Raw genomic sequence first — 57494 nt, forward strand, 5'->3', positions numbered from 1 at the left:
ATCACCGTCACGCCACCGGCCAGCGCGACGTCACACTCGCGCTGGCGCAGCGCGGTCACGGCCAGGTGCAGGGCCACCAGCGAGGACGAACACGCGGTGTCCACCGTCACCGCCGGGCCCTGCAGCCCCAGCGAATACGACACCCGACCCGACAACACACTGCTTGCCCTGCCGATGTTGACGTATCCGTCCTGATCGCCGAGACCGTGCCCCAGGCTGCCGTAGTCGGCGCTCATCGTGCCCAGGTAGACGCCGGTGTTGCTGCCCTCAAGGGTTTCGGAACGGATCCCGGCGCGTTCGAGGGCTTCCCAGGAGGCTTCCAGGACCAGGCGTTGCTGGGGGTCCATTGCCTGTGCCTCGCGCGGGGGGATCCCGAAGAAGTCCGCGTCGAACTCCTCGACGTCCTGAAGGAATCCGCCGGTACGCGCATAGGTCTTGCCCACGGCCTGCGGGTCCGGGTCGTACACGTCCCAGCCGTCCCACCGCGACGGGAAGCCCTCGATCGCATCCCCGCCCGAGGACAACAACTCCCAGAACTCCTCCGGCGTCCCCACCCCACCCGGCAGCCGACACGCCATCGACACGATCGCGACCGGTTCGGTCAGCTGTGCCTCCAGATCGGTTGCCCGCCGTTGGAGTTGCCGGATCGCGGGCAGGGCGATTTCCAACCGATTCTGTTCAGGCATCGAGAGTTCCTTCCAAGAAGTGCAAGGTGTGGAAGCGTCTGGAGTTCGCGGAGGACATTCGGCCATGCCGATCCGCGAGCGTGAATTCCCTTATGGCTTCGGGAAAAGTCTCGCGGATCGGCGTGACTCGATGATGTCAGGCAACCCGGCTCTCGATCTCTTTGCTCTTCTCGTGTGCGGCTTTCTCTCGATTGCCGCACAACCACGTCTTGAGCGTTCTCTTAGGGCTTGTCGCGCTGAGCGTTTCAGTCTTGCCTCTCCAGGGTGAGGACGGCCTTGGAGGTGACGTGATGCGGTGAGGGCCGGTGCGGGGGTGGGAGGAGGCGGAGCAGGATGCCTGCTCGGAGTACCATCCCTGCGAGGGTCTCGGTCGGTGATCCGCAATGTGGCTTTCTGCGCACGTACTTCGGGATTACGGCGTCAGGCATCGACGCTCCGAACGGCAACCCCCGCAGTGGTGCAGTCGTATGAGAATCCGTGGGAGAGGGCAGAGGGAAAAATGGGTGTGGTGGAGAGCTGGTCCCGCGTGATGAATCTTCTTCGGCAGCACGCCCCGGCCGATCACGCGGATCTGCCTGGGCCCGCCACGGAACGGATGCTCGCGGCCGCCGAGGAACGGATGGGTATACCCCTCCCTCAGGATCTGCGGGCGTGGCTGCTGCAGAACAATCTGGATCTTCCTGAGGAAGATGTGGACGACGATGTGGCATGTTGCGGATTCGCCGGCTTCCCAGATGAGGGAAGTTTCTTTCTGGGTATCCGGGCGATGGAGAAGCTCTATGCGAACCGCTCCATGCCCGGTGGATTCGACCCTCCGGACCAGCCGGACCATCCGTTCTGGCGCAATGAGTGGATCCCCTTCCTGTCGGACCAGGACGGCTGGACGGGAAAGTTCATCGACGTGCGGGACGGGCGTATCGGCAGGTGGTTCGTGGGTGAGATCACGATCACGGGTGAGTACGCATCACTGGCTCACTATTTCGACTCCGTGGCGGAGATGCTGACGAAGATCGCCGATCGAAACCACCCGGTCTGCGAGGTCGCCGAAGGTCGACTCGTCTGGTCGTGAAACACGAGATCCCGTGTGAACCCCAGACCCGCACTACGCTCTGATCGACGTCACTGACCCCAGGCGCTTCCGTTCGGTGAGGCCGTCCGTGAGCCCCCGGGCGGTTCAGCGGCTCAGCGGCCCAGGAGGCCGGGGTTGTTTCTCGCGCCGACCAGTACGGCCGAGTTGCCCGGCGCCTGCACACCCTCGAGCAGGTCCTGATGAGCCCGGCCGATCTCCTCGAAGGCGTAGGTGTGCCCCAGGTGCGGATCCAGGAGGCCCATGTCGACGAGGCGGGTCACGGCGTGGCACTCGCGCGGATTGGCGAAGTGAGATCCCTGAAGCCGCTTCTGCCTCATCCACAGATATCTGAGGTCGACGTCGACGTTGAAGCCGGATGTGGCTCCGCAGATCACGATCATTCCGCCCGTGCCGCACACGTAGACCGACGTGGGGATGGTGTCGCTGCCGGGATGCTCGAAAACTATCTTGGGTGATGCCTTCTCGCCGAGGATGTCCCAGATCTCCCGCCCGAAGGCGCGGAGTTCGGCAGTCCACTGCTTGTGCTCTTCGGTGCCTGGCTGAGGCACGCGTCCCCAGTGGCTGTACTTGGTCCTGTCGATGACGCCCGTGGCACCCAGGTCGAGGCAGTACTTGGCCTTCTCCGGTGAGGACACGACGGCGATGGGCCTGCCCCCCAATTGCCGGGTCAGGGATATGGCCATGGAGCCGAGGCCGCCGGAGCCGCCCCAGATGAGGACACCGTCCCCGGGCTGAACCGTGTTGGGTGCCCAGCCGTTGAGCTGTCGGTACGCCGTCGCACCGGTCAGCAGAAACGCAGCGGATTCCGCCCAGCTCAACCTGGCGGGCCTGGGCAGACACTGGAAATCGGCGGCCAGGGCGAACTGGGCGAAGGAACCCCAATTCGACTCGTAGCCCCACGCTTTCAGTGATGCCGCGAGCATGGGATCGACGCCGAGCCGAACGTCAGGATCGTCGTCGTCCCATACGCCGGCCGACACGATGACCTCGTCGCCCACCTTGACATGCCGTACGCCGGCTCCCACCTTCCAGACGACTCCGGAGGCGTCCGATCCGCCGACGTGGAAGTCTTCCTGGCTGCCCTGTCGCTGACGTGCGCCCACCACATCGACGGGGTGTCCCTTGGCGGCCCAGACGTTGTTGTAGTTGATCCCGGCGGCCATGACCGCGACGAGGACGAAGCCGGGCGGAACCTCAGGTGTGTCAACGACCTCCGTCCGGAAGGCTGTTTCCGGATTCCCGTACCGTTCCGGGCGGATGACCGACGCGTACATGGAGGTGGGGACGGTCCCGAGCGGGGGCAGGTCTCCTACCTCGTAAAGAGTGCTGGTCGTCGAGGAGTCCACTGTAATCTCCGGTGTCGAGTGGTCGGTTGGGGCCTGGGCTCAGTCGAGTGCCGCACGGCGTCGGCGCGTATGTGATCGTGCGAGGCGCACGTGATCGCGCGGGGGCGCCGGCATAGGGCGGCAGACCTTCGGGTTCGTGCCGGTCAGATGCCGGAGGCGCTCGTCATGGCGACGGGCTCGGCGGGGACCGCGTTCTCCAGCATGTAGCCCCGCCCCCACACGGTCCGGATGGACAGGCCGATGGGCTGGAGCCGGCGGCGGAGCCGCATGATGTGCAGATCGAGCGAGTTCCTGTTCAACACCAGCGTCTGCAGGGCGAAGCACCGCTCGAACTCGGTGCGGTGCACGACGTCGCCGAAGCGGTCGACGAGCAGCCGCAGCAGTTCGGTCTGCGTGGGGGAGACGGTGACGGAGTGCTGACCGAAGCTCAGGGTCCCGGTCGAGTCGATCGCGGGTACCCCATTGCTGTCGAAGCGGTTCTGCAGCACCGCGACCCGGGCCGCCAGGTCATCCCGGGAGACCGGGGGGCGTATCCAGTCCTCGACCGGGTCGTTGCTGATCGGCGGCTGCGCACCTGCCTCCACGACGAGTAGTCGCGGCATGCCCTCCTGGCGGCAGCGGATCCTCAGATCCGCCTGCGCCGGCCATCGGACGAAGACGACGTCGGAATTTCGACCACCCACAGCACGTCCTCCCTGTACATCCCACGTGCATCCCGGTGTGTCCCGGTGCGACCCACGAAAGGCCATGGGCCTCTCGGCGCGGACGAGCCCCGGTCGAGTCGGTCGGCTCGGTCGGCACAGGGGGGACGCTGTCTCAGGAGGCCGGTGTTGCCTCGCGCAGGCTCCGGGGCCGGATGTCGGTCCAATGCTCCTCGACGTACGCGATGCTCTCCGCCCGCCCCATCGGACCGGCCACGACCCGCCAGCCGCCGGGGACGCCGGTGAACGTGGGCCACAGCGCGTGCTGCTCCTCGTCGTTGACCACGACGTGGAATTCACCGTTCTCGTCGTCGAACGGGTTCACTGCCATCTCGCCTCCAGTGCTTCGTTGTCTCGTTGCTTTCACGTTGCTTGCACGTCCGGCTCGCGACGGAAGCCGGGGCTGCGGGCCGATTACGGGCCTATTGCGGGCCGATCGCGTGTCTGGCTTCCGTATGTGTGGCGAGTCCTACTGGCCGTCGGCTCGCTCCGGTTCGGGGAGGGCGGCGTGGTCCACCTCGCCACGGGTGGTCAGCGGGATGCGTGCGACGACCAGGATGTCGTCCGGCAGCAAGTCGTCGGGCAGTTCGGCCGCCAGGTCCCGCCGCAGCACCGCCGGCAGTCTGGACGCCTTGCGGGACACCGCGGGCGCGTTGGCGAGCGGCCTGGCCCGGGTGTCCATGGGGCGGTACACGCCCCCGTAGCAGCGCGTGCCGTCCGCTGGCACGATCACCGCCTCGAACCAGCCGGGTGCCTCGGCCGACCAGGTGCACAGGACCGCCCAGCCGTGCTGCTCGCCCCAGGCCTCCAGCGCGTGCGGGTCGAGCGGTGTCTCCTGCGCCGTGGCCGGAACCCCGCACTCGGCCGCCTCGCTCACCAGCCTGGCGTTCGGAATCCGGGTCAGCCGCAGGCGGCCGCCGTGCCGGGCCAGCTCGGCCTCCAGGCCGGACACCTGGTGCACGTCCGAGCCCCAGAGGACGATCGGGACGTCCGCGAGGTGCGTCGGCCTGCTCGACCGCTTGTGCAGGACGACTTCGTAGCGGTGACGGGTGAGTTCGTTCCCGTCCGATCCGGGCTTCAGCCGGACGTCCACGGCCACGATGTCGCGGCGCGCGTCGGCCCACTCGGTGAAGTAGCCCGGATCGAGGCCGAGTTCCGTCTCTCCGAGGATGGCGCGTGCGACCGCCGCCCGGACGGCGGACGGCTCGTCACCTGGACGCTGGGCGTGGTGGACGGCCGTGAGGAACTCCCGCAGGGTGCCGTGGTTCCGGACGTCGCCGATGATGATCCGGCCGCCTGGTGCGAGCCGTTGGAGCGCGACGTCCAGGACGGCAGAGAGATAGGCGGCGTCGGGGAAGTACTGCACGACCGAGTTGAGGAGGACGGTGTCGAAGTACTCCGTCGGCAGTCCGTCGGCGACGTCGGCGGGCTGGCATCGCAGGGTCACCTTGTCCCTCAGCCGCGGATCCATGCTGACCTGGGCGCCGAGCCGTTCGATGACCGGCTCCGAGAAGTCGGTGCCCCAGTAGACCTCGGCCTCCAGGGCCAGCGGACCGAGCAGGAGGCCGGAGCCGACCCCGATCTCCAGCACCCGGCGTGCCCCCAGACCGCGCACTCGCTCCACCGCGGACGCGCGCCACTGGCGCATCTCCGACAGGGGGATGGGCTCGCGCGTGTAGGAGCTGTTCCATCCGGTGAAGTCGTCGCCGATCCCGGTGGTCTCCGGTGCGGTGTCGCCGTACATCGAGTCGTAGACCGCGCGCCACTTCTCGACGTGCTTGGTCACGGCCGCGTCCGGCACGTCGGGTACCACGTACGCCACCAGGTGCCGCTCACCGGCCCGGTTCTCGTGGGAGACCACGGCCGCCCGCGCCACGCCGTCATGCCTGCGGAGCGCGGCCTCGACCTGCTCGAACCCGTCGATGGACCACTTGCGCTGGTGCGCGTACGTGAGGGGCGCCATGCTCCTGTTGCCTTTCGGTCGTCCTGCGCGGGGTTGTCGGCCGGTGGCCTCGGGCCCGCCCCACTGCCGGGTGGGTCGGCACAGACCGCCGTCACTCGTCGGCCACCCTAGGAAGGGATTCTTGAGTCATCCGAGGGCCTGACAGATGTCTGCCAGACCCGACGTCTGTGCCGGTGCCGGTGCCGGTGCCACTGTCAGTGCCCGTGCCCGTGCCCGGCCCGTGCTCAGGCGACGGCCGTCAACGCCTCGCGGATGGCCGCCGCGAGGTCCGCGGGACGACTGCTCGGCAGGTCATGGTCGCCCGGCAGCGAGACGAAACGGAACGGCCCGGTGGTGAGTGCCGACCACGCGCCGACCTGGGTGGGGTCGACGGTGTGGTCGTCGTGGCCGTGCACGGCCACCGTCGGCACCGGCACCGGCTCGGTGCCGCCGCCCTCGTACAGCTCGAGCTCGTAGGTCTCGAGGAGTTCGTAGTCGGCGCGCAGGGCGGGCTCGACGATGTCGAGCAGTTCCTCGTTGGCGAGCAGCTGCGAGGGGAGGTACCCGTCCTTCACGACCTGCTGGAGGAAGTCAGCCCGCGGCAACTCCCACGTGGGCTCGCGTCGGACGCTCCCAGGGGCCGGGTGCGAGGAGACGACCAGCGCCCGCACCCTTGCGGGGCCCAGGCGCCGTGCCACCTCGAAGGCGATCGTCGAGCCGGCGCAGTGCCCGTACAGCACCACCGGCCGTCCCTCCGCGTGGTGGAGCAGTTCGGCGGCGAGCTTGTCGGCGAGCTCGGGCATGACGGTCTCCACGGGATCCCCGAGCCGGGACTCCCGGCCCGGGAGGCGTACCGCGAAGGCGTCGAACGTGTCGGAAAGCTCGACGCACAACTGACGCACCGTGGTCACGCCGGCGCCCGCATGCGGAAAGGCGTACAGCGCGCACTCCTTGAGGCCCTCGTGAGGGACACCGACGAACCAGCGACTCTTCGTTTTCGTTGCCATGTACGTGAGGATGACCGGCCACCGCGGCCCAAGGGCGCCAACCCTGACTGACCTCTGAAAGATCCTCGGACAGTGGCCGATCTCCCCGGCAAGACTGACATCAGGCCGGGACCCCTCGGCCGGGTGAGCAGCGCGGACCACGCGCGTGACGGCAACCTCGTGACGGCAGCCTCGTGACGACAACAGGGAAACGGCGAGAGTCAGTTGAAGAAGCAGAGCACCGAGAGAGAGCGCAGGGGAGAGCGGTGAACAACTTCGGATCGGTCGGGTTGGCGAGCCCGGAACACGCCGGCCATGAGGGCCCGGACCTTGAACTGCTCCGTGCCCAGGTGCGGGTTCAGTGGGCCGACGCACTGGAGGACGACGACTTCGGCGACGACGAGGACTTCTTCGAGGCCGGAGGGAACTCCCTGCTGGTCGCCGAGATCATGGCCGCCCTCGGATCGCTGCTCGGCGCGCGTCTGGCCCTCCGGCTCTTCTTCGACCACCCGACGGTGAACGAACTGACCGGCGCGCTGGCGGCCCACGGGGCCCTTCGCGCACCGGCCCCGTGAGCGCCCCGCCGGCGCCCCTGTCGGGCGCCCCCGGGAGCGAGTGGAACGAGACCGCGCGGCCGTTTCGCGAAGACGCCACGGTCCCCGGCCTCATCGCCGAGGCCGCCCGGCGGTACCCGGACCACCCGGCGATCGTGACCTCGGACAAGCAGGTCCTCACGCACGGCGAACTGGACCGCCAGTCCAATCGGCTGGCACGGCTGCTGCGCGAGCTGGGACTGGGCCGGGGCTCCGCCGTGGGCATCTACGGCGAGCGCGACGCCTGGGCCCTCGTCGGCATGCTCGCGGTGCTCAAGGCCGGTGCCTCCTACGTCCCGCTCGACCGGGCGTGGCCCGCTCCCCGGGTGGCCGGGCTGCTCGACCAGCTCGACGTGGCGGCCGTGCTGACCGACCGCGCGTCCCTGCCCTCCGTACAGGAGTTCCGGTGGGAGGTGCCTTCGCTGCGCCATGTGCTGTGCCCCGACATCGCCGAGGAGTTCTCCTGGTCGGCCACTTTCCGGCGGGAGCGGGTCGCGGACCTCTTCGACCACGTGTCCGGCTCCCCGGATCCGCTCGAAGCGGCAGGATTCAACACCCGGCGCTCGGAACGGCCCTACACCGCGGATGACGTGCAGGGCTACCAGGACCACGTTGCACGGTTCGTACGGGACGCGACGTCCGCCGAACGGCCCTCGGTCCTGGAGATCGGGTGCGGTTCCGGCCTCCTCGTCGAGGCGCTGGCACCGTGGGCATCCCGCTACGTCGCCGTCGACCCCTCACCGGTGTCCGTGGCCCGCAGCAAGGAGACCGGGGACCGCGTCGGGGGCGAGGTCGAGGGCGTGGTGTGCTTCGCCCACGAGGCCGCCGAGCGGGTACACGGCCCGTTCGACGTCGTCGTGCTGGCCAGTACGGCGCAGTTCCTGCCGGACCTCGACCACCTGACCGGCGTGCTCGACTCGCTCCTCGGGCTGCTCGCCGACGACGCGGTCATCGTCCTCGCCGACCTCATCGACCCCGGCCTCAGCACCTATTCCGGCCTCCGGGTGCCGCCACGCTTCATCGAGCGCCTCCCCGATGTCCTGCCCGGGGTGGCCCGCACGAGCATCCACCGCCGCCGGGCCGAGGAGTTCACGGGCGAACTGGCCGAGCGCTACGACGCCGTCATCCACGTCGAGCCGTCCCGCGACCGTGTGACCCACGGCCGTGAGCCGCTGTGGACCGGTCACCACGTCGGACTCCAGCCGACCGCCCCCCTCGCCACTGGTCCGACGGCCGACGACGTCTGCTACACCATCTTCACGTCCGGCTCGACCGGCGCGCCCAAGGGCGTCGTCGTCACCCACCGGTCGGCGGTGAACCTCATCGACTGGATGAACCGCACCTACGAGGTCGGGCCCTCCGACCAGATCCTGTTCGTCACGTCCTTCTGCTTCGACCTCTCGGTCTACGACATCTTCGGCGTGCTGGCCGCCGGTGCGACCATACGGCTGGCGTCCGCGGCGGAACTCGCCGAGCCCGACACCTTGGTGGACCTGCTCGAACAGCAGGCCATCACCATCTGGGACTCCGCGCCCGCCTCCCTGGCCATGGTCATGCCCTTCGTCCAGGCCCGCGAGCCCGCCGGGCGCGACGCGCTCCGCATGGTCCTCCTCAGCGGCGACTGGATCCCGGTGCCGCTCCCGGACCAGATCCGGGCCGCGTTCCCGAACGCCGAGGTGGTGGCGCTGGGCGGCGCCACGGAAAGTACCGTCTGGTCGAACCACTACCGGGTGGGCGACGTCGACCCCGCGTGGCCGAGCATCCCCTACGGGAAACCGATGCAGAACATCCGCTGCTACGTGCTCGACGCCGACCTGCGGCCCTGCCCTCTCGGCGAGGAGGGCGATCTGTACGTCGCCGGCACCTGCGTGGCCATGGGCTACGCCGCGGCAGCCCCCCTCACTGCCGCCAAGTTCCTGCCCGACCCGGGAGCCACGCACCCCGGCGAGCGCATGTACCGCACCGGTGACCGCGCCCGCTGGCTGCCCAGCGGCGACGTGGAGTTCCTCGGCCGCCTCGACGACCAGGTCAAGGTGCGCGGCTACCGGATCGAGCTGGGCGAGGTGCAGAGCGCTCTCCTGCAGTGCCCGGGCGTCCGGGCCGCGTCGGTGGTGGCGCCCACGGGACGGGGCGGGCGGACGCTGGCCGCCTTCTACGTGCCGACGGCAGAGCCGCTCTCGAAGGCCGCGTTCGTACGTGCTCTGCGCAGGATCCTGCCGTCGTACATGATCCCCGCACGCCTCATCGCACTCGACGAGATGCCCCTCACCAGCACGGGCAAGATCGACAGGGCGGCGCTCCTGGGCCGCCTGTGAACGCCGTGGCGGCGTACGCATGAACCAGCCGAACCAGCCGCAGAGTGCGGGCAGGGTCAGCCGTACGACCGCCACGGCGCACGCATGGCGGACGCACCGCGCACGTACGGCGTGGGCGCGAGCGGAGCACAATGCGGGCATGAGCCTGTTGACCGTCCGTCAGACCACCCCCGAGGGCACCGCGTTCCTCATGCTCGCACTCGTCGGTGAACTGGAGGTCGTCAACGTCGACAAGCTCACCGATGCCGCGGTCCGTGCGATCGCAGACGGTCAACGGCACCTCCTGCTCGACCTCACCGGCATCACCCGGTGCGACACCGGCAGCCTCTACACCCTCCTGGGGATCCGGCATGCCGCCAACCACGCCGGTGGCAGCCTCGCCGTCACCGAGGCCAGCGCCTCCGTCCACGAGGCCCTCCTACGGACCGGACTGCGCGAACTGCTGCCCGTCACACCGGGCTGAGCCACCCGGAATGGTCGGGGTCGCTACCTCAGATCGGCGAGGAGGCCGTCGAGGGCCTTGTGGAGGGCTTCGGAGTTGGCCGGGCCGAACCACGTGGTGCGGATGCGTTCGTTGTTTCCGTTCGGAGTCTCGTGGTCGGCGGCGAGTTGGTGCAGGGAGCGGGATTCGTCGCTCAGGGCGCGGCCGACGGCCTGGAAGAGGCCGCGAACGTAGCGGTCGGCGTCGCCGGAGGCGATGCCCTGACCGGCAGCCCACGACGTGAGCGTGGCGAGGTACGAGTAATGCGTGGTCAACGTCCCCGTCAGCGCCGAGAAGACATTGAAGGCCGCCTCGTCCGCGACCGGCAGTACCCCGCCCAGGCTCTCGAAGAGAGGGTCCACGACCGGGTGCGCCGGGTACGTCACCGTGACGGAGCGGCGTTCGCGTATGGAGGGCAGGGGGATGGCCCGTATCAGCGGGGCGTCGGTGGCCAGGGTCCGGCGCAGCTTGTCGGTGGCGACGCCGGCCATCACGTTGACCACGATCTTGTCGTGGCCCACCTTCAGGCCGGCCAGGGCTTCGTGATGGTCCTGACGGCGTACGGCGATGATCACCACCTCCGAGCGGTCCACCACCTCCTGGTTGTCGGCACAGACGTGTACGCCCTCATAAAGCGCGGACAACTCCCCAGCCGTGCGGGCCCCTCGGGGCGAGAGGAAAACCTCGCGCGACGTGCCGCCCCCGTCGCACAGGCCCGTCACAATGGCCCGGCCGATCTCGCCCACTCCGATGATGCCGATGCGCTTCACTGCTACTTCCTCCTTGGGGTGTGGTGGCCGTGAATCATGCTGGTCCGGGCCCGCGATCGCCCCCACAGGAGCGCGACCGCCAGGAGGGCTGCCAGCCAGGGAGCCATCCCGGCCCACCCAAGGGCCGGCGGCAGACCGGTCTCGCCGGAGGTGTCCGTGGTGAGCAGCCCGGTCAGCCCGACGCTCGCACCGAGCACGAACAGCACGGTCACGGCAGGGCGCGCCCACCATTTGCCCGCCTTGACGGCCCAGGCCGCCCAGAGCCACGCGATGACGCCGAGCGCCCCGATGACGGACAACAGGATGAGATAGGTGGTGACGGCCGATTCGATTCGTGCCTGGGTGTACGCGGAATAGCCGGCCCGGATGTGATCGGCCAGCAGGTGGCCGGTGGCACGGTCCGCGTAGGGGAGGGCCGTCGCGGCGACCGTGAGCCCAAGGCCCGCGTACATCGCGCCGATTGCCCCTCTGGTGGCCGCGTCATGGCAGTGGACCTCACGCATATCTCCTCCTTGGTCGGATGTGTGGACCGCCGGTGAGAAACCTACGCCGTAGGATTACGTCCCGTACGGTAATTTCTACGGCGTAGGTTTGGCAAGGAAGGGAGCGGCCGTGGCCAGACGAACTCAGGGCACCTCGGCGGGACTCGACCGCGGGCGCATCGCCGTCGCCGCCGTCGCACTGGTCGACCGCGACGGCCTGGAGCGCTTCGGGGTGCGGCGACTCGCGCAAGAACTCGGGGTCGACCCGATGTCGATCTACCACCACATCAAGGGCAAGGCGGCGCTGCTGGACGCGATGTCCGAGGCGGTGCTCGCCGAAGTGGTGGCCGCCGTGGACGATGACGCATCCCACCACTGGGAGGAAATCGCCCGCCGGACGGCACACGGCTACCGCGATATGGCCTACCGGCACCCCCGGGTGTTCCCGTTGCTGGTGACGCGCGCCCAGACCTCGCCGGTGGCCATCTCCGCCCTGGAGGAACTGGTCACCGCGATGCGCGAGGCCGGTCTGCCCGACCGGACGGTCGCGGACGCGCCCATGGTCCTGTTCAGCTTCCTCAACGGCCACCTGCTGGCACGCACCACCGAAGAACCCAGCGCCGTGCCCGCGTTCGACGCCGGAGCGTACCCGGCCATGGCCGCCCTCACCCCCCTCATGACCGACTTCGGATCCCTGACGGAGTTCGACCGGATGCTCGACACCGTGCTGGCCGGCATCAAGGACCGGGCGACCGGCTAGGACCCGGCCGCGGCGGCATTCGCCGAGGCCGAAGCCCTTGCCCCTGACCTCGCACGACGTGCGATGCTTGGCGCTGTGCCCAGCAGTCATATCAGCCCCGTTTTCGTAGGCCGCGGCGTCGAACTGACTGCCCTTGGCGAGGCCTTGTCCCGGGCCGATGCCGGGGAGCCCGGAGCCCTCTTCGTGGGCGGTGAGGCAGGGGTGGGCAAGACTCGGCTGATTCAGGAGTTCCTCGGCCGGGCCACAGCGAACGGGGCCGTCGTCGCCCTCGGCGGGTGCGTCGCAACCGGCGCCGACGCCCTGCCGTACCACCCTGTCTCCACCGCCCTGCGCTCGCTGCGCCGCCGGCTCGGCGCGGAGCTCGACGCCGCCGTCGCCGGCCAGGAGGGCGAACTCGCCCGACTGCTGCCCGAACTCGGCGAGATGGACCGCGGCCAACCCGAAACCGACAGCCGCGCCCGGCTCTTCGAACTCACCGTCCGCCTCCTGGAGCGTCTGGCCGCGCACCGCACCCTCGTCCTGGTCCTGGAGGACCTGCACTGGGCGGACCGCTCCACCCGGGAACTGCTCAGCTATCTGCTGCGCGCCCTCACCGACAGCCGCCTGCTCATCGTCACCACATACCGCTCCGACGACCTGCACCGCCGCCACCCGCTGCGCCCCGCCCTCGCCGAGTACGAGCGGCTGCGCACCGTCACCCGCATTGAACTGCCCGCCTTTGACCGCTCCGAGGTCCGTCTCCAGCTCGCCGCCATCCACGGCGAGGCCCCGACCGAGCAGGTGCTCGGCCGGGTCTTCGACCGCTCCGAGGGCAACGCGTTCTTCGTCGAGGAGCTGGCGAGCAGCATTCAGGGCGGCTCCCCGGGCGGCATCAGCGACTCCCTGCGAGACCTGTTGCTGGTCCGGGCCGAGGCACTGCCGCACGACGTGCAGCGCGTGGTGCGGATCGCCGCCCAGGGCGGCTCCGAGGTGGAATTCCGGCTCCTGGCCACCGTGACGGGCCTCGCCGATGACGAGCTGATCGAGACCCTGCGTACCGCTGTCGGCGCCGCCGTCCTGCAGCCCTCCGACGAGGGCGAGTCCTTCCGCTTCCGGCACGCCCTGATGCGCGAGGCCGTGGCAGGAGACCTGCTGCCCGGCGAGCGCTCCCGGCTCAGCCGCCGCTACGCCGAGGCACTGGAGAACGACCCCGCACTCGTACGGTCCGGAGAGCGCGCCGGGCGCCTCGCCGGCTACTGGTTCGACGCCCGCGACCCGGCCAGGGCGCTGCCCGCGATGATCGCCGCGGCAGCTGTCGCACGCGGCCGGCACGCGTTCGCCGAACAGCACCAACTCCTGGAGCGGGCACTGGAGCTGTGGGACGACACCCCCGAGGAGCTGCGCCACCAGGCGATGCGGCAAGGCGTCGACGATGGCCTGTGGCCGGTCATCTCCCCGAACGCTCCCGGGGACTTCGTGGACCTGCTCGCCGCGATCACCCTTGCCGCGCGCCTGGCGGGAGAGCGGGAACGGGCACTCGCCATCAGCAAGCGGGCGCTGCGCCAGCTTGAGGGTGACCCCCCAATAAGTGCCTCTCTATTTCCCCGAGCTGTCGGCTCAGCTCGGGCGGGGGACGCGGCCTTGGGCGGGGGAGACGCCCTCCGCGCCGCCTGGTTCTGGATCGAGCGCTGCCAACTGATGCGCGACCTCTGTCGCTCCGACGGCTGGGACGAGATCTCCCGCGCCCAGAAGCTGGTGAAGGGTCTGCCGCCGTCCGTCGTACACGCCCATGTGCTGACGCATTTGGCGCACTGGTACATCAATCACCAGCCGGGGCCGCTGGCGATCGAGACCGCTCAGCAGGCCGTGGAGCTCTGCCGGATGACGGGTGCCGAGGTCACCGGCCTGGCCGCGCGGCACACCCTGGCTTGGCTCACCATCCACGCGGGCGACGTCGAGACCGGGCTCGAGCAGGCCCGCGAGGTGTGCGCCCGGAAACTGGAGCCGGGCAATGCCCAGATCCTGCTGCGTGGCTACGGCAACCTGTCCACGGCGCTGCACGGCATCGGCCGCTATGCCGAGGCCGTCGAGGTCGCCGAGGAGGGCAGCGGTCTCGCGGACCGGCACGGGCTGCCGGACATCGCCTCGTTCATCGACGGCAACCTCGCCGAGTCCCTCACCGAGCTCGGCCGCTGGGCCGACGCCGACGACGTGCTCGAACGCGCCGGTGGCCGCCGCGGGGTGAGTGCCCGTACCCAGGGTCAGCTCGCCGGGCAGGCGGTCGAGCTGGCCCTGGCGCGGGGCGCGTACGACGTGGCCCGGCGATGGCTGGAGGGGCCCGACATGTGGGCCACCGGCAGCTACCCGGAGCCGCAGAACACCCTGCCCATGGCCCGGATCGCCATCGCGCTGGCGGCCGCCGACGGCCGGATCCTCGACGTCCGCTCCCTGCTGGAGTCGGCGGTCGGCGAGGGTGTCGCATCCGGCCACCATCGCTACGGCTGGCCGCTGCTGTACGAGGCCGCGGCGGCGGAGGCACGGGCCCGCGGGCTCGCGGTGGCCGAAGTGGGGCGCGAGGCGGCGGTGGAGCGCATCCGCGATGCCATGAAGGGCATGCCGGAGTTCGTACCGCTGTGGTCCGCTCAGTCCCTGATGATCCAGGCCGAACTGCTCACCGCCGAAGGCGAGGACGCCACCGCTCGCTGGACGGAGGCCGTCGCCGCCACCGAGCAAGTTGAGGCCCCGGTACTGCCGGCCACCGCTCGACTGCGGCTTGCGGAGACCCTGATCACCCGGGGCGGTGCCGAGGCCCGCGGAGCGGCCGGTGAGCTGCTGCGGCAGGCCGATGCGGCAGCGCGCGAACTGGGCGCGGCGCCGCTCGCATCGGAGATCACCGAGCTGGCGGGCCGCGCTCGCATCCGACTCCGGCAGACCGACGCGGAACCGGCCCCGCCCCCGGCTGCGGCGCTGGGGCTGACCACCCGGGAGCGAGAGGTGCTGCGGCTGGTCGCCGCCGGGCGGAGCAACCGGAGAATCGCGGAGGAGCTGTTCATCTCCCCGAAGACGGCGAGCGTGCACGTCTCCAACATCCTGGCCAAGCTGGGCGCCTCAGGCCGAGGAGAGGCCGCCGCGATCGCGCACCGGCTGCGGGTCTTCGACGGGTGAGGGCCCGCAGGTCCGGCGGGGTCACGCCCCGCTCACGGCCGCTCCCGAAGGCGGCGTCGGCCCGCAGGAAGCGGTACGGGGGCGACGCCGGGCACCACGGAGACGGTCAGCGTGCCGATGCCCTCCACGGTGAGCGTGACGGTGTCGCCGGGCTTGAGCGGCGGGGGAGTCCGCTCGCCGCGCACGCCCCACAGCTCCGCGAGGCACCCGCCGTTGCCGCAGGTCCCCGACCCGAGCAGATCGCCGGGCACGACGCGGGTGCCGCGTGAGGCGTAGGCGGCCATCTCCTCGAACGTCCAGCTCATGTTGGACAGCAGATCGCGGCCGACGACCTCGCCGTTGACCTCCGCGGTCAGGGCCAGGCGCAGGAACCCCTCACGGTCGCGGTGGGGCTCCAGCTCGTCGGCGGTGACCAGGCACGGGCCGATGCTGTTGGCGGTGTCCTTGCCCTTGCAGGGCCCCAGGCCGACGTTCATCTCGGCGGACTGCAGGTCCCGGGCGGACCAGTCGTTGAGGATGGTGTAGCCGACGATGTGGTCGCGGGCCTGCTCGGGAGTGAGGTCACGGCCCTCACGGCCGATGACGGCAGCGACCTCGAGTTCGAAGTCCAGGACGGCCGAGCCCGGCGGCACGGGAACGGGGTCGTGCGGGCCGAACACCGCATGGGGGTTGGTGAAGTAGAACGTCGGCGCCGCGTACCACTGCTCGGGAACGCCGCTGACGCCGTTGACGGATCGGCGTACGCCCTCGACGTGTTCCTCGAAGGTCACGAAGTCGCGCAGCGAAGCGGGCTGGAGCGGTGGCAGCAGCCGGACGTCGGCCACGTTCGGGCCGGGGGGCGCGTCCAGCGCCCGCCCGCCCAGGTCGAGCAGGGCGGGAAGGCCGCCGCCGGCCGCGATGACGTCGGTCAAGGACCGCACCCCGGGAAGCGGGAACAAGGCGCCGCCCGCATCGAGGGCGGCAACCTGTACGGACTGATGGTGTTGGTAGGTGACGAAGCGCATGGGGGCTGCTCCCCTTCAGATGGGCCCGGCAGTCGGGTCGGTCAGACCGGCGGGGCGACGAACACGCCGCGGTCGACATCGTTGAACGACTCCTTGGCGACGAGTTCGTTCATGGGGTTGGCCGTGCCCCACTGGTCGGTGACCTCGGGCTGCGAGAAGTCGTAGATGTGCGGGTGCCAGGTGTCCTCGTCCAGGTTTTCCAGCTCGGTGGTGTACTCGACGGTGTTGCCGTGCGGGTCGAGGAAGTACGTGAAGGTGTTGTCCCCGGCCATGTGCCGGCCAGGGCCCCAGATCTTGCGGAATCCGGCGCGCATCACGCGGCCCGATCCGCGCATGTACTCGTCCAGGCCGCGCATCTCGAAGGAGACGTGGTGCAGCGCCGTGTGCGGGCCCTGCGCCAGCGCCATGGAGTGGTGCTGGCTGGAGATCCGCATGAAGTGCATGACCTCGCCCATGTGCGGTGAGCTCAAGGTGTCGGACAGACGGAAGCCGAGGTGTTGCTCGTACCACGCCCGAGTGCGGTTCAGGTCGGGGGAGTTGAGCACGACGTGGGAGAGCTTGACCGGGATGGCCTCCTTCTCCTCCACCTTGCGGTGCCGGCGCGCGGCCACGTCGGTGGAGACCTCGATGGTGCGGCCGTCGACGTCGAAGAACCGGAAACCGTAGCCGCCGCCGGGGGTGTCCACCGTGCCCGGCTGCGAAATCAACTCAACGCCTCCGGACAAGAGTTGCTCGGCCAGTGTGTCGACGTCCGTCCGGGAGGCGGCGCCGTAGGAGACCAGGTCGAGGCGCTTCTCGTCGGCCTTGCGCAGCCGCACCACGTACTGTTCGGGCGATCCCTCGGCGGCCAGGAACGAGATGCCCGAGTCCTCGGCGACCTTGGTCAGGCCCCAGACGCCGGCGTAGAAGTCGAGCTGCTTGTCGTAGTCGGGCACGGCGAGGTCGACGTGCCGCAGGTGGGTGAGCAGGCGAGAGGTCATGAGGGTCCTCCTTCAGGAAAGGCCGGCTTCTTCAGGGAAGGTCGAGCAGCGCGGCAGCGGTGGCGCCGCGGACGGCTTCGAAGCCGGCGTCGTCCAGGCGGGCGGCGCGCAGGGCCCCGACGGGGTCCGGGGAGCCCATGTCGAAGGGGAAGTCGGAGCCGAGCAGGACTCGGTCCGCTCCCGCCACGCGCACGAGCTCGCGCAGCACATGTGGGTCATGGACGAGGGAGTCGAAGTACAGGCGCCCGAGGTAGCTGCTGGGCAGTTGGGCGCAGCCTGCGCCCGCGTCCGGGCGTGCCCGCCAGGCGTGGTCCGCGCGGCCGATGTGCGTGGGCAGGTAGCCGCCGCCGTGCGCGGAGATGATCCGTAGACCGGGGTGGCGGTCGAGGACACCGGAGAAGATCAGATGGGACAGGGCGACGGCGTTCTCGGTGGGCTGGCCAACCGAGTTGGACAGGTACCACTGGTCCAGGCGCTCATCCAGCGTGCAGCCGAAGGGGTGCAGGAACAGCAGTGCCCCGGTCTGCTCAGCCCGCGCCCACAGGGGCTCGAGGGCGGGGTCGGACAACTCGCGCCCGGGAGCATGGCTGGAGATCTCCACGCCCAGCAGCCCTGCCTCAAGCGCGTGGTCCAGCGCGGAGACGGCCAGTCGCGGATGCTGCAGCGGTACGAGGCCCAGACCGCGCAGCCGTGACGGGGCAGCCGCACAGTGCGCGGCGATGGCCTCGTGCGCGAGACGGAACAGCTTCGACGCCAACTCCTCGTCGGCCCAGTAGTGGTAGTGCGAAGGGGAGGGGCTGACCAGCTGGACGTCGACCTGCTGCTCGTCCATGGCCCGCAGCCGGACCTTGACGTCGGTCAGCCGGGCGAACCGCTCCCTGATCATCTCCCCGCTGACCTCGAGCGCGACCGGCCCATTGCGCCGCGCGTCCAGTGCCTTGGCCTCATCGAGGCCCGGCTGTCCGGCGATCAGGTGCTCCACCTCGGGCAGCAGTACATGGGCGTGCACATCGACGGTCGGTGTCACGGGCGCTCCTGGAGCCGGGCCATCGTGCGGGCCATCAGGCCGGGTACGTCGGCGTCGCGGACCTGGTCGAGCTGCCACTGGCCCAGTTGTACGGACGCCTCGACGACCGCCCGCACGCGCCCGATGCGTCGCTCGTAGTAGGCGCTCAGCAGTGCGTCGCCCCAGGCGTCGCCGCCTGTCAGCAGCTCGGCGAGCACCGCGGCGTCCTCCAGGGACATCGCCGCGCCCTGGGCGAGGGTGGGCGGACAGCAGTGCGCCGCGTCACCGATGAGCACCACGCGGCCGCGATGCCAGGAGCCCTCCACCAGCAGCCGGTCGAACCAGGTGTAGTTGACCTGCCCGGGGTCGGTGATGGTCCTGGTGATCTCGGGCCAGTGGCCGTCGTAGGCCGACGCGAGACGGACCATTTCGTCGGCGTAGCGCTCGGGAGGGAGCGTGGCCCGGTCCCGGCAGGCCTCCGCGACGTACGCGTACAGCGTGGTCTCGCCGGTGGGGCAGTAACCGGCGATGTAGGCGGGCCCGCCGTAGGCGAGGTCGGTGCGGGTCACGCCCTGGGGGCGCGGCGCGGCCACACGCCAGATGGCCATGCCGGTGGGCTCGGGTGTGTCGGTGATGCCGATCGCCGTGCGGGTGGCGGAGCCCAGACCATCGGCGGCGACGACGAGGTCGTACCGGGCCTCGTGGCCGTCGCTCAGGCGCACCGTCACACCGGCGTCGTCCTGGCCGACGATGGTCGCGGTGGTGCCGAGGCGGACGTCGGCGCCGCTTGCACGGACCGCGTCGATGAGGATCCGCTGCAGCTGCGGGCGCTGCATGCCGACCGTCGCGGGCAGGTCGTCGCCGCCGGTGCGGATGTCGTCCTGGACGTGCAGCACCGTGCCGTCGGGGGCCGTGATGCCGACCGAGCCGAATCCGTAGCCGCGGGCGCTGACCTGCTCCCACACACCCAGGTCGCGCAGCACTCGTAGGGCGTTGCCCTGCAGGGTGATACCGGACCCGGCGGTGGCGTTCCAGTCCTGCTTCGCCTCGACGAGATCGACCGCGACGCCGGCCCGGCGCAGCAGGATCGTCAGGGCGTTGCCGGCCGGGCCGCCTCCGATCACGAGGACTTTGCGCGAGGGGGGCATGGAGAACTCCTTTGTCGCGGTGCTTACTTGTGTCCCAGTACTCACTTGACGGCGAGCGGGTTGATCGGCGAACCGACCGCCCCGGTGATGGGCAGCGGCGGCGCCGCCAGGAAGAACTCGTAGATGCCGTCCGCTGCGCAGTCCTCGCCCAGGGCCTCCAGGTCCCACATCTCGCCCACGAGCAGGCCCAGGTGGGGAATGACGACCTGGTGCAGGGGCTGGAAGGCGGACTCGAACTCGTTGGGGCGGACCTCGAAGCCCCAGGTGTCCGTCGCGATCGCGGCGATCTCACTGCGGTGCAGCCAGTCGGCTGTCGTGAACGACAAACCAGGGGCGGGGCCCCCGGCGTACTCGCCCCAGCCGTCGCGCCGCACCCGGGCGAGCTGGCCGGTGCGCACCAGCACGATGTCGCCGCGCTCCACGCTCACACCCTGAGCGAGCGCGGTCTCCTCAAGATGAGCGGTGGTGATGGCGAACCCGTCCTGGAGCTCGTCGTCATGGCCGATCGCGCGTCCCACGTCCAGCAGCACGCCACGGCCCACGATGTGCGCGGCCATGTGCTCGATGCCGGTGACGAGGTCACCGTCGGAGGTGACCGTGGTCGCGGCATCGCGCCCGTTCCACGCCTTGCCGTGGTCGAAGATGTGCCCCAGGCCGTCCCACTGGGTGGAGCACTGCAGCGGCATGGACACCACGTCGTCCGCGCCGCCGATCCCGTGCGGCAGACCCTGTGTGCCCAGCGCGGCGTCGGCGCCGGTGTCGAGCATGGTGTGCACCGGGTTGGTGCGCCGACGCCAGCCCCGCTGGGGGCCGTTCATGTCGAAGGGCTGGGCCAGCGAGAAGCTCACACCACGGCGGACGAGGGCCGCACCCTGGACGCGCTTGGCCTCATCGAGGAAGTTCAGTGTGCCCAGGCGGTCGTCCTTGCCCCAACGCCCCCAGTTCGAGCAGGCCTTGGCGGCTTCGGCGACGGCGCCTTCCGGGTCGTGACGGTCGAGGTTCATGCGGGCACCTCGGCCACACATCGGGTGCGCTGGGCACCGAGCCCGGTGATGGACGCGTCCATCACGTCGCCGTCGCGCAGCAGCCGGCCCCAGTGCATGCCGTTGCCGGCCGGGCTGCCGGTCAGCACCAGGTCGCCGGGCATCAACCGCACGGTCTCGGATATGTAGCTGACCAGCCGTGCGACCGAGAAGATCATGTCCTGGGTCGACTCGTCCTGCATGGCCTCGCCGTTCAGCTTCAGCGTGACCCGGAGGTCGTCCGGGGTCGGGATCGACCGCGCGGGCACGATCCAGGGACCCAGCGGGGTGAATCCGGGGGCGTTCTTGCTGCGCAGCCAGTCGGTGCCGATCTGCGGCATGTCGCGGCGGAAGACGGTGGCCCGGTCGGTGAGGTCGTTGGCGATCGTGTAGCCGGCCACGTGCTCCAGCGCCCGCTCGACCGGGACCCGGTAGGCGGGCCGACCGATGACAGCGGCCAACTCAAGCTCCCAGTCGGGCTTCTCGGCCCAGGCGGGCAGCACGACATCGTCGAAGGGGCCGGTGATCGCACTCGGCAGCCCCATGAAGACGTACGGCAGGTCCTCGGCGGCACGCCGGTCCATGATCCGCGCGGCTTCGGCGCGCGCCTCCTCCTCGCTCAGTCCGTCCGAGCCGTCCCGGTGCGCCACATGCAGATCGATGACGTGCCGCCGGTAGTTGGCGCCGGACTGCAGCACCTGCCGGGGTGCGATCGGCGCGTGCACCCGGAACTCGCTCACGAGCGGGTCACCATCGGAGGGGCGGTCGGCCAACTCGGCGAAGACGACCGACAGTCGGTCCCAGTCCTCCATGACGCCGAGCATCGTCAGCCCTGCGTCGCCGAGGGCCCGGCGCAGATCCACCACGGATCCGGCACGGCGGACCAGCGCGGGAAACGCGTCCTGGCCGGGGGCCGAGACGGTTCCCAGGGCGTAAGGGCCGGAGAAGAGGTGGGGGCCGGAGAGGTCGGTGCCGGAGAAGTGCGCGGGGGCGGCTTCAGGTTTCACGAACAAGTCCTCCTGATTGCGGTGTGACCAATCTGGCCCCCACACCCCTGATCAGGGAAATCGATTCTGTGGATAGTCTTCATCCAGCAGACGAATACCACTGGTGCCGTGCCCAAAGAATCGCCGAAGAAGGCCCCGTGAACCTCTCCAGCCTCGATCTCAACCTCGTCGTCGCCCTGCGCGCCCTGCTCGAAGAACGCAACGTCACCCGCGCCGGCCAGCGCGTGGGCCTGTCCCAGCCCGCGATGAGCGCCGCGCTGTCCCGCCTGCGCCGCCACTTCGACGACGACCTGCTGGCCCGCACCGGCGGCCACTACGAGTTGACCGCCCTGGGGCAGATCCTCCTGGAACGCACCTCCACAGCCTGCGACCTCCTGGAGCGCCTGTTCAGCAGCCAGGCCGACTTCGACCCCGCGACCGAGAGCCGCACCTTCACGCTGATGGCCTCCGACTACGCGGTGGCCGTCTTCGGTGCAGCCCTCGGGCGTCTCGTACATGCCGAGGCCCCTCACGTCAGGCTCCGTTTCACCCAGACACCGACGACCGTCGTGGAGGATCTCGGTGTCCTGCTCAGCACGACCGACGGCCTGTTGATGCCTCACGGCGTGGTCGGCGATGTGCCCCGCACCGACCTCTTCCGCGACGAATGGGTCTTCCTGGTGGCGGAATCCAACACCGAAGTGGGTGACCACCTCACCCGGACCCAGCTGGCCGAGCTGCCCTGGGTCACGTACCAGCGCACCTACGACGCGCCCGCCGTACGGCAGTTGAGCATGCTCGGCATCGAACCCCGCGTGGAGGTCTCGGTCGACAGCTTCGCCATGCTGCCCTTCATGGTGGCCGGCACGCATCGGATCGCCCTGGTCCAAAAGCGCCTGGCCGAGCTGATGCAGGACCTCTCGGCCGTACGTCTCCTGCCGCCGCCCTACGAGGCCGTGCCGCTCCAGGAAGCCTTGTGGTGGCACCCCCTCCACACGCACGACTCCACCCACATCTGGCTCAGGCAGGCCGCCTTGCGCGTCGCCGCGGAGCTGGACGACGCCTGAAACGGTAGGTCAGTTGTCAGGCGGAGAGTGAGGCCGTCGGCGCGAAGGCCGTGATCGCGTCGACGAGGGCGGGGACGCTGATCATGCGGGTGTGCTCGGAGACGTCCTCCGCGATGCCGCGCAGCGGCCACGCCGTGCGGGCGGCGTCGGCGCCGGACCGCGAATCGGTCGCGATCCGCGCCTTGATCGCTTCGGGCAGCTCGGTCGAGGTGAGGATGGTGTCCCGCGCGCCGGCGACGGATTCGTCGGAGTCGAAGCGTCCGCCCCCACCGCGGACATCTCGATGGAGCTGCCCGAGATCCTGCTCTCCGCGCTCATCGCCCGGTTCCGCCCACCGCACAGCGAAGCGCGGTCGACGAATCCGGTGTTCCGGCTGTTCCGGTCCAGCGTCGAAGCGCACTTCCGGGAACACCACGACGCCGGCTACTACGCCCGGGCACTGGGATACGCGCCCCGCACCCTCTCCCGAGCGGTACAGCAGGTCACCGGCCGCACCGCGAAGGCGTACATCGTCGATCGGCTCGTCCTGGAGGCCAAGCGGCTCCTCGCACACGACCGCCTCACCGCGGCCCACTGCGCCGGCACGCTCGGCTTCCCCGACGCGTCCAACTTCTCGGTGTTCTTCCGAAACGCCACGGGCCTGCGCCCGGGCGCATGGCAGGCGACGGCGGTGCGCCGGAACACTCCAGGAGGACCGGCGTAGTGTCCGCGACGACGCCGTCCAGGCCCGCGCTTTGGGCCGCCCTCTCAGGTGCCCGGAGCCGGGCTCGGCCCGTGCAGCGCCCATCTGTCAGGCCCGAAGATGGCCCGCTCCCGTTCAAATGCCGTTCAGCGCACAACCATCGGCCGTTTCCGCATGTCTCGCAGATGAATCACATCCATGCGCACGCGTCTCGACACCGCTCGCGCTTTGAGGAGGAACCGTGGGCATCCGCAAACCCGCCATATCGACCGCCGTTGCCGCAGCCCTGATCGGGTCGCTCGGCGTGCCGATCGTCGCGAGCACCGCATCCGCGAAGGACGGCGCCACCACCGTCCGCGAAGACTTCGACGGAGACGGCTACCAGGACGTCGCCGTCGCCGCCCCCGGCGCGAAGATCGGCGGCCACACCGCGGCCGGATACATCACGATCAGCTACGGCTCGGCGCACGGCATCGACCCCCAGCGCACCACGGTCATCACCCAGGACACCCCCGGCGTCCCCGGCGACTCCCGGGACAACAGCGTCTTCGGCTACGCGATGGTCTCCCGCGACCTGGACGGCGACGGCCTGACCGACCTGGCCGTGGTCACCAGGGACTACCGACCGGAGGAGAACGCCAACGGATCAGTGATCGTCCTGTGGGGCCGCAAGACCGGCATGACCGGCCAGGACGCCGTCCGCATCGCCGCACCGGCGAACGCCCAGGTCGGCGACGACCTCACCGCGGGCGACTTCGACGGTGACGGGCACACGGATCTGTTCATGCGCAACGGCGAGGACTACGACTACCACGACGTGCTCTACGGCCCCTTCAAGCGTGACGGCGCCCCCGCCCGCGAGCAGCAGGTGCAGGTGTACAGCACCGACAACTCCATCAACTCCACCGCCACGGGTGACTTCAACGGCGACGGCATCGAGGATCTCGCGACCTTCTACGTCTACGAGAACCATGCCGAGGGCGGCAAGCTGTGGCTCGGCACCAAGTCCGGCCTGTCCACCGTCCCGCAGCGGCTGAACTCGGCCTCCAGCACCGCCGTCGCCGACTTCGACCAGGACGGCTACGCCGACCTCGCCACCCGGATCTTCCCCGGCGGCGACACCGAGGGCACGGAGGAGGACCCGGGCACCGTCAAGATCTACTACGGTTCGGCGTCCGGCCCCAGCCAGACCCGTACGCAGACGGTCACCCAGAACACGGCGGGCGTGCCCGGGGCGCACGAGAAGGGCGACCAGTTCGGCGGACGGCTCAACGCGGGCGACGCGAACGGCGACGGATACCCGGACCTGGCCGTCGGCGTCCCCGGCGAGGCGATCGGCTCGAAGGTGAAGGCCGGCGCCGTGGTACTGCTCAAGGGCGGCAAGGACGGGCTCACCGGTAAGGGCGCGCAAGCGTTCCACCAGGACACGGCGGGCGTGCCCGGTGCCGCGGAGTCCGGCGACGTGTTCGGCGGGTCGGTACGACTGCTCGACGCGACGGGTGACGGCAAGGCGGACCTGATCGCGGGCGCGCCGGGCGAGAACCTGGGCACCGTCGTGAACGGCGGCGCGGTGTGGCTGCTGCGCGGCAGCGCCTCCGGCCTGACGGCCTCGCAGTCGGTCGCGGAGAACCCTGGGGACATCGGGGCACCGGCGCCGAAGGCGCTGTTCGGCGAGAACCTGAGCGGCGACAACGGTCCCGGAACGGTGATCCCCTAGCACGGCTGCCGCAAAGGGGCGCCACCGACCTGCTCGGCGAGTACGGGCCCCCAGGTCGACCTGGGGGCCCGTACTGGCCTCTACCTCTGCTTCTGCTTCTGGTTCTGTCTGCTGGTCACGGCCGACGCAGTGCGGAGCGGCCCGCGAAGCGCGCCGAGTTGCCCAACTCCTCCTCGATCCTGATGAGTTGGTTGTACTTCGCCGTGCGGTCGGAGCGGGAGAGTGAGCCGGTCTTGATCTGACCGCAGTGGGTCGCCACCGCCAGGTCCGCGATGGTGGTGTCCTCCGTCTCGCCCGAACGGTGCGACATGACGGCCGTCCAGCCCGCCTGGTGGGCCGTGGCCACCGCGGTCAGCGCCTCGGTCAGCGTTCCGATCTGATTGACCTTGACCAGGACCGAGTTGCCGACGCCGGTGCGGATGCCCTCGCGCAGCAGTGTCTCGTTGGTGCAGAACACGTCGTCGCCGGTGAGCTGGCAGCGGTCGCCGACGCGGGCGGTCAGCTCGCGCCAGCCGTCCAGGTCGTTCTCCGCCATCGGGTCCTCGATGGAGACGACCGGGTACGCGTCGATGAGCTTGGCCAGGTAGTCGGCGTGCTCGGACGGGGTGCGGCGCACCCCCTCGCCCGTGTAGTCGTACATGCCGTCGCGGAAGAACTCCGACGCCGCCGGGTCCATGACCAGGCCGATGTCCGTGCCGGGGCGGTAGCCGGTGCGTTCGACGGCGGCCATCACGAAGTCCAGCGCCTCCTCGGCGGTACGCAGCGCGGGCGCGAAGCCACCTTCGTCGCCGACGCCCGTGGAGTGCCCGGCGGCCAGCAGGTCGTGGCGCAGGGTGTGGAAGACCTCGCTGCCCATGCGTACGGCTTCGGCGAAGGTGTCCGCGCCGACTGGGGCGATCATGAACTCCTGGAAGTCCAGCGGATTGTCGGCGTGGGCGCCGCCGTTGACGATGTTCATCATCGGCAGCGGCAGCAGGTGGGCGTCGGCGCCGCCGAGGTAGCGGTAGAGAGGCTGGCGATGGGCCGCCGCGGCGGCCTTGGCGGTGGCGAGGGAGACGCCGAGGATCGCGTTGGCGCCGAGCCGGGACTTCGTGGCGGTGCCGTCGAGGTCGACCAGGGCGGCGTCGAGACCCGCCTGGTCCGCCGCGTCCCGGCCGCGCACACACGCCGCGATCTCCTCGTTGACGTGGGCCACCGCGCGGTCGACGCCCTTTCCGTGCCAGCGTGCGGCGTCTCCGTCGCGCAGTTCCACGGCCTCACGGGCGCCGGTGGAGGCGCCGGAGGGGACAGCCGCGCGCCCCAGGGACCCGTCGGTGAGGACCACGTCGACCTCGACCGTGGGGTTGCCGCGGCTGTCGATGATCCGGCGGGCGGTGACGGTCTCGATGGTGGCGTCGACGGTTCCAACTGCCTTTGCGGACATGGGAGGTCCTTCCCTTTGTCATGTGCCGTGGCCCCGGCTGCGACAGCGCTGGCGCTGAGCCCGACAAGGCCAAACACTACAGCAATGCTGCTCAGTTGTGCTGTACAGCATTGCTGTGCAGGTCGGGTGTGCAGCAATGCTGATCAACGGGGTAAAGTGCCCTATGCCCACCTCGGAAGCCGCCGCCATCGCCGCCGAACTGCGCACCGCGATGGGCAAGCTCACCCGACGCGTCACACACGAGGACCGCATCCCGCTGGGTCAGGTCGCCGTGCTCGGTGCACTCGACCGCGACGGCGCCATGACCACAAGCGACCTCGCCACCGATCAGCGCGTACGTCCCCAGTCGATGGCCCGGGCGGTCGGGCTGCTCATGGAACAGAACCTGATCACGCGCCGGGCGCACCCCACGGACGGCCGCAAGTCACTGGTCGAACTGACGGACGCGGGCCGGGCCGCGCTCGAAGCGGAGCGCGGCCGCAGGGTCGGCTGGCTCGCGCAGGCCATCGAGGCCGAACTCACCGATGACGAGCGGGAGTTGCTCGGTCGGAGCGCGGCCCTGCTGGAGCGGCTCGCCACTCGCTAGAACGGCGCGACGCGTTCTTCACCCCACCCGCTAGGAGGCGGACGCCGTCCACCGGTTGTCGCTCCAGAGGACGGCGTTCATCGAGAACATGTCGTCGTAGGGCATCTCGGCGCAGTCGGACATCGTCCCGACGACGAGGGCCTCGCCATGGGTAAAGATTCCGTCGGCGATGCAGGACTGGGGATGCGGCCTGGTGTGCCCTTTCAGCAGCCCTGAGCCCGATCGGCCGCTGTGTCCGCCCCGACACGGTTCCGCGCCGGCCGGGGGGCGGCCGCCGCTCGCGCTCAGAAGACTCAGTTCGTGCCGCAACTGCCGACGCGGCGTGGCGAGAACTCGGTCGATGCCCGACCGGAGGTCGCCGGGCGCGTCGTCGACGGGCGGCGGGCGGAAGTCGCCGAAGCGGGCGGCCCGCGGCACCAGAGCACGCAGTGCCACCGTCACTTCCCGGCCCGCCGCGTCCCTACAGGCCCGGTCGTTCCCCCGCAGGGAGCGAGACGCACAGCCAGGCGTTCGGCGTGCAGTGCCTTGAGGCCGTCGACGGTGACCAGGACGTCCGCGATGAGTGTCGGGTACGGGTGCGTGACCAGGTGTGATACGAAGACCTCGTACGTCACCCGGTTCGCGGCCGGGGTCACTTGGCCCCGGAAGCGCACCACGAACGGGTGGTCCGGGACCGCTTCGAAGCGCCAGTGGTCCCTGCCGATGGTGAAGCCCGAAGCGGCCAGGTGGAAGCTCATGGCCTGCAGGCAGCCGTCCAGTGTCAGGTTGCCGGGCATGACCGGGTCGTGATGGAAGTGGGCGGCGAAATACCAGGCGTCCGGGTGGACGAGGGTCTCGGCCCGGAGATAGCCGCGTGCCCAGGGGCCTCCGGAGGGGGCGAATTCCGTGACGTCGCCGAGGAGCAACATGTCACCGGACGGCAGCCGCGGTGAGCCGGACGGCGGCCAGTCGGGGCCGAAGCAGTGGGCGGCCCTGCCGTCCGCGAACGCCCGGACCAGGGTGGGGCCGAACGCGCGCGAGCGGGGGCTAACGGCGGTGGGAGCCGCTCGCCCCGGCGGCGGGGCGGACCGGCTTGGGGTCCACCGCACTCCGGGGGCGGCAGCGAGCTCCTGATAGGAGAAGTAGCCGGCCTGGGCGTTGCGGATGGTGAGCCGCAGCTCGTCGGCGACCCGGCAGTCCGCCTCGAAGAAGACGATCAGGGACTGGTCCTGCCGGGCGTGGTCGAGGATGCGGACATCCGCGACCGAGGTCTCGCCGGCCACGGGGGCACCGGCACCGTGGAAGGTCGCCTCGTACCCCAGGAGCCGGAAGACCCGCTGCGCGTCGTTGTCCAGGTCCGCGCCCAGCCAGCTGAGCAGTACGAGCAGAGACTGTGTGCTCTCGATCGTCAGGCCTGGGTACATGCGGGCCGTGTGGTCGACGAAGCTGCGGTCCGGCCGCACGAAGGTCCGGGTCCGGATCGAGCCCCGACACGGTGTCCCGGACGCCCCCAGCGTGCCCGGGGTGCCCTCAAGGCCGGTGACCTCGTCGATGAGGAGCAGCGGGGGCTTGGGCGGACGGGTCTGGCGTGCCCTGTCGTCCTGGATCGCGTAGCGGGGGCCGAACACCTGGGAGACCGGGGCGTGGGAGAGCTCTTCGAGCTGGTCCCTGGCGAAGACGCGGTCGGGGGTGGTCATGAGGGCCTCAGGACGAGTTCGAGATCCCGGATGTCGGCGAGCAGCCCCTCGTCGTCGGTCAGCTTCAAATGGCACTGGGCGTGGGAGGTTTGCGGGGGCACGGCTCGCAGTACGCAGGTGACCGGGCCCCGCGCGGGACCCAGGCGCGGGGCGTGGAACTCTCCGATGGCCATCGGCAGGGTCGCGTCCCCGAAGAGGTCCTCCGCCCAGGCCACGGCGAGCTGCAGTGCGCCGTCGACCGCTGCCGGGTCGGTCTGCCAGGTCTCGCCGGACCAGCCCATCTCCCGCAGCCCGGTGAGTGTTGCCCGAGCGCCGGTGAGGGAGATGCCTTCGATCGTGGCCAGCGACTGGAACAGCGGCCCGTGGAAGAGCGTGTGACCGTCGTAGAGGGGGTTTCGACGGGAGGGTTCGAGTTCGCCGGGCGGCACGATGCCGGTGGTCTCGTGCGGGGCCGCGGCGATTCGCGCCCTGCAGTGGGGTGTGCTCCCGGCGCCGTGCAACTCGACGCTCAGCGCGTGCGTGTCGCTCCGGTCGGCCCGCAAGGTGAACCGGGCGCCGTCCGTGTCGAGTTGGTCGGGGACGGCCCGCCTCAGGACGCGTACGTCTCGTAGAAGAACCCTCGGCGACGTCGGGCGCCAGGAGCGCGCGGCGGCGGTGAACCATTCCAGGGTCTGGGCGAGAGGAAGCACCGGGTCGCCCGCGATGACGTGGTCGGCCAGCTGCGGATGGCTCCGCGCGGTCACCGTGACCTGTGCCGCAGCGGGTTCGGACACGGCGGCCAGTGGCCGCGGGGCCGCGGCGGCGCCGGGTGAGCCGGTGATGATGGCGTGGGGTGCGCGCGATTCCAGCTCGGCCACGAAGGCCTCGGCGCCGGTGTCGAGGGGGAGCAACGGTGTGCCGTGGCGGTCGAAGTGGGCGGCGAGTTCGGGCGTGACCATTCCGCCGCGCCAGGGACCCCAGATCAGTGATTTCACCCGGCAGTCGGGGCGCCGTGTGGACTCGGCGGCCATCACCTGGGTGAGGGTCTCGTTCGCCATGGCGTAGTCGCACTGGCCGGGATTCCCGAACGTCGCCGCGACGGACGAGAACACACTGATCAGCTTCAGTGGATCCTCGGCGGTCGCGTCCAGCAAGGCACGCAGTCCGGTGGCCTTGGTGCGCATGACCTGGGTGAACTGCTCGTCGGTCTTGTCGGCGACGAGCCTGTCGGCCAGTACACCGGCGGCGTGCACGATGCCGGTGACCGGCCCCCAGTCGTCGCGGATCCGCTCCAGGCAGCGGGGGAGGGCCGCCATGTCGCCCACGTCCACCGTCTCGTAGCGCACCTGAGATCCGGCTTCCTCGATCGCGGCAAGGGCCGCTCGCACCTCGCGGACGGCCATGATCTGCCGTACGTCGGCGGCGAGTTCGGAGGGGCTTGACCCGGCGCCCCGACCCCGCAGTGAGGCGAGCGCGCGCGTCACCTCTTCGGCGCTGCCAGTCGGCAGGCCCGGCGGCTCCTCGGTCAGGCGGGTCCGCCCCAACAGCGCGAGCCGGGGGCGCCGGGCCCGTGCCAGGGCGAGCAGCCCGGCAGCGGTGACACCGCGAGCGCCACCCGTCACGACGACAACGGAGTCGGGCCCGATGCGGGTGTCCGCGCCGTCGCGGAATGGGGGCACGGCGCAAGGGTGCGGTGTGACCCTGGTGCGGTCCGCTCGCAGTCCGACGTCCAACAGGGGGCCACCGGACAGGAGTTCCTCGGCGATCGCGGCCGCCTGCTCGCGCGGCCCACGGCCCGTTCGTTCGCAGTCGATCGCCTTGACCGAGGCGCTGGGCCACTCCTTGGCCACGGTACGGGCCAAAGCGGCCAGGCCACCGAGCCAAGCCCGCTCGCCTTGCCGACCGCTCAGTCCGAAGTCGCCGCCGGTGTCCTGGACGGTCACGAACACACCGCAGTCGTTCTCCCCGTCACCATTCACATCGTCGTTGTCCGTGAGCCGTCGTGCCAACCGCCGCGCGACGCGGAAGGCCTCATACTGCAGATCCAGGGCCCTCTGTACGCCTTGTGTGCCGTGTGTGTCTTCCACCGGTGCGAGCCCGGTGAGCAGGACGACGTTCTGGGCGTCGGGGGGAAGTCCGGCGCCGGTGGCGACCCACCGTGCGTCGACTCCGTGGTGGCCGAGCCGGTCGGCGAGCGGTTCGGCCAGGTGTGCGCCGTCGTCGACGATGTACAGGGGCCCGTCCCACAGCCCGGCCATGGCCAGGCCCGTCGCCGGTGCAGGAAGAGCGGTGAGTTCCATTCGTACGAGATGGGGTTCGGGAGGTGGCCCGGCAGCCGGGGTCCGGGTGGCCGGGCCTAGCGGAAATTTCCCTGGAGCCTGTCAGTGATCTGCTGCAATGTTCGGCACGAAGCCAACTCCTCTGCGGGCACGCCCAGGTCACCGAGGGTCCTGCGGAGCATCGACATGATCTCGACCCGTTTGATCGAGTCGATTCCGAGTTCCTTCTCCAACTCCATGTCGAGGTTGAGGAGTTCCTTCGGATAGCCGGTACGTTCGGACACCGCGCTCAGGAGGGCCTCTTCCACCGGGGTGCCGCCTGCGGGGGCACTGGTAGAAGCGTCGGCGGGAATTGCGGTGGGAGCGGTCGAGTCCGCAGGCTGGGCCGGTGACGGGACAGGGACAGGCTCCGCAGGCGCGGCCTGCGCCTGCGCCTGCGGAACGGCAGTCGGCACGGACACCGGGAGTTCCTCGGAGGGGGCGCCACCGCCAGACCGTTCCCGCAGGCCCACCAACGACTCCTGGGTGAGGCGCAGGAAGGCCAGATGCGCCTCGGCCATGTACCGCTGGTAGTCAGCGTGGGCCTCGGCTGCCCGGCGCTGTACTTCGTCGTGCACGTGTTGCTGAGCGGGCCCCGCGGGCATGTCATCACTCTCCACGATCTCTTGCCGCCCCATGGCGGGGCTTTCCGGATTGGGTGCGGGCAACGCCGCGGCGCCGCCCTCGGGCGGGTAGGGGCGGCCCTGATTGCTGCCGTCGACGCCGATCGAGAAACCGGGTTCAGTGGCCGCCTGACGGGGTGGCCCGTACGGCAGCCAGTGCGCCGACCAGTCCATCTCCACACCGCGTACGGCCAGTTGTCCCAGTGCCTCGAAGAGGGCGACGGTTCCGTCCTTGCCCCGCCCGTCGGTCGCGACCGCCAGATGCGGGCGCCCTTCCAGGACACGATCCACCAGGCCGGTGAGGGTTCCCGCCGGGCCCACCTCCATGAACGTGCGCACCCCCGCCTCGTACATGGCCTCGATCTCCTCGACGAACCGCACCGGTGTCGAGAGGTGCTCACTGATCCGGCCGCGTACCGCGTCGGGATCGCCCGAACGGGGATAGCGCGCGGCGTCCGCGTTTCCATAGACCTCGATGGCCGGGGGCTCGATGGGGCATTCGGCGAGAAAGTCCGCCAAGGGGCGGCAGGCGGAGGAGACAAGGGGGCTGTGGAACGCCGCCGAGGCCTGCAGTGGCTTGGCCGTGATTCCTGTGGCGCGAAGGCGATCGGCCAGAGCGTCCAGCGCTTCGGCCGTGCCGGAGAGGACGGCCTGTTCGGGCGCGTTGTCGTTCGCCACCCAGACGTGGTCCTGCCCCTCCGACTCCAGGAACGCCTCGGCCCGGGCCCGGGAGGCGCTGACGGCGAGCATGCCACTGGGCGTGGACGCCGCGTCCCGCATGAGTTCGCCGCGCCGCCGGGCAAGGCGCATCAACGTATCCGCCCCGAAGGAGCCCGCGGCGTGCAACGCGATCAGCTCGCCGAAGCTGTGACCCGCCACGCATGCTGGTTCGAGGCCCAGCTCGGTCAGCATCGCGAGGACGGCCAGGCTGTGTGCCGCGAGTGCCGGCTGAGCCCACTCGGTCGACGTCAGACGGTCCTGCTGAGCGGTCCGCTCCTCCTCGGTGAAGACGGGAGGAGGGAAAACCACCTGGTGCAACGGCTGTACGCCGAAGTCCAGGGCGCCCACCTGATCCCATACGCGCTGCGCCGGAGGGTGTTGGGTCGCCAGCTCCGAGCCCATGCCCACGTACTGGGCGCCCTGCCCCGGGAAGAGGAACGCCAGGGACCCCCCGTCGGCGGCTCCGCGAGCGTAGTAGGTGCCGTTCGGCGTGGAAAAGCCGTCTTCTCCCGCCCCGTCGAGCAGGTCCACTGCCTGGGCGAGCCTGGTCGCGAGCTCACCGGGGTGCTCGACCACCAGGGCGAGCCGGTGTTCTGCCCCGGCCTCGAACCGTGTCTGCGAGGCGCGGGCCAGTTCCGGGAGGGGGAGGGGCGAGTCCTCGGCCCGGCCGACCCCGTCGCGCATCTCGTCGAGAGTGGCCCCGCTGAACAGCAGCAGCTCGGCCGTCGCCGAACGCAGCCGACGGGCGGGCCGCGCTGATCCCTCCGCGGAGGGGACGAACTCCTCCACCGCGACATGGAAGTTGGTGCCGCCGAAACCGAAGCTGGAGACCGACGCGCGCCGTGGCCGGTCCGCGCCCACCCACGGTCGTGCGCGGGTGTTCACGTAGAAGGGGCTGGTCGCGAACGCGAGATCCGGGTTGGGCCGCTCCACCTTGATGGTCGGCGGAAGAACTCGGTGGTGCAGGGCAAGGACCGTCTTCAAGAGGCCCGCCGCGCCCGCCGCACCTTTGGTGTGGCCGATCTGCGACTTGATCGACCCGAGCGCGCACCAGGGAGCCCCGGTGCGCCCCGCGGATCCGAACACCGAGGTCAGTGCCTCGAATTCGGCGCGGTCGCCTGCCTTGGTCCCAGTCCCGTGCGCCTCGACCAGTTCTACGGTATCGGGGCCGTAGCCCGCCGCTTCGTACGCCCGGCGCAGTGCCCGTTCCTGACCGGCGGGCAGCGGGGCGTAGATGGCGTTGCCCTTGCCGTCGGACGAGGCACCGACACCCCGGATCACCGCGTAGACCTGGTCGGCGTCGCGCTCCGCGTCTGCCAGCCGTTTGAGGGCGAACATCACCACGCCCTCACCGAGGAGTGTGCCGTCGGCGTGGTCGGAGAAGGGCCGGCAGTCCCCGGTGGGCGACAGCGCCGGAGTCTGGCTGAAGCAGGTGAACATCAGCTCGTCGTTGACCGTGTCCGTCCCGCCGGTCACGGCCAGATCGCATCGCCTGAGCGTCAGCGCGTCGATCGCGGTCGTCAGTGCCGCGAACGAGCTGGCGCAGGCGGCGTCGGTGGTGTGGTTGGTGCCGTGCAGGTCGAACCGGTTGGCGATCCGGCCTGCCGCCACATTGGGCAGCAGCCCGGGGAAGGTGGCCTCCTGCCAGGGCACCATGTGCTCCAGGATGCGCTCACACAGCTCCTGTGCCCGGCTCTCGGGCAGCCCGGCCTCCCGGAACGCCTTCAGCCAGATCGGCCGGCCCGTACGCATGGCCATGTGCGCGGCCAGCGGCAGATAGCCCGTCACCCCGAGGATGACGCTCACCTTGTCGCGGTCGAGGGCATCGAGCTGCTCATGGGTGGCATCGCGGAGCACCTGGTCCGCGACGAGCAGGGAGAGCAGCTGGGCGGAGTCGGTGGCGGGCAGCGACTGCGGCGGCATTCCGTAGGCCACGGGATCGAAGTCGACGCGGGGCAGGAAGCCACCCCGTGAGACGTACGCCCCGTCCGGCTGGTCGTCGGCGAGGAGATCCTGTGCCAGCCAGCGGTCGGCGGGCACCTCGGTGATGAGGTCCTGGCGGCCCAGGATCATCCGCCAGCTCTGCTCGGCGTCTCGCGCCCCGGGCAGCAGGGCTCCGATACCCACCACGGCGATGGGCACGGACTGGGCGTGGTCGTTCATGGTCTCGCTCCTTTCGCTCCTTTCGCGGGCCGCGGGCCAGTGGCCGGGCGGCCTGCTCCTCCCGCGGTTCGCGGGCCAGTGCCCGGGCGGGCTCGCTCCTCCCGCGGTCCGCGCGGCAGTGCCTAGGCCAGCGGTCGGGCGGGGAACGCGAAGGCCGCGGCGGGTACCTCGACGCCGCAGCCGCGCAGCTGGTGAGCGCGGGTGATGGCAGCGGCGCCGGTGAGCAGGTTCCGGGCGATCTGCACCACCGAGCGGTTGGCCGGGTCGGCCAGGAATCCGTCGGCGGCCCACTCGTTGAAGGCGCCCATCGCCGGGCCGCACCAGATCTGGTAGTCGGTGCGCCGGGCGGTCTCGCCCTGGACGGCCCAGCGGCTGGACATGCCCAGGTACCAGCGGAAGACCAGCGCCATCCGGTGCCGCGGATCGCGCTCGGCCCGCTCCACCTGGCCGGGCTCGCGCTCCATCCAGTACGTACGCGCCCCGGCCCACACTTGCTCGTACGGGGCCCGCAGGACGTCTCGTTCGATCTTCGTGCGGTCGGCTTCAGGTACGGCGCTCCATGACGGGTATGCGCTGTAGACCTGGTAGAGGTGCTCGGCCCGCCCGGCGAACATGGTTCCCCTGCGCAGCACTTGAAGGCGGACACCGAGCTCGAACATGTCGCCGGCTGGAGCCATGGCCACGTCCGCGAGGCCGGCCTGGGAGAGCAGCGCCTTGGCGTCGGCGGACAACCCGGACTCCACGGAGGCCTGGTTGACCGAGCCGGTGACCACGTACGACGCACCGAGAGCGAACGCCGCGGCCGTGGCGCCCGGGGTGCCGATGCCCCCTGCGGCGCCGATCCGGATCGGACGGCTGTAGCCGTGCCGTTCGGTCAGGGTGTCACGCAGGGCCAGCATCACCGGGAGGAGCACCGTCAGGGGGCGGTTGTCCGTGTGGCCGCCGCTGTCGGCCTCCACGGTGATGTCCTCGGCGACCGGCACCGTGGCGGCCAGTTCGGCCTCGCCCGGGGTGAGCAGTCCCCTTTCGACGAGCGGGCGCAGGAGTTCGGCCGGGGCGGGCGCCATGAACTGGGCGGCCACCTCGGGCCGGGAGACCTTGGCGAAGAGCCGTGTCGTGCGCCGCACCGCGCCCTGGACGTCCCGGGTCAGGCCATGAGCGGCCACCCGGACCACGGCCGGCGTCAGCTGCATGAACGCCGAGGCGGAGACGGCGGGCACACGGTGGGCCAGCAGCAACTCCGCTGTGCGCTCCTCGGCGGCGGGCTCCGAGGGCGCGTGCAGCAGGTTGACGCCCCAGTTCCGGTGGCCGGGCAGGGCGGCCGTGAGCTCGGCCACGGCCGCGGCGACCCGTTCACGGGGCAGTCCGCCCGCGCCGAAGAAGCCCATCATGCCGGCCCGGGCCATGGCGATGACCATGCGAGGCGTGGCGATACCGCCCGCCATCTCCCCGGCGACGTAGGGGAGACGCGCTCCGTGTGCCGTGCAGAAGGACCGGTCGCCAAGGCGCTCTGGGGGAAACGGGGGAAGGACTCCTGCGACGCCCCGCGCCGGCGACTTCTTCCCCAGGGTGAAACCGGCGTCGGACTCGATGACGTGGAGAGGCTCGTCGAGCCGAGCGATCGCCTGGACGATTGCGTCCTGGCGGCTCTGGGCGAGCTCATCCTTGATGCGCTGACTGCGTGGACCGCCCGGTCGCGTGTCAGCGTTCAGCGGACGGGTGTCAAGATCGATGTGGTTCATGTGAGGCCTCTGTCTCTTGCTCGCCAGTGCCCTGGGTCTCCCGGGTCTCCTGGATCTCCTGGGTCTTCTAGGTCCCTTGGACGAACGCGTCGATGAAGTCGGCCAGGCGCTCCCGGGACATCGATACGTTGAGGATGTCGCGGCCGATGAGCTGCTCGACGGAGTCCAGGTCGAACTCGCGGGTGCCGTTGGTGTAGTGGCGGTAGAACGTGCAGAGCCGGTCGGCCTTGAGGTCGACCAGGGCCAGGTCGGACTCGTCCGCGACACAGGTCGGGCCGGGCAGGCCGAGGGCGTCGAAGACCGCCTTGAGCATGGCGTGCACGGGGAGTTGCTCGGCGTTGGCCAGATGGTAGATACCGGACCGGTCGCTCGCGCGGGCCACACCTACCGCGGCCGTGGCGACCCGGTCCACCGGGATGTAGTTGGTGAGCGAGTCCGCGGTCATCCGGAGGCGCAGCGGCCGGGTCGCCATCACGTCGCCGAGGGATTCCGTGAGTTCGGCGCGGTACTGCGTGAGTGCGGAGATGAATCCGTAGAGTCCGCTGCTGCTGGTCGTGCCCGCGCTCTCGCTGTGCCCGATCACGACGCTCGGCCGGAAGATCCGCAAACAGTCGAACCCCGCTGTGGTGACGACGTGTTCGGCCGCCACCTTGCTGCGCTCGTACCAGTTGTTGCAGTCGTCGTCGTGGGAGACGGGGTCGGGAGCGATCCGGCCCGTTCTGCTGCCCGACACGTAGGCGGTGCTGACATGGTTGAAGACGCAGACGCCGAACCGTTTCGCCAGCGTGACCGCGTGCCGGGTGCCCTGCACGTTCTGGTTGAGGATCTCGTCCTTGCCCGAGTCCTCGAAGGCGAGGGACGCGGCCACGTGCCAGATCTGGTCGACGGGGCCAAGGCTCGAAGTGACTCCCAGGTCGGGCAGGGTGAGGTCACCGGCGATGCCGCGGCAACGTGCGTCGATCTCGCCCACCAGATCCGCTCGCCCGTACACCTGAGCGGCACGGTGAAGCGCTCCCTTGAGCCGCTCGGTGGCCATCTCGTCCCCTCGCGCTCTGACCACGCACGAGAGGACCGCGTCGGTCCGCTCCAGGAGTTCCAGGACGGTGGCTCCCCCGACGAACCCTGTGGCACCCGTCATCAGGTAGTGCTCGGCAGCCACGTGTCCTCCTTGATGAGAGAGGTCTGCGATGGATTTCCATACCCTGCCCATCGGTCACACGCTTACCGCGGCGCACTTCTGGACGCTGACGTACTGACGATCTACGAAGTGCGCGGTGGCGCATTGAGCCCCAGGGCGCCCGACGTCGGCTTCAACGGCCGCCTCCGGCGTGGACGAGGGAGGTCTGCGCGGGGCGTGCGCGCCCACTCACGACCAGAGTGGTGAATCGGGCAACTGCTACCGCTCGCCTACCCTGTGGTTCATGAGTCGTTGGGAAGAGCTGACCGGTGGGACGTCCGGGGAGGATTACGCCGCCCGGTTCGCGGCCCTGGCCGACAGTGGCAAGGACATGCACGGTGAGGCGGGGTTGTGTGCCGCGCTGGTGCCCGCCGGGGCGCGGGTGCTGGATGCCGGGTGCGGTACGGGCCGGGTCATGATCCGGTTGGCGGAGCTCGGGTACGACTGCGTCGGGGTCGACCTGGACGCCTCCATGCTGGCCGTGGCGCGCAGGCAGGCGCCGGAACTGCCCTGGATCCAGGCCGACCTGGCCACGTTCGACCCGGCCGACCTTCATGTCGGGGTGGGCTTCGACCTCGTGGTCGCCGCCGGCAACATCTTCCCGCTCCTTGCCGCGGGTACCGAGGCGGCGGTGGTCAGCCGCTTGGCGGGGGTCCTGCGCCCGGGCGGCCTGATGGTCGCCGGATTCGGCCTGGACGCAGCCCATCTGCCCGTACCGCCCGGCATCACCTTGCCGGAGTACGACGCCTGCTGCGCCGCGGCCGGCCTCACCTTCGCCGACCGCTTCGCGACGTGGGACGCCCACCCCTACGAGGGCGGCGGCTATGCCGTGAGTGTCCATCGGCTGCCTCGCGGCTGACGGTGTCTGTCCCGCTGGGCTCTGCGACTTACCGCGACAAGTGCATGCCGACCATTTTCAGCGGAACGCACAGCGTCCTCGCGGACGCCTCCGATACGGTCACCCGCCCTGCCCAGGAAGCGAACGGGAAGCGAACGTCCGGACCGTGAACACGGCTCCTTCACCGGTTGTGACGGGCTATCAGGAGGGCGGTGCGACAAGCAGCAAGGACCCTGGGACGTGCCACGCCAGTGTGCGTGCCATCCAGGAGCTCGACTGTGCATTCCGCTTTGTCCTCTGGCTCAGGCGCGTGGGTCCGGGCACCATCGTCTTACTCCACCTGCACCACAGCCGTCCCATCGTCAGCACGGTCATCAGCAGGAAGGAACCACCATGCGTATCCGCTCCGCACTCACCGCGCTCGCGCTCACCACCGGCGCCCTGATCGCCCCCGGCTTCGGCGTCCTGACCACGGCCACCGACGCCTTCGCCGCCACCAAGATCAGCCACGCCACCGCAACCTCGATGTTCCGTGAGGTCGGCATCACCTGGTCGTCCTCCGGCGGCTGCTCGGACCGTAACAAGCCGACGTGTACGTCCTTCGACCAACTTAACCTCGCCACCGCCCAGGGCGCCCAGACGCTCAAGCGCGCCAGCGGATGCGCCCTCAACATCACGGGTGGCACGGAGACCGGCCACGCGAGCGGCACCTACTCGCACTGGAACGGATACAAGCTCGACTACGGCAAGAACACCTGCGTCACGAGCTACGTCAAGAACACCTTCACCTACATCGGCCCGCGCGGTGACGGTGCCCCGCAGTACAAGTCAGGGTCCGGCAACATCTACGCCGACGAGGGCAACCACTGGGACGTCCTCTACTACAACTGCGGCGGCTGCTGATCCTTCCGCGAGACCCGGTGAGCCAGGCGCGGCGTCGGCGTCACCGCTGAGCCGACACGCTCCTGCCGGGCCATGGTTCCGGCCATCGCCGGTGCGACACTTGCGCGGTGACGGACAGTGAACGGACCGCGGACTGGCGCCTGGAGCGAGCCATCCTGGACCTGCTGGAGCAGCGTGGCCCGACCTCGACGATCTGCCCCTCCGACGCCGCGCGGGCGGTGTACCAAGGGGACGACGACGGCTGGCGCGAGCTCATGGAACCGGTCCGCCGCGCGGCCCGGCGCCTGGTCACGGCCGGCGAAGTGGAGATCACCCAGGGTGGCCGCCCCGTCGATCCGACGAAGACCCGCGGCCCGATCCGCATCCGCCGCACCCGCTGACACGTCCCAAGGCCGATACCGGCCGGGGCAGGCAGCACGCCTGTCGGCCCCGGCAGAAACCCCCGGAAAGTGCAGCCCAACTGCCCGCCACAGCAGGGGGGTGGCGGCCATTGCTGACGCTTCCTGCACATCAGTGACGCCGTCACGGAAACTCTCCACCTCCCACACGCTCGCGGCGGCCGTCCCACCGGCCTCCATCAACAACGGGCCCCGGGCGAAGCGGTGCCCCGCCCGCGCATGAGTCGGCGGCAGAGGGGCACACGGAGCTAGCACGGCAACGGCCCAGCAGCCGCACAGTTCGCGGGTGACAGGTTCCACCTGTTCAGGGCTGTGCAGAGGGCGGGAACTGCAGGTCGGACAGAAGGCCGCGCGTACCGCCGAGACTAGACGTTAGGAAGAATCATGATTGTCCTTGGTGTCATCTTGCTCATCATCGGCCTGCTGGTCGGTGTCTCGTTGCTGACGACGGTCGGCGGCATACTCGTCGTGGTCGGCGCCGTCCTGTGGGTCCTGGGCGCGAGCGGGCGTGCGGTGGGTGGACGTAAGCACTACTTCTAGATGAGGCGTCCATCCGTGTCCGCGCACCCTTACTCGGCACACGAGCTTCTGAGTTGTGCCGGGCAAGCGTGTCCGGCATGACTCCTCCACCTCGCGAAAAGAGCGTGAAGAGAGCACGAGAAGAGAAGGTCCGAAGGCCCCAACCACAACTACACGGCCTTGGTCTTTGGGCGAGAGGCTCCGTGGCATCCGGCCACGGAGCCTCCGCGGAAACCCGTTGGCGAACGACGGTGACCACTGCTACCTTTCCGGAGGCCGTGCGAGAGAACGAGGAGGTGGTACCCGTGAACGCAGTATCGACATGGGTGCTCCCCTCCGGGGTCACGGTCGGGCGATAGGTCGTCCGGGAGTGCCGTTCCAGTGCTCTCCCGAAAGGCACGACCATGCATTTCACTTCTGAACAGCGTCTCGACGACGGAGTCCTTGAGCGCGAGTTCACCCTCGGCGAGATCCCCGGCACTCTGTGGACGCCGGAATGCGCCGCACCAGGCGTACCAGCCGCACCGGCCCCGCTGATCCTGATGGCTCACAACAACGGCCTGCCCAAGGCGGAACCCCGACTGGTGGCCCGGGCCCGGCACACCGCGGCGCAGGGCTACGCGGTGGCCACCATCGACGCCGCCGGATGCGGTGACCGGCCCCGTTCCGCCGCCGACGAACAGGCTCGCGCCGACCTCCGCCGGGCGATGCAGGCCGGCGAGCCGGTCGACGAGATCTTCGAGTCCTTCATCGGCCCACTGGTCGAAAAGGCGGTCCCGGAATGGCGGACCACCCTGGACACCCTCCTGGCGCTGCCCGAGATCGGCGGCCCGGTCGGGTACTCGGGGTGGACCGCCCTCGGCATTCACCTGGCGGTGGTCGAACCGCGCATCGCGGCCGCCGGCTTCTTCGCCGGGGGTTTCGTGCCCAGCGCCCAGCGCGAGAAGGCGCGGCAGGTCACCGTTCCGCTGCTGTTCCTGCTGCAGTGGGATGACGAGGGAAACCCCCGGCAGCGGGCCCTGGACCTGTTCGACGCCTTCGGCACCAAGGAGAAGACGCTGCACGCCAATCTTGGCGGCACACCGGTACCCCGTGGTTCGAGGTGGAGGACGGGGGCCGGTTCTTCGACCGGCACCTGAAGTAAGGCCGGGCCGTCTGACCAGCGGTAGACGACGTTGGACGGCGTCGGACGGTACGCCGCTCGTCGAGGACGGGTCCCGGCCCTCCTCGATGGCGGTGGCCGGCAGATCCACGAGCCGCCTCGATCGCGGCGGTACCTGCCCTCACCGGTACTGGCCGATCGGGGTGGCGCTCGGCCCGGACTACGACTCGACTACATGCCGGCTCTGCGGTGCCAGGGTGCGCAGGACGCAGAACTCGTTGCCCTCGGGGTCGGCCATGACCACCCAGCCGCAGTCCGGGCCCTGACCCACATCGGTCCTGGCGGCGCCGAGGCCGAGCAGTCTGGTCACTTCGTCGTCGGTGCTGTTGTCGATCGGGCTGATGTCGAGGTGAAGCCGGTTCTTTACCGTCCTGGCCTCGGGCACCCGGATGAACAGCAGGGTGGGCGGCATCTGGCGTGCCCGGACATCCTCGATGGTCGGTACCCACGAGCCGATCTCGACCTTGCCCTCGCTCCGGTCGATCACTTTGAAGTCCAGGACCTGGCACCAGAAGGCCGCCAGACTCTCGGGATCGTGGCAGTCAACGGCCAACTCGGTAAACCTGCTTGTCATGTCACTCCCAGATAGTGCGGACGGGGCTCAGGGTATTGGCCCGTGCCGCCCACCCGGCAAGTCCGAAGTGCTACGTCGGTCGCCGTTGCACGGCGTCGGCGATAACCGCTGTCACGAGCTTGTTGACGGCTGCCGTGGTCGGCGGGCCGGGGTCGCGGTCCGCGAACAGGAGGTGCCCGCCCCCCACCAGGGAGAGGGTGAGCGAGTCGATGTCGGCGTCGGCCGCTATGCAGCCGAGTTCACGCTCGTCGGCCAGATATGCGGAGACCGCGGTCGTGGCCTCGGCGAGGATGGCGATCCCACCCCCGGGCCTGGCTTGCCGCAGTCGCGCGCGCAGCTCGTCCCGGAAGGTGATGAGCGGGATGATCGCCACCGGAACCGGCCCGAACAGGGTCGTCAGCGCGCTGGTGAGGTTGCCGGCCACCGTGCCGGTTCCGGCGGACTCGCGCAGCGCGATCGCCTGCGTCTCGAGCTGCGCGGCCCGGTCGAGCACGAGGTCGGTGAGCAAGGCGTCGAAGTCGGTGAAGTGCCGGTGCAGGACGCCTTTGGCGCAGCCCGCCTCGTCGGTGACGGCCCGGCTGGTCAGCCCGTTGGGTCCGTCCCGCAGGAGCACGCGTTCGGCAGCGTCGAACAGATGCTGACGCGCGTCGCGAAGGTGTACCCCAGTCGGCATCCACAGGTCCTCTCGTGCGTCAACTCGCTGCCAGCCATGGCGTAGTGGGCATGCGCCCACTAAGGTGGGCGCATGCCCACCTTACCGCGAGAGCAACCGGATCCATCCCGGTCGGAGCCGCACAAGGCCCGCCGGATGGCCGAGTCATTCGGCGCTGACGCGCAACGCTACGACCAGGCCCGGCCCAGCTACCCCGATGAGTTGGTGGCCCGAATCGTCGCCGACATTCCGGGAGTTGACGTGCTCGATGTCGGCTGCGGCACCGGTATCGCAGCCCGCCAGTTCCAGGCCGCCGGCTGCGCCGTGCTCGGCGTGGAGCCTGATGCGCGGATGGCCGACTTCGCCCGAGCTCGTGGCCTGCAGGTCGAGGTGGCGGACTTCGAAGCCTGGCAGCTGGTCGGGCGGACGTTCGACGCGGTCATTGCCGCTCAGTCGTGGCACTGGGTGGATCCGGCCGTCGGCGCCGTGAAGGCGGCGCATGTGCTGCGTCCGGGCGGTCGGTTGGCGATCTTCGGGCACGTGTACGAGCCGCCTGCCGAGGTGGCCGAACCGTTCGCCGCTGCCTATCGGCGGGTGGCGCCCGACTCCCCGCTCAACGGTCAACCGGCCCGACGTCCACTCGACCTCTACCGGGCGGCCTACGCGAAGGTCGCCGACAAGATCCGCGAGACCGGACAGTTCGAGGAGCCCGAACAGTGGCGATTCGACTGGGAACAGTCCTACACGCGTGACCAATGGCTGGACCTGCTCCCCACGACCGGCGGCCTCACCCAACTCCGTCCCGATCAGCTGGCCGAGGTGCTGGACGCGGTGGGGGGAGCCATCGATTCCCTGGGCGGACGCTTCACGATGACCTACACCACCTTGGCGGCGACCGCCGTACGCGCCGGCACCTCTTGAGCGGATCAGCCAAGTCCCCACCGTCTCCTGGTCGCAAGCGCCCCCGTCGCCGAGGCAATGGGCTCGCCCCCGGCTGGGGCTCAGATGTCGAGGAAGCGGACGTCCTTGGCGTTGCGTTGAATGAAGGAGCGGCGCGCTTCGACGTCTCCACCCATCAGAACGGAGAAGAGATCGGCGACGGCGGCGTCGTTCAGGCTCACCTGGCCCAGGACGCGGTGGTCGATGTCCATGGTGGTGATGCGCAGTTCCTCCGCGTTCATCTCTCCCAAGCCCTTGAAGCGCTGGATCGAGTCGTCCTTGATGCGCCGCCCCTGCTGGCGGCCCTGTTCCATGAGGGCGTCGCGTTCCCGGTCGGAGAAGGCGTACTCGGTGTGCTCCCGGCTCCACTTGACCTTGTAGAGCGGCGGCCGGGAGATGTAGACGTGCCCGTGCTCGATCAGCGGCCGCATGAAACGGAACAGGAACGTCAGGAGCAGGGTGTTGATGTGCTGGCCGTCGACGTCGGCATCCGCCATCAGAATGACCTTGTGACAGCGGAGCTTGGCGAGGTCGAAGTCCTCGTGGACGCCGGTGCCGAAGGCCGAGATGAGGGCCTGGATCTCCTGGTTGTGCAGGATTTTGTCGATGCGCGCCTTCTCGACGTTCAGGATCTTGCCGCGGATCGGCAGGATCGCCTGGAACTCGGGATTGCGGCCGGACTTGGCCGAGCCGCCTGCGGAATCGCCTTCGACGATGAAGATCTTGGACCTGCCCGGGTCGTTGGACTGGCAGTCGGAGAGCTTGCCGGGCAGGGCCGTTGACTCCAGCAAACCCTTGCGGCGGGTCAGATCCCGCGCCCTGCGCGCGGCCCCCCGCAGTGGCCGCCTGAATGCTCTTGCGTACGACATCCGCAGCCTCGTTCGGGTTGCGGTCGAACCAGTCCGACAACTGCTCGTGCACGACCTTCTGTACGAACGTGCGCGCCTCGGTGTTGCCGAGCTTGGTCTTGGTCTGGCCCTCGAACTGGGGCTCGCCGAGCTTGACCGAGATGGTCGCGGTCAGGCCCTCGCGGACGTCCTCACCGGAGAGGTTGTCGTCCTTGTCCCGCAGGACCTTTCGCTCGCGGGCGTACCGGTTGACGATCGTCGTCAGCGCGGTACGGAAGCCCTCCTCGTGGGTGCCGCCGTCGTGGGTATGGATGGTGTTGGCGTAGGAGTAGACGCTGTCGGTGAACTGGCTGTTCCACTGCATCGCCACCTCCACCGACAGCAGACGCTCGCTGTCCTCGGCGGAGAAGCCGATGACGGTGGGGTGGACCACCTCGCCCTTGCGGGCGTTGAGGTGCGAGACGAAGTCGCTGATGCCGCCGTCGTATCGGTAGGTCAACGTCTTCGCCCGCTGCTGCCTGGCGGTGTCCGAGCCCGCCACGTCCGCTGTCGCGGTGGCGCGCGCCTCGGGCCGTTCGTCGGTGACGGTGAGGGTCAGCCCTCTGTTGAGGAACGCCATTTCCTGGAAGCGGCGGGCCCGGGTCTCGAACGAGTACTGAGTGGTCTCAAAGATGGAGCCGTGTCCAGGTGATGCGGGCGCCAAAGGATGAGGCCAGCAGCGGTCACATCTGGCGGCCGACCGCGTCCCCGCCGGGGTCGTCGGCCAGCACGACGGCCGCCGTGATCTGCTTGCCCACCGGCTCCCGGTGAACGGCGAAGCTCTGGCAGACGGCCATGACGATCTCCAAGCCGTGCTGCCCGATCCGGCCCGGGTCGGCTGTCAGGACGGCCGGAAGAGTCGTGTTGCTGTCCCACACGCTCACCTGGACGGCGCCACCTTGGATCTCCAGCGTCAGCAGACACGGGCCGGGGGCGTACTTGCGGGCGTTGGTCACCAGTTCGCTGACCACCAGCTGCACCATGTCCATCGCCCGCCTGGACACCGGCAGCCCATGGAGGGCCTGCACTTCGGTCAGGAAGGAACGGGCCAGGTCACGGGCTTCCGCGATCTCTTCGCTGCCCTCGAACGCAGCGGAAACCGATTCCGATCCGCCGAACAGCGACTGTCGGCCGTCAGCCCCCGCGTGGTCCATACAGTCCGCCCCGGTATCCGCAATGCCACCCGTCATGCGGACCGTCTACCCGCAAAACGCCGACGAACGCAGCACGCGCCCTCCGGAAATCGGCGTACCCAGAAGACACCGACACCTCGGCATCCTCCGGGCGCGGCGCGGCACTACGTCGTCGAAGCGGGCCTTCCTCCCCTTCCTTCCCTAGACCTCTGTCGTGCTCAGGCCGTGGTGAATCCGTCAGCCACCGTCGAGGTCGGGACGTTGAGGATCGCGTCGAATGCCTCGACGACGGGGACGTGCAGATAGGCACCTTGTATCCGGGTGCGGTCGGGGGCCGTGGTGAGGCCCGTACCGTCACCGGCGTCCGCGCGTGCCCGGCGGAGAGGGGCGAGGGCGAGGCCGGGCCCTGCCTCGGCGAAGGCCGCTTCGACACTTCCCTGCTCGGGCGGCTGCAGCGCGGTGGGGTCGACGGTGAAACCGAAGGGTGCTTCCTCGTCGGGGCTCATGTCAGCGGTGTGCCCAGTGGTGCTCGTCAGGCCGAGCGCGAAGTAGTCGTCACCCAGGGCGTCGCGCAGGTATTGGCCCATGGGGAACCCGGTGAGATTGCCGTTGAAGGACACCGGTGTCGTCTGGATGTGGGCGTTGTGGGCCATCAGCACACAGCGAGCGCCGGCTTCGTTGCGCCGCAGATGCCACAGAACCGACTCGGCCATGTAGGCGTCCCTGGCGGAGGTGTCTGCGGTGAGCCCATTCCCGGCGAAGAGGCCCGCCATGGCACGGAAGGTGTGGTCGCCCTGGCAGGCGGCCTGAAGACGTCGCAAGGCGATGTCGTAGCCGTGCTGATCACTTCGTGAGACGTACAGCGGCCGGACGGCGTGGAAGCGGGTGAGCAGGCGAGCCAGGGTCGCGGTGAGGGCGTCCTGTTCCGCGGTGGGCAGGCGGGCCCACGCGGGCGCGGCGTCGGCTGCGGAGCCTCCGGCGAACGACTTGGCGATGCGTGTCGCCGTCTCGATCGCCGGCAGGGTTTCGGGATCGACGTGGCGCAGGTAGTCGGTGACCGGGGTCAGGGCGGGGAGCAGCGACCCGCCGGCCGCCGGGATGTCGATGCCGGCGAAACGCACCGGTGGTGATGCCGTGCGGTTGTGTCGGCGTATCCACCGCAGTGGCTCGTCGACTCCCACGGGGATCGTTGCGGCGAGGTGGGCCGAGAGCTCGCTTTCGGGGCCTTCGCCCTGGGCCCATGCGTCGAGGGGGAAGCCTTCGCTGAGGCCGTACTCGAAGGCCAGGATGGTGAAGCCGCAGCGTTCGACGAGGTAGCGCAGGATGCGCTGGCGCAGGTGCGCGAACTCGTTGATGAAGTGAGAGTTCTCGCCGATCGCGACGACGCGCGCGTCGCCGACGAGGGCTTCCAGCGGCTCCAGGTCGTCGAGAGGCGCTTCGGGGTCGAGGTGGGTGAGCGGGACGGAGTGGGCGCGAAGCCAGTCGGCGAAGGGGCTGTGAGGGGGCGAAGTGGGCATTGCTGAGTACTCGTCTCTCGGTGCTGGGTGCGGGGCGGCTGCCTTGGAGCCAATCATTCTGTGCCGGGATTAATCAACGGCCGCCGTGGCAGTGTGAGTCGCCGAGTTGTGAGATGGCCTGACTGAGTGTCCTGGCGCCGCACTCTCCAGGTCCTGGACGCTGCCGGACATGATGGTTCGCAGGTGCTCGGTGATGCACGCGATGGGCCAGTCCCACCAGGCCACCGACAGCAGCCGGGCGACCGCCCTCTCGTCGTAACGGGTGCGGATGAGGCGGGCGGGGTTGCCACCGACGACTCCGTAGTCGGGTACATCCCCGGTGACCACGGAACCGGCAGCGATGATCGCGCCGTGTCCGATACGTACGCCGGGCATGACGGTCGTACCGAAGCCGAACCAGACGTCGTTGCCGACCACGGTGTCCCCGCGGTTGGGCAGGCCGGCGAGCAGGTCGAAGTGCTCGGCCCACGAACCGCCCATGGTGGGGAAGGGGAAGGTGGACGGCCCGTCCATCCGGTGGTTGGCACCGTTCATGAGGAACCGCACCCCGGTGCCCAGCGCGCAGAACTTCCCGATGACGAGCCTCTCGGGCCCGTAGTGATAGAGGACGTTGCGGGTCTCGAAGGCGGTAGCGTCGACCGGATCGTCATAGTACGAGAACTCCCCGACCTCGATCAGCGGGGACGTCACGAGGGGCTTGAGCAGCACCACTCGGGGCTGGTCGGGCATCGGGTGCAGGAGGCTGGGGTTGGCGGGCAGTGGCAAGGGGAGGGGGTCCTTTCGGGGAGAGCGTGCATGGGTGCGGGTGCGGGTGCGGGTGCTCGGGCGCTGGTGCGAGGTCGAGGTCCCGCGTCCCCGGGTGCGCGAGCGTGCATGGGCGGCCACCGGCCCTACAGACGCGGTGACTTCGTCGTCACCGGGGTGCGCCGAACCAGGTGGAGAGCGCCTCGCGTAGGTCGGGAGCGCTCGTGTCGGTGGGCTCGTCGACAGCGGCGGCCCAGGCGATGTGCCCGTCAGGACGGATCAGAAGGGCGTCGGCCGGACGATCGTCGGTTTTCGCCGTGTGTACGTCGACGCGTTGCCTCCAGCCTCCGGCGGCCTCGCGGACGTCCTCACGGTCGGCGAGGTCCAGAAGGACCGGCCGTGCGGTGTGCATGAGCTTCGCGACGCTGGTCGTGCCCCGTTCACCGTGCAGGCGAAGGTCGGGGGCGAACGTGCCGGACAGGGCGTGCGGGGAGGCGCCGGGCATCGGATAGATGATGTCGGTGCCGGCGATGAGGGCTCCCATGCGGCGTAGCGGGGCTTCGTCGGTGAGCAGTTCCTGGAAGACCTCACGCAGAGCTTCGGCGGCCGGATCGTGGGCACGTCGCAACGCGACCTGTGCCTGGGTGTGGAGCATGGTGCGGGCCGCGGCGAGGTGGCGTTCGCTGTGGTACGTGTCCAGAAGGCCGGTGTGGGCCCAGTCGTTGACGGTGGGGCCGGTATATGCCTGGCCGTTGACGGCGGCGGCCAGTTTCCAGGCCAGGTTGACCGCGTCGAGCATGCCGGCGTTGAGCGCCACACCGGTGGCTGGGAACAGGTGTGCCGCGTCCCCGGCCACCAGAATCCGCCGGTCGCGGTAGCGCTCGGCCTGGTGCGCCCTGAAGGTGAACCGCGAGAGGCGCAGGGCGGTCGCCACCGGGACCTGGAGGCCGAGCACGCGCTGGATGCTGCCCTGCAGTTCGGTCACGGTCATCGGGGTGTCGTCGTCGTAGGCGGTGGCCTCGTCCTCGACGGTGTACAGGGAGACGGTGGTGTCCGTTGGCGAGGCACCGATGCCGAACAGGCCGTGGTCGGTCCGGGTGAACCCGGGGCGGATCGTGTCGTGGCCGGGGAGGTCAAGGCCGCCGTCGTCCCGGATGGTCACTGCCTCGGACAGGGTGACCTGCGCCAGCCGGTTGACCTCGGGGTAGGTCGTGCCAGGGAAAGCGAAGCCGGCCAACTCCCGAACGCGGCTGCGCGCACCGTCACAGCCCACCACGTACCGGGCTCTCAGCCGGCGTGTTCCATCTGGGCAGCGTGCGTCCACGGTCACCCCGGCCTCGTCCTGGCTGACGCCGACCACCCGCCGTCCACGGCGTATGTCGACGTCCAGTTCCCCGGCGCGCTCCTCAAGGAGCTGCTCGAGCTGGGGTTGTGGCAGCGGGAGGGCGTGCATCGGAGGGTCTTGCAACGAGGTGAGGTCCACGTGCACGCCTCCGAACGGGAACCGCGGCGCCGGGAGCTGGCCTGGGCAGGCCGCTTCGTATCGTTCCAGCAGCCCGCGGTAGCGCAGCAGTTCCAGGATCTGGCCGCCCAGCCCGCCTGCCTTCGGAATGTCCCGGCGCTGGGCATGCTGCTCCAGAACTACAGGCCGAACGCCGGCCAGACGCAGCTCGCCTGCCAGCATCAGGCCGGTGGGACCGGCGCCCACAATGATCACATCGGCGTCCATGCAGCCTCCTTGGTCGAACGGCGGGTGTCGTGCTCTTTGGTCTGTTGGGTCTGTTTGAAGTGACCGCTCGTACCCTTCCGGGGCCGACTGCCGAGGCAACGGGTCCCTCATACCTGCGGCCGGAGACGGTCTCGATGACGAGGAGGAACGGACGGTGGCAGCGACGGTGGCGGCGCCCCAACAGCTAATGCGGCGCCTCTTCGTAAGGCTCATGCGACGGACCGGACGGGCACCGGCGTGTGACCTGGACCTGGAAGGCGACGGAAGCCCAGTTTGGAAGACGCCGACGATGCGATCAACGCTGGATCGCGAGCTACAGTCATAAGCAAAAGTGATCGGCGGCGGGTCAGTGGCGGAGCGGCATCATGGAACTGCGGGACATCGAGATCTTCCTGACGCTCACAGAGGAACTGCACTTCGGCCGCACCGCCCAGCGACTGCGTCTCTCCCAGGCACGGGTGAGCCAGTCGATCGCAGTGCAGGAACGCCGACTGGGCGGCGTCCTGTTCGACCGCACCACCCGCGCCGTCGAACTCACGGTGCTCGGCAAGCAGCTACGAGACGACCTGCTCCCGGCGTACGGCGCCATCCGCAAGGCACTCGCCGACGCGACCGAGTCGGCCCGAGGCGTTTCGGGCGTGGTCAGGCTCGGTGCCATGGCCGCTTTGCCCTCCGCGATCGAATGGCTCGTGCGGGCCTACCGAGAGCGACACCCGGGCTGCGACGTCGAGTTCGTCGAGTTCCACTTCAGCGACCCCCTCACCCTCGTCCTCGCCGGCGAGGTGGACCTCCAGCTCATGTGGCTGCCCGTGCCCCAGCCCGACCTCGAACCAGGTCCCGTGGTGTACAGGGAAGGACGCGTACTGGCCGTTGCGGAAGGTTCTGACCTCGCCACACGCACCCACGTCTCGATCGAGGACCTGGCCGGTCGCACCGTCCTCGACCCTGGAACTCGCGTACCCAGGCAGTGGTTCACAGCGATGTGCCCGGAACGGACGCCAAGTGGGCATCCGATCCACCGCGGCCCCCGTGCGGAGACCTTCCACGAGGTTCTGGCCCTGGTCGCGAGCGGGAGAGCGGTGTGCCCGCTCAACGCACACGTGTCCCGCTACTACCGCTACCCCGGCGTCACTCTCCTCCCGATCACGGACGCCCCACTCACCGAATGGGCACTCGCTCGCCCCCGCACCGCTCCACCCCCTCACGTCGCCGCGCTTCTTGCGACGGCACGCGAACTCGGGCCTCGTACGTCAGGGCCGTGACTCACAGCATCGACCAGGACTAGCCAGGCGCGGTCGGCAGTGGCGTTCTGAACGTCGGCCGCCGTGACCAACGCCGCCCGTAGCAGGCCGGGGATGCCGATGCTGATGCTGCTGCGCTTGCGGACCACGCAGCAGGCAGGTGATCACCCGAACCGCGAGCGGGCCCCGGGGCTGTCGCCCTTGAAGCGCTGGCCCGCGGCGATCTCCTCGCCGACGATTGCCCAGACGGATTCGTCGTCCTCGAAGGGCAGGGGGTCAAGGCTGCTCGTCTCCTGACGGATACGCTCGACCTCGCGATCCAGCCGTTCGAAGTCGGCTTCCTCGTCGCCATCGTCACCGTCGCTGCCGCTGAAGGTGAACTCATCGAGCAGGCGCTGGAACCGGAGGGTGACCTGGACGAGGGAGGAGACGTCCGTGTGCAGTTCCTGCGCGGTCCCCTCGTCGGGATCGAAGGCGTACACCTTGCCGGAACCGGGGTCGAAGGCGAGGTGGGCGTTGAGCAGCCAGCCGATGACGGGCCACCGGCCCGCGTCCTCCGGGGCGTCCTCGAAGTCTTCGGTCTCGACGACGTCCTGGATGAGGGGCAGCAGACCGGAGTCCTCGTCGGGTTCCCGCAGCCAGAGCGTCCCGGTGGGGACGCCGACGGTCTGCAGGAGACGGGCGCCCTCGCTGTCCGTGGCGGAGGGCGGAAAGGCGTTGGCGGGCAGGGTCGCGAGCCGGTCCGCGCCGAAGATGTCGGCGAGTGCGCTGCGGGTGACGTCGAAAAGCACTGCTGGAACTCCGAACTCGGCGCGGGCACGGGCGCCGTGGGACTCTTGACGGACGGAAGCGGTCACCACCACAGCGCTGCGGATCGAAACGCTTCCGGCGACTCCGATTCTGCCCCACCAGCTGACCCGCCCTCTCATGGAACGGGCTTGCTGTCCGAGGGCGAGAGTTCACATCTTCGACCGCCGAGCAGCAGACCTGCTGATCGACTCAGCAGCGCAAGGTCACCGTTCGGGCAGCTTGCGGCGCAGGTTGTCCATCCCTTCCCGCGCCGTTACTGCCCAGCTGAGGGACGCTCTCTCGTAGCCGATTGTCTTGCACGGGAGACGATCTGGCGGGCCGGGAAACGGCTCATGGTTGACCTTCACCTTGGGGGAGGCCACAGGATCGGCGGGGCCGGGTGAGGTGCCCGGCATGAGGAGGAGCGAGCATGGAGTTGCTGACCATCGGGGCGTTCGCGAAGGCGTCCCGGCTGTCACCGAAGGCGCTGCGTCTCTACGACGAGCTTGGCCTGTTGACTCCGGTACGCGTCGACCCGGTCACCGCCTACCGCTTCTACGCACCAGATCAACTGGATCAGGCCCGACTGGTCGCCTGGCTCCGTCGCCTGGGAATGCCGCTGGCCCGCATCCAGCACGTCTGCGCGCTGGAGACAGGCCCCGCGGCCCAGGAGATCCGCGCGTTCTGGGCACAAGTCGAAGCCGACACCACCGCACGGCGAGACCTGGCCGCTTTCCTCATCGACCACCTGTCCCGGAAGGACTCTGCCATGCCCCCTGCGCCCAAGCCCCTCGGTATCCGTTACGCCGCACTCTCTGACACAGGCCTGGTCCGCGAAAGCAACCAGGACACCGCCTACGCCGGCTCCCGCCTGCTCGCTGTCGCGGACGGCTTCGGCAGGGGAGGGGCCCGGGCAAGCGCGGCTGCCGTCAACGCGTTCAAGCACCTCGAAACCGACGGCGTCCCGGCGGGGAACCTCCTCAACGTCCTCGAAGACGCCATCGAACAGGCCAAACAGGCCGTGCACGATGCTGGCACCGGCGCCTCACGGGAAGAAGCCGGGACCACCCTCACCGCAATGCTCTGGACCGGTGCACAACTGGCCCTCGTCCACATCGGTGACTCGCGCGTCTACCTCCTGCGCGACGGAGAACTGTTCCAGATCACCCACGACCACACCAAGGTGCAGTCCATGGTCGACGAAGGACGCCTCAGCCCCGAAGAAGCCACCTCCCACCCTCAGCGGTCCCTGCTGATACGCGCCCTGGGCCAAGGAGCCGACACCACCGCCGACATGCGCCTGCACAACGCCCAGCAGGAGGACCGGTATCTGCTCTGCTCCGACGGCCTGTCCACTGTCGTGCCGATCGAAGAACTCCGCCGGGTACTCTCCGAAATCCGCGAGCCCGAGCAGGCCGTCCGCGAACTCATCACCCTCGCCAATGGCTTCGGCAGCCCCGACAACGTCAGCTGTGTGGTCGCCGACGTTCTGGAGCTCCATGACTAGGCAACGGGAACGGGAACGGCCACCGGCCTTCCAGCCAAGCCAGGAGGGCGAAGCCAGCGCTGCTCGCGGCCAGCAGATCCACTTGGCCACAGACGGGGGATGAGGTCCGGCGATCGTCCCTGACTGCCGGTAGCCTGCGGCGCGTGATGGTGGGCACAGAGAACACGAGACTCGTCGTCCTACGGGGCAATAGCGCTTCGGGAAAGTCGTCCGTCGCGGCCGGTATCCGTGACCGCTTCGGCCGCGGCTTGGCCTGGGTGGAGCAGGACAACCTGCGCAGGATCGTGCTGCGCGAGCGGGACCGGCCCGGCGCGGCGAACATCGGCCTGATCGATCTGACCGCCCGCTACGCCCTGGACGCCGGCTATCACGTGGTGGTCGAAGGAATCTTGTACGCCGACCACTACGGCGAAATGCTCACCCGGCTGCGCGCGGACCATCGCGGCCCGTCGCACGGCTACTACCTGCATGTGCCGTTCGAGCAGACACTGGCGCGCCACGCCACCAAACCCATCGCGCACGAGGTCGGTGAGCCACAACTGAGGGACTGGTACCGGGAGCTCGATCTGCTGTCCGGCGGGCTCGAGACGGTCGTCGAGGCCGACAGCACCCTCACCGACACAGTCGACCGCATCATGCTGGACACCGGCCTGGCCGGCCTTCCCGCGATGGAGCACTGACTGATAGCGACTGCAATGCCGGTCTCTTCGGCCGGCCGTCTGCGCGACAGTCTCCGCCACGCGGCCGTTTCCGACCACGAGCCGATCGTCGACTGCCCCGACTTCAAACGCACCGTCGACGATGTGCCCCGTACCGCGGGCTGATGTGCCCCGCACTGCGAGCTGACCCGAGTGGGCTCTCCAGTGTGAGGTGCCCTATCGGCGATGCCGTCGAGACGTGACGTCGAGAGGTGACGTCAGCGTACGCGCGGGCGGCAACGCTGGAGCTCGGGCGCTGGTTTGCCGGTCACGAGTTCGTCGGCGATGAGCCGTCCGGCGGTGGGCGCAAGGGTGATGGCGGAGTGCATGACGGCGACGTAGACGGATCGATCGTGTGTCGCGTAGCCGATGATGGGCCCGTGTGCCGGCATGGGACGCAAACCCGTGCGGTAGCCCAGCAAACGGCACTGGTCGCCTCCTTGGAAGGCATTCTTCAGGTGCTGGAGCGCATCTTGAGCGGCCCGCTCAGATGCTGCTGCTGTGTCTTCAACATGGGGTACGACGAGCAAGAGGGTGCCGTCCTGTACCTCTCGGGCCTCGAACTCAGGCTTGGCCACAATGGTCTTGACCAGGCCAGAGGGTGCTGCGACTCGCGCGAGGGTGGCGGGGGAGGCGGCAATGGCCAGGTCGGCCGAGAGCGGTTCGCAGAGCTGGGGGATGCCTGTTCCGGCAGTGAGTACGACGGTGGTGGCGGGGTGGAGGCCGCGCGATGTCAGCACTCCCTCGACGTGTCCGTTGGCCACCTGCAGGGAGGTGACCACGGTGTTGTGGTGCACGGTTGCTCCATGAGCGCAGGCGGCTGCCACGAGTGCGTGGGCCATGGCCGTTGGGTCGACGCCTGCGTCGCTCGGGGTGTGGATGGCTTGGCCGGGCGGATGTCGGAGATTGGGTTCCAGGAGTGCGATGTCGCTGCGTCCGATGCGGAACTGGTCTGGCCCCGGCCGCGAGTCCTCAGCCGGTGTGTCGGCCCAGGACAGCGAGCCGGTCCGGCGGACGGTGACGTGGGGCAGCTCGGCCTCCAGGCGTCGGTAGTCCGCCAGGGCGTACTCACGGAGGACTTGCGCTCCGCCGGGCCAAAGGCCCCCGGCGCCGCGGATCCAGGCGAAGGAGCCTCCGGTGACCCCGGTGGCCGGTGCAGGTCCTTGCTCGAGCAAGGTGACCGGCACACCTCGGCGGGCCAGGTGGTAAGCCACAGAAGAACCGACGATTCCCGCACCGACGACAACCACGGCTGACATGAGGTCCTTTCCGATCGACAGGTCAACGACCGTTCGGGCTGGGGCTGCAGCCGTAGAGATAACAGTCGGGTCGCGGCCCCGGCGGCGCAACGGGATTTGCTGTTACTCGGCTTACTCAGCCGGTCTCGGCTTGTTCGGCCCGGGGGTTCGGCTCGGGCGAGCTGGTTGGACTCGGTGCCGGTCCGGGTGATCGCGACGCTGTTCTTCGCCGCTCGCTCGGTGAGGACCTTGAACACCGTCGGCTCGTCGTCGCCTCGCTCATCACGAGAACGGCACCGAACCGCGGCGCGATACCGAGCGGGCTCGCTGGCAGTGGTGCTGGCCGCACTGGCCGTTCATGTCTCATCGGAGAGTTCGCGCACGGAGACACGTGGAGATCCGCGTCCCGAAAGGGCTCCGCGCCCAGGAGGCACGACGTGGAAGGCGTAACAGCCTTCCACCGTGGTCTCGGTCACGAAGATGAATGCTCTCGGCGGTCCCTGACCGAGCATTTCGGCGATGACGGTGATCGATTCGCCTTCCCTCTTGGTGCGACCCCGCTTGCACGCTGACTGCGCCGCTGAACCGTGACGACAACGGGATGTCTCGGCAACAACCGATGTCGGCACCGCTTCGGGGGCCACCCCGGTCCACAACGGCGACCGGGAATCGCCCTGGCCGAGCCGCTCATGTGGATTTGCCTTGCGCCTATGAATGAGCTGCGCAAACGCAAGTACGAGCGATGGTTCCGCGCCGCGGACGTCGACGGTGACGGTGCGATATCGCGGCAGGACGTCGTCATGATGGGCGAACGCTACGTCCAGGCCAAGGGCATTCCCTCCGACTCCCCGCAGGCCCGGCAGACGTACGACACCATGCACGGGTTCTGGGAGTCCGTGATCGCCCCCGCCGACGCCGACAAGGACGAGAGGGTGACCTCGGCGGGGGTGGCGCAGGCGTTCGCCGCCACCTTCACTGATCGCGCTCGCTATCCCGAGGAGCTCGCGCCGGTCGCCGACCGCTTCTTCGACCTGGCCGACAGCGACAGCGACGGCGCGATCAGTCTCACCGAGTTCACCGCGCTCGACCTCGACGCCTCTGGATCCCTGTCGCGGGCCGAGTATCACCAAGCCGCGTCCGAGTTCTTCTATGGAGACGATCCCGACTCGCCTGCCATCCACATCTTCGGCCGTCTCACATAGGGGGAGCGGCTCCCGCGCGCACCTCTACGCCACTGTTTCCCCCTGGCGGTGGCTCGCTGGGGCGGGCCCAACAGCCACCGCCCGGAGGCCTTTGGTCACCAGCACTCGGGCCTTTCGGCGTGGGGTGCGCGGGGGCCGGTGGCGAAGACTGGGTTCCTGGCTCAACCTACGGTTCCGTAGGTTGAGGAGCGCGAGGAACGAGGTGGGGCATGTCGATGGCCACGACGAGCGGGGAACTGCCCAAGGTCATCCAGGGAGGGATGGGTGTGGGTGTCTCCGGCTGGCGCCTGGCCCGAGCCGTCAGCCGTGCCGGGCAGCTCGGCGTCGTGTCGGGCACGGCTCTCGATGCCCTTCTGACGCGCCGGCTCGAGACCGGCGACCGGGGCGGAGACGTGCGCCGCGCCCTCGCGGCCTTCCCCGTACCGGAGTTGGCAGCCGCAGTCCTGGACCGCTTCTACGTCGAAGGCGGTGTCGCGGCGGGAGAGCGTTTTCGTGCGCAGCCCATGCTGCGGGTCGAGCGCGGGGAGCTGGCCGAACTGCTCACCGTGCTCGGGAACTTCGTCGAGGTGTGGCTCGCCAAGGAGGGACACCGGGCCCCGGTCGGGATCAACTACCTCGAGAAGATCCAACTGGGCCTCGCTCCGGGCCTGTTCGGGGCGATCCTCGCGGGGGTGGACTGCGTCCTGGTGGGCGCGGGCGTTCCGGGACACGTCCCCGAGATGGCGCGCCGACTGGCGCGGATGCAGCCGGTGAGCACGCACATCCGACTCGACGGGGCCCAGGAGGACTACGTTCACTCCTTCGACCCGGCCGCCCTGCTGGGTCGCACGGCCCTCGGGACGGCCGGGTCGAAGGAGCAGGGCTGCCAGTGCGGAGGCGAGGGTGGGGGAGAGGGGAAGGGGGTCGGATGTCGCGGGAAACTGCCCGCTGAAGGACAGCGGCAGGTGCAGGACGTGCGGATCGAGTCGCTCGACCCCGCCGTACGTTCGTCCACCGCCCCCAATCCCCCTACCACCCGCGCGAGGGGTATCGCCGGATCCCTGCGACGCCCGCACGTTCTCGCCATCGTCTCGCTGCCACTCCTGGCCTCCTACCTGGCCCGCGACGAAGCGACCACGCCCGATGGGTTCGTGATCGAGACCCATGGCGCGGGCGGTCACAGCGCCCCGCCCCGCGGTGCTCTGCGGCTCGACGCGGAGGGGGAACCCGTATATGGGCCGCGGGATCACCCTGACCTGGCCAAGATGGCGAAGATCGGCATTCCCTTCTGGCTCGCGGGTGGCGCCGCCCACCCCGAACGGCTCGCGGCGGCCCGAGCGTTGGGCGCGGTCGGCGTGCAAATCGGCAGCGCGTTCGCGCTCTGTGAGGAGTCCGGCATGGAGCCCGGTCTGCGCCAGGCGCTGAGGGCCCGGGCCCACGCCAAAGAGCTGAAGGTGCGCAACGATCCGATGGCATCGCCCACCGCATTCCCCTTCAAGGTCGCCGAGTTGGCGGGCACCCTGTCCGACC

49 protein-coding genes and 4 pseudogenes (1 of these 53 running past the window's edge) are annotated in these 57494 nt (G+C 69.7%); 22 read left to right on the forward strand and 31 right to left on the reverse strand.

Annotated features, from left to right (window positions below; all coding sequences use genetic code 11):
* A partial coding sequence (locus AB0E78_RS35625; protein WP_361841832.1) for a polyketide synthase occupies positions 1-686 on the reverse strand: 686 nt, incomplete at its 3' end.
* 373 nt (positions 687-1059) lie between these two features.
* Here AB0E78_RS35625 and AB0E78_RS35630 point away from each other — a divergent pair.
* Positions 1060-1755 (forward strand): SMI1/KNR4 family protein, encoded by a 696-nt coding sequence (locus AB0E78_RS35630; RefSeq protein ID WP_361841835.1) that lies wholly within the window; start codon positions 1060-1062, stop codon positions 1753-1755.
* A gap of 113 nt (positions 1756-1868) precedes the next feature.
* Here AB0E78_RS35630 and ccrA read toward each other — a convergent pair whose 3' ends face one another.
* The 5 genes from ccrA to AB0E78_RS35655 all read right to left on the reverse strand — a co-directional run bounded on the left by ccrA (position 1869) and on the right by AB0E78_RS35655 (position 6772).
* On the reverse strand, positions 1869-3122 hold the full coding sequence (ccrA, locus tag AB0E78_RS35635; protein ID WP_361841838.1) for a crotonyl-CoA carboxylase/reductase: 1254 nt from the start codon (positions 3120-3122) through the stop codon (positions 1869-1871).
* 143 nt (positions 3123-3265) lie between these two features.
* Positions 3266-3724, reverse strand: coding sequence for a winged helix-turn-helix domain-containing protein (locus AB0E78_RS35640; protein ID WP_361841841.1), 459 nt, complete (start codon positions 3722-3724; stop codon positions 3266-3268).
* Positions 3725-3938: 214 nt separating this feature from the next.
* Positions 3939-4154, reverse strand: a complete 216-nt coding sequence (locus AB0E78_RS35645; RefSeq protein WP_361841844.1) for an MbtH family NRPS accessory protein — start codon at positions 4152-4154, stop codon at positions 3939-3941.
* A 138-nt stretch (positions 4155-4292) separates the two neighbouring features.
* Positions 4293-5786: a methyltransferase gene (locus tag AB0E78_RS35650; RefSeq protein ID WP_361841847.1), complete on the reverse strand. Its 1494-nt coding sequence runs from the start codon at positions 5784-5786 to the stop codon at positions 4293-4295.
* Between the two features lie 224 nt (positions 5787-6010).
* On the reverse strand, positions 6011-6772 hold the full coding sequence (locus tag AB0E78_RS35655; RefSeq protein WP_361841849.1) for an alpha/beta fold hydrolase: 762 nt from the start codon (positions 6770-6772) through the stop codon (positions 6011-6013).
* 245 nt (positions 6773-7017) lie between these two features.
* Here AB0E78_RS35655 and AB0E78_RS35660 point away from each other — a divergent pair, with 245 nt between their 5' ends.
* From AB0E78_RS35660 to AB0E78_RS35670, 3 genes are all read left to right on the forward strand, one after another.
* Positions 7018-7326, forward strand: coding sequence for a phosphopantetheine-binding protein (locus tag AB0E78_RS35660; protein ID WP_361841852.1), 309 nt, complete (start codon positions 7018-7020; stop codon positions 7324-7326).
* Positions 7323-9659 carry an amino acid adenylation domain-containing protein gene (locus AB0E78_RS35665; protein ID WP_361841855.1) on the forward strand — a complete coding sequence of 779 codons (2337 nt, stop codon included), beginning with the start codon at positions 7323-7325 and terminating at the stop codon, positions 9657-9659. The genes AB0E78_RS35660 and AB0E78_RS35665 overlap by 4 nt, the downstream gene beginning before the upstream one ends.
* A 139-nt stretch (positions 9660-9798) precedes the next feature.
* Entirely contained in the window at positions 9799-10122 is a 324-nt protein-coding gene (locus tag AB0E78_RS35670) for an STAS domain-containing protein (protein WP_361841858.1), read from the forward strand.
* A gap of 23 nt (positions 10123-10145) precedes the next feature.
* Here the strand turns inward: AB0E78_RS35670 and AB0E78_RS35675 are convergent, their stop codons facing one another.
* A complete protein-coding gene (locus AB0E78_RS35675) occupies positions 10146-10910 on the reverse strand; it encodes an NAD(P)-binding domain-containing protein (protein ID WP_361841861.1) in 765 nt (254 codons plus the stop codon).
* Positions 10911-10912: 2 nt separating this feature from the next.
* Positions 10913-11413 (reverse strand): hypothetical protein, encoded by a 501-nt coding sequence (locus AB0E78_RS35680; protein ID WP_361841863.1) that lies wholly within the window; start codon positions 11411-11413, stop codon positions 10913-10915.
* Positions 11414-11522: 109 nt separating this feature from the next.
* Here AB0E78_RS35680 and AB0E78_RS35685 point away from each other — a divergent pair, with 109 nt between their 5' ends.
* A complete protein-coding gene (locus AB0E78_RS35685; RefSeq protein ID WP_361841866.1) occupies positions 11523-12152 on the forward strand; it encodes a TetR/AcrR family transcriptional regulator C-terminal domain-containing protein in 630 nt (209 codons plus the stop codon).
* Between the two features lie 75 nt (positions 12153-12227).
* Entirely contained in the window at positions 12228-15296 is a 3069-nt protein-coding gene (locus AB0E78_RS35690) for an AAA family ATPase (protein WP_361841869.1), read from the forward strand.
* A gap of 32 nt (positions 15297-15328) precedes the next feature.
* Here AB0E78_RS35690 and AB0E78_RS35695 read toward each other — a convergent pair whose 3' ends face one another.
* The 6 genes from AB0E78_RS35695 to AB0E78_RS35720 are packed head-to-tail and all read right to left on the reverse strand — an operon-like array spanning position 15329 to position 21463.
* Positions 15329-16300 (reverse strand): fumarylacetoacetate hydrolase family protein, encoded by a 972-nt coding sequence (locus AB0E78_RS35695; RefSeq protein ID WP_361841872.1) that lies wholly within the window; start codon positions 16298-16300, stop codon positions 15329-15331.
* A 41-nt stretch (positions 16301-16341) separates the two neighbouring features.
* Positions 16342-17280 carry a VOC family protein gene (locus tag AB0E78_RS35700; protein WP_361841875.1) on the reverse strand — a complete coding sequence of 313 codons (939 nt, stop codon included), beginning with the start codon at positions 17278-17280 and terminating at the stop codon, positions 16342-16344.
* A 31-nt stretch (positions 17281-17311) separates the two neighbouring features.
* Positions 17312-18307, reverse strand: coding sequence for an amidohydrolase family protein (locus AB0E78_RS35705; RefSeq protein ID WP_361841878.1), 996 nt, complete (start codon positions 18305-18307; stop codon positions 17312-17314).
* A complete protein-coding gene (locus AB0E78_RS35710; RefSeq protein ID WP_361841881.1) occupies positions 18304-19434 on the reverse strand; it encodes an FAD-dependent oxidoreductase in 1131 nt (376 codons plus the stop codon). Before AB0E78_RS35710 ends, AB0E78_RS35705 begins: the two co-directional genes overlap by 4 nt.
* Positions 19435-19475: 41 nt before the next feature.
* Positions 19476-20438 carry a cyclase family protein gene (locus AB0E78_RS35715; RefSeq protein WP_361841884.1) on the reverse strand — a complete coding sequence of 321 codons (963 nt, stop codon included), beginning with the start codon at positions 20436-20438 and terminating at the stop codon, positions 19476-19478.
* Positions 20435-21463, reverse strand: coding sequence for a fumarylacetoacetate hydrolase family protein (locus AB0E78_RS35720; RefSeq protein ID WP_361841887.1), 1029 nt, complete (start codon positions 21461-21463; stop codon positions 20435-20437). Before AB0E78_RS35720 ends, AB0E78_RS35715 begins: the two co-directional genes overlap by 4 nt.
* Positions 21464-21600: 137 nt before the next feature.
* On the opposite strand from AB0E78_RS35720, the gene AB0E78_RS35725 reads away from it, so the two are divergent.
* Positions 21601-22509, forward strand: a complete 909-nt coding sequence (locus AB0E78_RS35725) for a LysR family transcriptional regulator (RefSeq protein ID WP_361841890.1) — start codon at positions 21601-21603, stop codon at positions 22507-22509.
* 67 nt (positions 22510-22576) lie between these two features.
* On the opposite strand, the pseudogene AB0E78_RS35730 reads toward AB0E78_RS35725, so the two are convergent.
* A pseudogene (locus AB0E78_RS35730) lies at positions 22577-22765 on the reverse strand (alpha/beta hydrolase); the annotation flags it as partial.
* Here AB0E78_RS35730 and AB0E78_RS35735 point away from each other — a divergent pair.
* Positions 22754-23212 (forward strand): annotated as a pseudogene (locus AB0E78_RS35735) (AraC family transcriptional regulator); the annotation flags it as partial. The pseudogenes AB0E78_RS35730 and AB0E78_RS35735 sit on opposite strands and share 12 nt — an antisense overlap.
* Positions 23213-23432: 220 nt before the next feature.
* Entirely contained in the window at positions 23433-24908 is a 1476-nt protein-coding gene (locus AB0E78_RS35740; RefSeq protein ID WP_361841893.1) for an FG-GAP-like repeat-containing protein, read from the forward strand.
* A gap of 115 nt (positions 24909-25023) precedes the next feature.
* Here the strand turns inward: AB0E78_RS35740 and eno are convergent, their stop codons facing one another.
* Positions 25024-26331 (reverse strand): phosphopyruvate hydratase, encoded by a 1308-nt coding sequence (gene eno, locus AB0E78_RS35745; protein ID WP_361841895.1) that lies wholly within the window; start codon positions 26329-26331, stop codon positions 25024-25026.
* A gap of 163 nt (positions 26332-26494) precedes the next feature.
* On the opposite strand from eno, the gene AB0E78_RS35750 reads away from it, so the two are divergent.
* Entirely contained in the window at positions 26495-26917 is a 423-nt protein-coding gene (locus tag AB0E78_RS35750) for a MarR family transcriptional regulator (RefSeq protein ID WP_361841898.1), read from the forward strand.
* Positions 26918-26947: 30 nt separating this feature from the next.
* Here AB0E78_RS35750 and AB0E78_RS35755 read toward each other — a convergent pair whose 3' ends face one another.
* From AB0E78_RS35755 to AB0E78_RS35780, 6 genes are all read right to left on the reverse strand, one after another.
* Complete coding sequence (locus tag AB0E78_RS35755) at positions 26948-27352, reverse strand: hypothetical protein (RefSeq protein ID WP_361841901.1); 405 nt, start codon at positions 27350-27352, stop codon at positions 26948-26950.
* 2 nt (positions 27353-27354) lie between these two features.
* Positions 27355-28593: a beta-hydroxydecanoyl-ACP dehydratase gene (locus AB0E78_RS35760; protein ID WP_361841903.1), complete on the reverse strand. Its 1239-nt coding sequence runs from the start codon at positions 28591-28593 to the stop codon at positions 27355-27357.
* Positions 28590-30872, reverse strand: coding sequence for an SDR family NAD(P)-dependent oxidoreductase (locus tag AB0E78_RS35765; protein ID WP_361841906.1), 2283 nt, complete (start codon positions 30870-30872; stop codon positions 28590-28592). Before AB0E78_RS35765 ends, AB0E78_RS35760 begins: the two co-directional genes overlap by 4 nt.
* Positions 30873-30928: 56 nt before the next feature.
* Positions 30929-34396 (reverse strand): beta-ketoacyl synthase N-terminal-like domain-containing protein, encoded by a 3468-nt coding sequence (locus AB0E78_RS35770; protein ID WP_361841908.1) that lies wholly within the window; start codon positions 34394-34396, stop codon positions 30929-30931.
* 122 nt (positions 34397-34518) lie between these two features.
* Positions 34519-36138, reverse strand: a complete 1620-nt coding sequence (locus tag AB0E78_RS35775) for a PfaD family polyunsaturated fatty acid/polyketide biosynthesis protein (protein WP_361841911.1) — start codon at positions 36136-36138, stop codon at positions 34519-34521.
* Positions 36139-36205: 67 nt separating this feature from the next.
* Entirely contained in the window at positions 36206-37297 is a 1092-nt protein-coding gene (locus AB0E78_RS35780; protein ID WP_361841914.1) for an SDR family oxidoreductase, read from the reverse strand.
* 262 nt (positions 37298-37559) lie between these two features.
* Between AB0E78_RS35780 and AB0E78_RS35785 the strand changes: the two genes are divergently transcribed.
* From AB0E78_RS35785 to AB0E78_RS35805, 5 genes and pseudogenes are all read left to right on the forward strand, one after another.
* Entirely contained in the window at positions 37560-38174 is a 615-nt protein-coding gene (locus AB0E78_RS35785) for a class I SAM-dependent methyltransferase (RefSeq protein WP_361841916.1), read from the forward strand.
* A 372-nt stretch (positions 38175-38546) separates the two neighbouring features.
* Positions 38547-39056, forward strand: a complete 510-nt coding sequence (locus tag AB0E78_RS35790; protein WP_361841919.1) for a hypothetical protein — start codon at positions 38547-38549, stop codon at positions 39054-39056.
* A gap of 107 nt (positions 39057-39163) precedes the next feature.
* Entirely contained in the window at positions 39164-39436 is a 273-nt protein-coding gene (locus tag AB0E78_RS35795; protein ID WP_361841922.1) for a DUF3253 domain-containing protein, read from the forward strand.
* Between the two features lie 402 nt (positions 39437-39838).
* Positions 39839-39994 carry a DUF6131 family protein gene (locus tag AB0E78_RS35800; RefSeq protein WP_361841925.1) on the forward strand — a complete coding sequence of 52 codons (156 nt, stop codon included), beginning with the start codon at positions 39839-39841 and terminating at the stop codon, positions 39992-39994.
* 383 nt (positions 39995-40377) lie between these two features.
* A pseudogene (locus tag AB0E78_RS35805) lies at positions 40378-41117 on the forward strand (alpha/beta hydrolase).
* A gap of 178 nt (positions 41118-41295) precedes the next feature.
* Here the strand turns inward: AB0E78_RS35805 and AB0E78_RS35810 are convergent.
* Complete coding sequence (locus AB0E78_RS35810; protein ID WP_361841928.1) at positions 41296-41709, reverse strand: VOC family protein; 414 nt, start codon at positions 41707-41709, stop codon at positions 41296-41298.
* Positions 41710-41779: 70 nt separating this feature from the next.
* On the reverse strand, positions 41780-42382 hold the full coding sequence (locus tag AB0E78_RS35815) for a TetR/AcrR family transcriptional regulator (protein ID WP_361841931.1): 603 nt from the start codon (positions 42380-42382) through the stop codon (positions 41780-41782).
* Between the two features lie 72 nt (positions 42383-42454).
* Between AB0E78_RS35815 and AB0E78_RS35820 the strand changes: the two genes are divergently transcribed.
* The gene (locus tag AB0E78_RS35820; RefSeq protein ID WP_361841933.1) at positions 42455-43282 is read left to right on the forward strand and encodes a class I SAM-dependent methyltransferase; all 828 of its coding nucleotides are present in this window, start codon (positions 42455-42457) and stop codon (positions 43280-43282) included.
* Between the two features lie 80 nt (positions 43283-43362).
* On the opposite strand, the pseudogene AB0E78_RS35825 reads toward AB0E78_RS35820, so the two are convergent.
* From AB0E78_RS35825 to AB0E78_RS35845, 5 genes and pseudogenes are all read right to left on the reverse strand, one after another.
* Positions 43363-44827: pseudogene (locus AB0E78_RS35825) on the reverse strand (toprim domain-containing protein); the annotation flags it as partial.
* Positions 44828-44870: 43 nt separating this feature from the next.
* The gene (locus tag AB0E78_RS35830; RefSeq protein ID WP_361842384.1) at positions 44871-45341 is read right to left on the reverse strand and encodes an ATP-binding protein; all 471 of its coding nucleotides are present in this window, start codon (positions 45339-45341) and stop codon (positions 44871-44873) included.
* A gap of 197 nt (positions 45342-45538) precedes the next feature.
* Positions 45539-46837 carry an erythromycin esterase family protein gene (locus tag AB0E78_RS35835; RefSeq protein ID WP_361841935.1) on the reverse strand — a complete coding sequence of 433 codons (1299 nt, stop codon included), beginning with the start codon at positions 46835-46837 and terminating at the stop codon, positions 45539-45541.
* 69 nt (positions 46838-46906) lie between these two features.
* Complete coding sequence (locus tag AB0E78_RS35840) at positions 46907-47602, reverse strand: CatB-related O-acetyltransferase (RefSeq protein ID WP_361841937.1); 696 nt, start codon at positions 47600-47602, stop codon at positions 46907-46909.
* Between the two features lie 148 nt (positions 47603-47750).
* A complete protein-coding gene (locus AB0E78_RS35845) occupies positions 47751-49310 on the reverse strand; it encodes an FAD-dependent monooxygenase (RefSeq protein WP_361841940.1) in 1560 nt (519 codons plus the stop codon).
* 365 nt (positions 49311-49675) lie between these two features.
* On the opposite strand from AB0E78_RS35845, the gene AB0E78_RS35850 reads away from it, so the two are divergent.
* Positions 49676-50572 carry a LysR family transcriptional regulator gene (locus AB0E78_RS35850; RefSeq protein ID WP_361841943.1) on the forward strand — a complete coding sequence of 299 codons (897 nt, stop codon included), beginning with the start codon at positions 49676-49678 and terminating at the stop codon, positions 50570-50572.
* A gap of 143 nt (positions 50573-50715) precedes the next feature.
* On the opposite strand, the gene AB0E78_RS35855 is transcribed toward AB0E78_RS35850, so the two are convergent.
* Positions 50716-51342, reverse strand: coding sequence for an SUKH-4 family immunity protein (locus tag AB0E78_RS35855; protein WP_361841945.1), 627 nt, complete (start codon positions 51340-51342; stop codon positions 50716-50718).
* Positions 51343-51770: 428 nt separating this feature from the next.
* Here AB0E78_RS35855 and AB0E78_RS35860 point away from each other — a divergent pair, with 428 nt between their 5' ends.
* The 3 genes from AB0E78_RS35860 (at position 51771) to AB0E78_RS35870 (ending at position 53671) form a co-directional block, all read left to right on the forward strand.
* Positions 51771-52847 (forward strand): protein phosphatase 2C domain-containing protein, encoded by a 1077-nt coding sequence (locus AB0E78_RS35860; protein WP_361841947.1) that lies wholly within the window; start codon positions 51771-51773, stop codon positions 52845-52847.
* Positions 52848-52993: 146 nt separating this feature from the next.
* On the forward strand, positions 52994-53527 hold the full coding sequence (locus tag AB0E78_RS35865; protein WP_361842387.1) for a kinase: 534 nt from the start codon (positions 52994-52996) through the stop codon (positions 53525-53527).
* A 15-nt stretch (positions 53528-53542) separates the two neighbouring features.
* Positions 53543-53671 (forward strand): hypothetical protein, encoded by a 129-nt coding sequence (locus tag AB0E78_RS35870; protein WP_361841950.1) that lies wholly within the window; start codon positions 53543-53545, stop codon positions 53669-53671.
* Between the two features lie 92 nt (positions 53672-53763).
* Here AB0E78_RS35870 and AB0E78_RS35875 read toward each other — a convergent pair whose 3' ends face one another.
* Positions 53764-54804 carry an FAD-dependent oxidoreductase gene (locus tag AB0E78_RS35875; protein WP_361842390.1) on the reverse strand — a complete coding sequence of 347 codons (1041 nt, stop codon included), beginning with the start codon at positions 54802-54804 and terminating at the stop codon, positions 53764-53766.
* A gap of 689 nt (positions 54805-55493) precedes the next feature.
* On the opposite strand from AB0E78_RS35875, the gene AB0E78_RS35880 reads away from it, so the two are divergent.
* Positions 55494-55985: a calcium-binding protein gene (locus AB0E78_RS35880; protein WP_361841953.1), complete on the forward strand. Its 492-nt coding sequence runs from the start codon at positions 55494-55496 to the stop codon at positions 55983-55985.
* Between the two features lie 215 nt (positions 55986-56200).
* On the forward strand, positions 56201-57494 hold the 5' portion of the coding sequence (locus AB0E78_RS35885) for a nitronate monooxygenase (protein WP_361841956.1). It continues 356 nt past the right edge of the window; the window shows 1294 of its 1650 coding nt (coding positions 1-1294); its start codon is at positions 56201-56203; the stop codon falls past the right edge of the window.

The sequence above is a fragment of the Streptomyces sp. NPDC032198 genome (assembly GCF_040636975.1).
In the GTDB taxonomy this organism is placed as follows: domain Bacteria; phylum Actinomycetota; class Actinomycetes; order Streptomycetales; family Streptomycetaceae; genus Streptomyces.

Bases quoted from the DNA above. Each gene is read 5' to 3' on its own strand.
- AB0E78_RS35810 (WP_361841928.1), bottom strand. From the start codon at position 41,709: ATGACAAGCAGGTTTACCGAGTTGGCCGTTGACTGCCACGATCCCGAG.
- AB0E78_RS35650 (WP_361841847.1), bottom strand. From the start codon at position 5,786: ATGGCGCCCCTCACGTACGCGCACCAGCGCAAGTGGTCCATCGACGGG.
- AB0E78_RS35645 (WP_361841844.1), bottom strand. From the start codon at position 4,154: ATGGCAGTGAACCCGTTCGACGACGAGAACGGTGAATTCCACGTCGTG.
- AB0E78_RS35800 (WP_361841925.1), top strand. From the start codon at position 39,839: ATGATTGTCCTTGGTGTCATCTTGCTCATCATCGGCCTGCTGGTCGGT.
- AB0E78_RS35640 (WP_361841841.1), bottom strand. From the start codon at position 3,724: ATGCCGCGACTACTCGTCGTGGAGGCAGGTGCGCAGCCGCCGATCAGC.
- AB0E78_RS35835 (WP_361841935.1), bottom strand. From the start codon at position 46,837: ATGCCCACTTCGCCCCCTCACAGCCCCTTCGCCGACTGGCTTCGCGCC.
- AB0E78_RS35785 (WP_361841916.1), top strand. From the start codon at position 37,560: ATGAGTCGTTGGGAAGAGCTGACCGGTGGGACGTCCGGGGAGGATTAC.
- AB0E78_RS35870 (WP_361841950.1), top strand. From the start codon at position 53,543: ATGCCGGTCTCTTCGGCCGGCCGTCTGCGCGACAGTCTCCGCCACGCG.
- AB0E78_RS35695 (WP_361841872.1), bottom strand. From the start codon at position 16,300: ATGCGCTTCGTCACCTACCAACACCATCAGTCCGTACAGGTTGCCGCC.
- AB0E78_RS35850 (WP_361841943.1), top strand. From the start codon at position 49,676: ATGGAACTGCGGGACATCGAGATCTTCCTGACGCTCACAGAGGAACTG.
- AB0E78_RS35790 (WP_361841919.1), top strand. From the start codon at position 38,547: ATGCGTATCCGCTCCGCACTCACCGCGCTCGCGCTCACCACCGGCGCC.
- AB0E78_RS35880 (WP_361841953.1), top strand. From the start codon at position 55,494: ATGAATGAGCTGCGCAAACGCAAGTACGAGCGATGGTTCCGCGCCGCG.
- AB0E78_RS35830 (WP_361842384.1), bottom strand. From the start codon at position 45,341: ATGGACCACGCGGGGGCTGACGGCCGACAGTCGCTGTTCGGCGGATCG.
- AB0E78_RS35875 (WP_361842390.1), bottom strand. From the start codon at position 54,804: ATGTCAGCCGTGGTTGTCGTCGGTGCGGGAATCGTCGGTTCTTCTGTG.
- AB0E78_RS35670 (WP_361841858.1), top strand. From the start codon at position 9,799: ATGAGCCTGTTGACCGTCCGTCAGACCACCCCCGAGGGCACCGCGTTC.
- AB0E78_RS35700 (WP_361841875.1), bottom strand. From the start codon at position 17,280: ATGACCTCTCGCCTGCTCACCCACCTGCGGCACGTCGACCTCGCCGTG.
- AB0E78_RS35820 (WP_361841933.1), top strand. From the start codon at position 42,455: ATGCCCACCTTACCGCGAGAGCAACCGGATCCATCCCGGTCGGAGCCG.
- AB0E78_RS35680 (WP_361841863.1), bottom strand. From the start codon at position 11,413: ATGCGTGAGGTCCACTGCCATGACGCGGCCACCAGAGGGGCAATCGGC.
- AB0E78_RS35845 (WP_361841940.1), bottom strand. From the start codon at position 49,310: ATGGACGCCGATGTGATCATTGTGGGCGCCGGTCCCACCGGCCTGATG.
- AB0E78_RS35815 (WP_361841931.1), bottom strand. From the start codon at position 42,382: ATGCCGACTGGGGTACACCTTCGCGACGCGCGTCAGCATCTGTTCGAC.
- AB0E78_RS35655 (WP_361841849.1), bottom strand. From the start codon at position 6,772: ATGGCAACGAAAACGAAGAGTCGCTGGTTCGTCGGTGTCCCTCACGAG.
- AB0E78_RS35710 (WP_361841881.1), bottom strand. From the start codon at position 19,434: ATGCCCCCCTCGCGCAAAGTCCTCGTGATCGGAGGCGGCCCGGCCGGC.
- AB0E78_RS35770 (WP_361841908.1), bottom strand. From the start codon at position 34,396: ATGAACGACCACGCCCAGTCCGTGCCCATCGCCGTGGTGGGTATCGGA.
- AB0E78_RS35715 (WP_361841884.1), bottom strand. From the start codon at position 20,438: ATGAACCTCGACCGTCACGACCCGGAAGGCGCCGTCGCCGAAGCCGCC.
- AB0E78_RS35760 (WP_361841903.1), bottom strand. From the start codon at position 28,593: ATGACCACCCCCGACCGCGTCTTCGCCAGGGACCAGCTCGAAGAGCTC.
- AB0E78_RS35865 (WP_361842387.1), top strand. From the start codon at position 52,994: ATGGTGGGCACAGAGAACACGAGACTCGTCGTCCTACGGGGCAATAGC.
- AB0E78_RS35775 (WP_361841911.1), bottom strand. From the start codon at position 36,138: ATGAACCACATCGATCTTGACACCCGTCCGCTGAACGCTGACACGCGA.
- AB0E78_RS35750 (WP_361841898.1), top strand. From the start codon at position 26,495: ATGCCCACCTCGGAAGCCGCCGCCATCGCCGCCGAACTGCGCACCGCG.
- AB0E78_RS35765 (WP_361841906.1), bottom strand. From the start codon at position 30,872: ATGGAACTCACCGCTCTTCCTGCACCGGCGACGGGCCTGGCCATGGCC.
- eno (WP_361841895.1), bottom strand. From the start codon at position 26,331: ATGTCCGCAAAGGCAGTTGGAACCGTCGACGCCACCATCGAGACCGTC.
- AB0E78_RS35860 (WP_361841947.1), top strand. From the start codon at position 51,771: ATGGAGTTGCTGACCATCGGGGCGTTCGCGAAGGCGTCCCGGCTGTCA.